The 57476-nt window shown below is 44.6% G+C and carries 59 protein-coding genes and 2 tRNA genes (2 of these 61 running past the window's edge); 34 read left to right on the top strand and 27 right to left on the bottom strand.

Annotated features, from left to right (window positions below; all coding sequences use genetic code 11):
- The 4 genes in view from R7R24_RS07990 to R7R24_RS07975 are tightly spaced (at most 37 nt apart) and all read right to left on the bottom strand, a layout consistent with a single transcriptional unit that may run on beyond the window.
- On the bottom strand, nucleotides 1–594 hold the beginning of the coding sequence (locus tag R7R24_RS07990; protein WP_005377810.1) for an NAD(P)/FAD-dependent oxidoreductase. 684 nt of this gene lie to the left of the window's left edge; only the first 594 of its 1278 coding nucleotides appear in the window; it begins with the start codon at nucleotides 592–594; its stop codon lies beyond the left edge, outside the window.
- A gap of 37 nt (nucleotides 595–631) precedes the next feature.
- Entirely contained in the window at nucleotides 632–2116 is a 1485-nt protein-coding gene (locus R7R24_RS07985; RefSeq protein WP_054577889.1) for an aldehyde dehydrogenase, read from the bottom strand.
- 35 nt (nucleotides 2117–2151) lie between these two features.
- Entirely contained in the window at nucleotides 2152–2709 is a 558-nt protein-coding gene (puuR, locus tag R7R24_RS07980) for an HTH-type transcriptional regulator PuuR (RefSeq protein WP_005377813.1), read from the bottom strand.
- Between the two features lie 18 nt (nucleotides 2710–2727).
- Nucleotides 2728–3474 (bottom strand): gamma-glutamyl-gamma-aminobutyrate hydrolase family protein, encoded by a 747-nt coding sequence (locus tag R7R24_RS07975; protein ID WP_191116076.1) that lies wholly within the window; start codon nucleotides 3472–3474, stop codon nucleotides 2728–2730.
- 340 nt (nucleotides 3475–3814) lie between these two features.
- Between R7R24_RS07975 and R7R24_RS07970 the strand changes: the two genes are divergently transcribed.
- The 15 genes from R7R24_RS07970 to R7R24_RS07900 all read left to right on the top strand — a co-directional run bounded on the left by R7R24_RS07970 (nucleotide 3815) and on the right by R7R24_RS07900 (nucleotide 14855).
- Nucleotides 3815–5158 carry a glutamine synthetase family protein gene (locus R7R24_RS07970; RefSeq protein WP_053306915.1) on the top strand — a complete coding sequence of 448 codons (1344 nt, stop codon included), beginning with the start codon at nucleotides 3815–3817 and terminating at the stop codon, nucleotides 5156–5158.
- Between the two features lie 18 nt (nucleotides 5159–5176).
- Nucleotides 5177–6652 carry a Na+/H+ antiporter NhaC family protein gene (locus R7R24_RS07965; protein WP_005377816.1) on the top strand — a complete coding sequence of 492 codons (1476 nt, stop codon included), beginning with the start codon at nucleotides 5177–5179 and terminating at the stop codon, nucleotides 6650–6652.
- A gap of 249 nt (nucleotides 6653–6901) precedes the next feature.
- Nucleotides 6902–7585: a DUF4336 domain-containing protein gene (locus tag R7R24_RS07960; protein ID WP_054577890.1), complete on the top strand. Its 684-nt coding sequence runs from the start codon at nucleotides 6902–6904 to the stop codon at nucleotides 7583–7585.
- A 418-nt stretch (nucleotides 7586–8003) separates the two neighbouring features.
- Nucleotides 8004–8471, top strand: coding sequence for an Sbal_3080 family lipoprotein (locus R7R24_RS07955; RefSeq protein ID WP_005385757.1), 468 nt, complete (start codon nucleotides 8004–8006; stop codon nucleotides 8469–8471).
- A 64-nt stretch (nucleotides 8472–8535) separates the two neighbouring features.
- Nucleotides 8536–8868: a YnfA family protein gene (locus tag R7R24_RS07950; RefSeq protein WP_005377819.1), complete on the top strand. Its 333-nt coding sequence runs from the start codon at nucleotides 8536–8538 to the stop codon at nucleotides 8866–8868.
- A 141-nt stretch (nucleotides 8869–9009) separates the two neighbouring features.
- Entirely contained in the window at nucleotides 9010–9414 is a 405-nt protein-coding gene (locus R7R24_RS07945) for a DUF1801 domain-containing protein (RefSeq protein ID WP_054577891.1), read from the top strand.
- Between the two features lie 153 nt (nucleotides 9415–9567).
- Nucleotides 9568–9948, top strand: a complete 381-nt coding sequence (locus R7R24_RS07940) for a hypothetical protein (protein WP_025766737.1) — start codon at nucleotides 9568–9570, stop codon at nucleotides 9946–9948.
- 150 nt (nucleotides 9949–10098) lie between these two features.
- The gene (locus R7R24_RS07935) at nucleotides 10099–10599 is read left to right on the top strand and encodes a GNAT family N-acetyltransferase (RefSeq protein WP_054577892.1); all 501 of its coding nucleotides are present in this window, start codon (nucleotides 10099–10101) and stop codon (nucleotides 10597–10599) included.
- Nucleotides 10600–10697: 98 nt separating this feature from the next.
- On the top strand, nucleotides 10698–10949 hold the full coding sequence (locus R7R24_RS07930; RefSeq protein WP_005377824.1) for a TIGR03643 family protein: 252 nt from the start codon (nucleotides 10698–10700) through the stop codon (nucleotides 10947–10949).
- Nucleotides 10950–11354: 405 nt separating this feature from the next.
- Nucleotides 11355–11744, top strand: coding sequence for a lysozyme inhibitor LprI family protein (locus R7R24_RS07925; protein WP_182016210.1), 390 nt, complete (start codon nucleotides 11355–11357; stop codon nucleotides 11742–11744).
- A gap of 128 nt (nucleotides 11745–11872) precedes the next feature.
- Complete coding sequence (locus R7R24_RS07920) at nucleotides 11873–12322, top strand: nuclear transport factor 2 family protein (RefSeq protein ID WP_182016189.1); 450 nt, start codon at nucleotides 11873–11875, stop codon at nucleotides 12320–12322.
- A 192-nt stretch (nucleotides 12323–12514) separates the two neighbouring features.
- A complete protein-coding gene (locus tag R7R24_RS07915) occupies nucleotides 12515–13087 on the top strand; it encodes a hypothetical protein (RefSeq protein ID WP_318119480.1) in 573 nt (190 codons plus the stop codon).
- 205 nt (nucleotides 13088–13292) lie between these two features.
- Nucleotides 13293–13691, top strand: a complete 399-nt coding sequence (locus R7R24_RS07910; RefSeq protein ID WP_031780991.1) for a VOC family protein — start codon at nucleotides 13293–13295, stop codon at nucleotides 13689–13691.
- A 165-nt stretch (nucleotides 13692–13856) separates the two neighbouring features.
- Complete coding sequence (locus R7R24_RS07905) at nucleotides 13857–14495, top strand: DJ-1/PfpI family protein (protein ID WP_054574092.1); 639 nt, start codon at nucleotides 13857–13859, stop codon at nucleotides 14493–14495.
- A 129-nt stretch (nucleotides 14496–14624) separates the two neighbouring features.
- Nucleotides 14625–14855 carry a hypothetical protein gene (locus tag R7R24_RS07900; protein ID WP_017820907.1) on the top strand — a complete coding sequence of 77 codons (231 nt, stop codon included), beginning with the start codon at nucleotides 14625–14627 and terminating at the stop codon, nucleotides 14853–14855.
- Nucleotides 14856–15114: 259 nt separating this feature from the next.
- Here R7R24_RS07900 and R7R24_RS07895 read toward each other — a convergent pair.
- From R7R24_RS07895 to hppD, 8 genes are all read right to left on the bottom strand, one after another.
- Nucleotides 15115–15191 (bottom strand) — tRNA-Val (locus R7R24_RS07895).
- A 32-nt stretch (nucleotides 15192–15223) separates the two neighbouring features.
- A tRNA-Val gene (locus R7R24_RS07890) sits at nucleotides 15224–15300 on the bottom strand.
- A gap of 179 nt (nucleotides 15301–15479) precedes the next feature.
- Nucleotides 15480–15818, bottom strand: coding sequence for a hypothetical protein (locus tag R7R24_RS07885; RefSeq protein ID WP_085569546.1), 339 nt, complete (start codon nucleotides 15816–15818; stop codon nucleotides 15480–15482).
- Between the two features lie 119 nt (nucleotides 15819–15937).
- Nucleotides 15938–16597, bottom strand: coding sequence for a DUF2726 domain-containing protein (locus R7R24_RS07880; protein ID WP_047100684.1), 660 nt, complete (start codon nucleotides 16595–16597; stop codon nucleotides 15938–15940).
- A 194-nt stretch (nucleotides 16598–16791) separates the two neighbouring features.
- Nucleotides 16792–17460, bottom strand: a complete 669-nt coding sequence (maiA, locus tag R7R24_RS07875; RefSeq protein ID WP_182016187.1) for a maleylacetoacetate isomerase — start codon at nucleotides 17458–17460, stop codon at nucleotides 16792–16794.
- Between the two features lie 21 nt (nucleotides 17461–17481).
- Nucleotides 17482–18519, bottom strand: a complete 1038-nt coding sequence (locus R7R24_RS07870; protein ID WP_318119479.1) for a fumarylacetoacetate hydrolase family protein — start codon at nucleotides 18517–18519, stop codon at nucleotides 17482–17484.
- A 9-nt stretch (nucleotides 18520–18528) separates the two neighbouring features.
- Nucleotides 18529–19659 carry a homogentisate 1,2-dioxygenase gene (locus R7R24_RS07865; protein ID WP_017633969.1) on the bottom strand — a complete coding sequence of 377 codons (1131 nt, stop codon included), beginning with the start codon at nucleotides 19657–19659 and terminating at the stop codon, nucleotides 18529–18531.
- On the bottom strand, nucleotides 19652–20725 hold the full coding sequence (hppD, locus tag R7R24_RS07860) for a 4-hydroxyphenylpyruvate dioxygenase (protein ID WP_005377835.1): 1074 nt from the start codon (nucleotides 20723–20725) through the stop codon (nucleotides 19652–19654). Before hppD ends, R7R24_RS07865 begins: the two co-directional genes overlap by 8 nt.
- A 60-nt stretch (nucleotides 20726–20785) precedes the next feature.
- On the opposite strand from hppD, the gene R7R24_RS07855 reads away from it, so the two are divergent.
- From R7R24_RS07855 to R7R24_RS07820, 8 genes are all read left to right on the top strand, one after another.
- Nucleotides 20786–21088 carry a hypothetical protein gene (locus R7R24_RS07855; RefSeq protein WP_318119478.1) on the top strand — a complete coding sequence of 101 codons (303 nt, stop codon included), beginning with the start codon at nucleotides 20786–20788 and terminating at the stop codon, nucleotides 21086–21088.
- A 175-nt stretch (nucleotides 21089–21263) separates the two neighbouring features.
- Nucleotides 21264–22370 (top strand): M20/M25/M40 family metallo-hydrolase, encoded by a 1107-nt coding sequence (locus R7R24_RS07850; RefSeq protein WP_191116077.1) that lies wholly within the window; start codon nucleotides 21264–21266, stop codon nucleotides 22368–22370.
- Between the two features lie 264 nt (nucleotides 22371–22634).
- Nucleotides 22635–24245 (top strand): peptide ABC transporter substrate-binding protein, encoded by a 1611-nt coding sequence (locus tag R7R24_RS07845; RefSeq protein WP_053350403.1) that lies wholly within the window; start codon nucleotides 22635–22637, stop codon nucleotides 24243–24245.
- A 144-nt stretch (nucleotides 24246–24389) separates the two neighbouring features.
- Complete coding sequence (gene oppB, locus R7R24_RS07840; RefSeq protein ID WP_005377838.1) at nucleotides 24390–25310, top strand: oligopeptide ABC transporter permease OppB; 921 nt, start codon at nucleotides 24390–24392, stop codon at nucleotides 25308–25310.
- 9 nt (nucleotides 25311–25319) lie between these two features.
- Complete coding sequence (locus tag R7R24_RS07835; protein WP_191116078.1) at nucleotides 25320–26252, top strand: ABC transporter permease subunit; 933 nt, start codon at nucleotides 25320–25322, stop codon at nucleotides 26250–26252.
- Nucleotides 26253–26262: 10 nt separating this feature from the next.
- Nucleotides 26263–27246, top strand: coding sequence for an ABC transporter ATP-binding protein (locus R7R24_RS07830; protein ID WP_005377840.1), 984 nt, complete (start codon nucleotides 26263–26265; stop codon nucleotides 27244–27246).
- A 9-nt stretch (nucleotides 27247–27255) separates the two neighbouring features.
- A complete protein-coding gene (locus R7R24_RS07825; protein WP_158173840.1) occupies nucleotides 27256–28248 on the top strand; it encodes an ABC transporter ATP-binding protein in 993 nt (330 codons plus the stop codon).
- A complete protein-coding gene (locus tag R7R24_RS07820; RefSeq protein WP_047100690.1) occupies nucleotides 28248–30044 on the top strand; it encodes an aminopeptidase P family protein in 1797 nt (598 codons plus the stop codon). The genes R7R24_RS07825 and R7R24_RS07820 overlap by 1 nt, the downstream gene beginning before the upstream one ends.
- A gap of 160 nt (nucleotides 30045–30204) precedes the next feature.
- Here R7R24_RS07820 and R7R24_RS07815 read toward each other — a convergent pair whose 3' ends face one another.
- Entirely contained in the window at nucleotides 30205–32649 is a 2445-nt protein-coding gene (locus R7R24_RS07815; RefSeq protein ID WP_191116079.1) for a collagenase, read from the bottom strand.
- 302 nt (nucleotides 32650–32951) lie between these two features.
- Here R7R24_RS07815 and R7R24_RS07810 point away from each other — a divergent pair, with 302 nt between their 5' ends.
- The gene (locus R7R24_RS07810; protein WP_191116080.1) at nucleotides 32952–33386 is read left to right on the top strand and encodes a hypothetical protein; all 435 of its coding nucleotides are present in this window, start codon (nucleotides 32952–32954) and stop codon (nucleotides 33384–33386) included.
- A 120-nt stretch (nucleotides 33387–33506) separates the two neighbouring features.
- Here R7R24_RS07810 and R7R24_RS07805 read toward each other — a convergent pair whose 3' ends face one another.
- The 7 genes from R7R24_RS07805 to R7R24_RS07775 form a co-directional block, all read right to left on the bottom strand.
- Nucleotides 33507–34355: an ABC transporter permease gene (locus tag R7R24_RS07805; RefSeq protein ID WP_145474126.1), complete on the bottom strand. Its 849-nt coding sequence runs from the start codon at nucleotides 34353–34355 to the stop codon at nucleotides 33507–33509.
- Between the two features lie 2 nt (nucleotides 34356–34357).
- A complete protein-coding gene (locus R7R24_RS07800) occupies nucleotides 34358–35638 on the bottom strand; it encodes an ABC transporter permease (RefSeq protein WP_191116081.1) in 1281 nt (426 codons plus the stop codon).
- The gene (locus tag R7R24_RS07795) at nucleotides 35635–36756 is read right to left on the bottom strand and encodes an ABC transporter ATP-binding protein (protein ID WP_005377849.1); all 1122 of its coding nucleotides are present in this window, start codon (nucleotides 36754–36756) and stop codon (nucleotides 35635–35637) included. The genes R7R24_RS07800 and R7R24_RS07795 overlap by 4 nt, the downstream gene beginning before the upstream one ends.
- A 73-nt stretch (nucleotides 36757–36829) precedes the next feature.
- Complete coding sequence (locus tag R7R24_RS07790) at nucleotides 36830–37744, bottom strand: dihydrodipicolinate synthase family protein (RefSeq protein ID WP_005377851.1); 915 nt, start codon at nucleotides 37742–37744, stop codon at nucleotides 36830–36832.
- Between the two features lie 56 nt (nucleotides 37745–37800).
- The gene (locus R7R24_RS07785) at nucleotides 37801–38775 is read right to left on the bottom strand and encodes an ornithine cyclodeaminase family protein (RefSeq protein ID WP_005377853.1); all 975 of its coding nucleotides are present in this window, start codon (nucleotides 38773–38775) and stop codon (nucleotides 37801–37803) included.
- Nucleotides 38776–38861: 86 nt separating this feature from the next.
- Nucleotides 38862–39935, bottom strand: coding sequence for a polyamine ABC transporter substrate-binding protein (locus tag R7R24_RS07780; protein WP_017820893.1), 1074 nt, complete (start codon nucleotides 39933–39935; stop codon nucleotides 38862–38864).
- A 123-nt stretch (nucleotides 39936–40058) separates the two neighbouring features.
- On the bottom strand, nucleotides 40059–41315 hold the full coding sequence (locus R7R24_RS07775) for an NAD(P)/FAD-dependent oxidoreductase (protein WP_104975267.1): 1257 nt from the start codon (nucleotides 41313–41315) through the stop codon (nucleotides 40059–40061).
- A gap of 109 nt (nucleotides 41316–41424) precedes the next feature.
- Here R7R24_RS07775 and R7R24_RS07770 point away from each other — a divergent pair, with 109 nt between their 5' ends.
- The 6 genes from R7R24_RS07770 to R7R24_RS07745 all read left to right on the top strand — a co-directional run bounded on the left by R7R24_RS07770 (nucleotide 41425) and on the right by R7R24_RS07745 (nucleotide 47954).
- The gene (locus R7R24_RS07770; protein WP_017820891.1) at nucleotides 41425–42426 is read left to right on the top strand and encodes a 4-hydroxyproline epimerase; all 1002 of its coding nucleotides are present in this window, start codon (nucleotides 41425–41427) and stop codon (nucleotides 42424–42426) included.
- 21 nt (nucleotides 42427–42447) lie between these two features.
- Nucleotides 42448–43980 (top strand): aldehyde dehydrogenase (NADP(+)), encoded by a 1533-nt coding sequence (locus R7R24_RS07765; RefSeq protein ID WP_191116082.1) that lies wholly within the window; start codon nucleotides 42448–42450, stop codon nucleotides 43978–43980.
- Nucleotides 43981–44132: 152 nt separating this feature from the next.
- The gene (locus R7R24_RS07760; protein ID WP_005377862.1) at nucleotides 44133–44807 is read left to right on the top strand and encodes a GntR family transcriptional regulator; all 675 of its coding nucleotides are present in this window, start codon (nucleotides 44133–44135) and stop codon (nucleotides 44805–44807) included.
- Between the two features lie 30 nt (nucleotides 44808–44837).
- Nucleotides 44838–45602 (top strand): hypothetical protein, encoded by a 765-nt coding sequence (locus tag R7R24_RS07755; RefSeq protein ID WP_005377865.1) that lies wholly within the window; start codon nucleotides 44838–44840, stop codon nucleotides 45600–45602.
- A 365-nt stretch (nucleotides 45603–45967) separates the two neighbouring features.
- Entirely contained in the window at nucleotides 45968–47563 is a 1596-nt protein-coding gene (locus tag R7R24_RS07750) for a S41 family peptidase (protein ID WP_206946599.1), read from the top strand.
- Nucleotides 47564–47633: 70 nt separating this feature from the next.
- Nucleotides 47634–47954: a hypothetical protein gene (locus R7R24_RS07745; RefSeq protein ID WP_052484232.1), complete on the top strand. Its 321-nt coding sequence runs from the start codon at nucleotides 47634–47636 to the stop codon at nucleotides 47952–47954.
- 71 nt (nucleotides 47955–48025) lie between these two features.
- Here the strand turns inward: R7R24_RS07745 and rlmF are convergent, their stop codons facing one another.
- The gene (rlmF, locus tag R7R24_RS07740; protein ID WP_170893855.1) at nucleotides 48026–49153 is read right to left on the bottom strand and encodes a 23S rRNA (adenine(1618)-N(6))-methyltransferase RlmF; all 1128 of its coding nucleotides are present in this window, start codon (nucleotides 49151–49153) and stop codon (nucleotides 48026–48028) included.
- The gene (locus tag R7R24_RS07735) at nucleotides 49140–49655 is read right to left on the bottom strand and encodes a M48 family metallopeptidase (protein WP_047100699.1); all 516 of its coding nucleotides are present in this window, start codon (nucleotides 49653–49655) and stop codon (nucleotides 49140–49142) included. Before R7R24_RS07735 ends, rlmF begins: the two co-directional genes overlap by 14 nt.
- 138 nt (nucleotides 49656–49793) lie before the next feature.
- Here R7R24_RS07735 and R7R24_RS07730 point away from each other — a divergent pair, with 138 nt between their 5' ends.
- Nucleotides 49794–50024, top strand: a complete 231-nt coding sequence (locus R7R24_RS07730) for a glutaredoxin family protein (protein WP_005377871.1) — start codon at nucleotides 49794–49796, stop codon at nucleotides 50022–50024.
- Between the two features lie 27 nt (nucleotides 50025–50051).
- Here the strand turns inward: R7R24_RS07730 and R7R24_RS07725 are convergent, their stop codons facing one another.
- Nucleotides 50052–50921, bottom strand: coding sequence for a LysR family transcriptional regulator (locus R7R24_RS07725; protein WP_017820887.1), 870 nt, complete (start codon nucleotides 50919–50921; stop codon nucleotides 50052–50054).
- A 106-nt stretch (nucleotides 50922–51027) separates the two neighbouring features.
- Here R7R24_RS07725 and R7R24_RS07720 point away from each other — a divergent pair, with 106 nt between their 5' ends.
- From R7R24_RS07720 to R7R24_RS07710, 3 genes are all read left to right on the top strand, one after another.
- The gene (locus R7R24_RS07720; protein WP_318119477.1) at nucleotides 51028–52251 is read left to right on the top strand and encodes an MFS transporter; all 1224 of its coding nucleotides are present in this window, start codon (nucleotides 51028–51030) and stop codon (nucleotides 52249–52251) included.
- Nucleotides 52252–52340: 89 nt separating this feature from the next.
- A complete protein-coding gene (locus R7R24_RS07715) occupies nucleotides 52341–52913 on the top strand; it encodes a DUF1415 domain-containing protein (protein WP_053306933.1) in 573 nt (190 codons plus the stop codon).
- Nucleotides 52914–53023: 110 nt separating this feature from the next.
- Complete coding sequence (locus tag R7R24_RS07710) at nucleotides 53024–53599, top strand: nucleoside triphosphate pyrophosphohydrolase family protein (RefSeq protein ID WP_182016178.1); 576 nt, start codon at nucleotides 53024–53026, stop codon at nucleotides 53597–53599.
- Nucleotides 53600–53669: 70 nt separating this feature from the next.
- Here the strand turns inward: R7R24_RS07710 and btuD are convergent, their stop codons facing one another.
- From btuD to R7R24_RS07690, 4 genes are all read right to left on the bottom strand, one after another.
- Nucleotides 53670–54437, bottom strand: a complete 768-nt coding sequence (gene btuD, locus R7R24_RS07705; RefSeq protein WP_080996857.1) for a vitamin B12 ABC transporter ATP-binding protein BtuD — start codon at nucleotides 54435–54437, stop codon at nucleotides 53670–53672.
- On the bottom strand, nucleotides 54424–55419 hold the full coding sequence (gene btuC, locus R7R24_RS07700; protein WP_053306934.1) for a vitamin B12 ABC transporter permease BtuC: 996 nt from the start codon (nucleotides 55417–55419) through the stop codon (nucleotides 54424–54426). The genes btuD and btuC overlap by 14 nt, the downstream gene beginning before the upstream one ends.
- Before the next feature lie 82 nt (nucleotides 55420–55501).
- On the bottom strand, nucleotides 55502–56530 hold the full coding sequence (locus R7R24_RS07695) for a succinylglutamate desuccinylase (RefSeq protein ID WP_005377878.1): 1029 nt from the start codon (nucleotides 56528–56530) through the stop codon (nucleotides 55502–55504).
- A 274-nt stretch (nucleotides 56531–56804) separates the two neighbouring features.
- On the bottom strand, nucleotides 56805–57476 hold the end of the coding sequence (locus tag R7R24_RS07690) for a M3 family oligoendopeptidase (protein ID WP_054729866.1). Its footprint extends 1125 nt past the window's final position; only the last 672 of its 1797 coding nucleotides appear in the window; the start codon falls outside the window, past its right edge — the gene reads right to left on this strand; it ends in the stop codon at nucleotides 56805–56807.

The raw sequence follows: 57476 nt of genomic DNA, 5'->3' as shown, positions 1-57476 counted from the left end.
ACCTAGAGACGTAAACGCAGCAGCTTCACCCAATGCCAGTTTAAGCGGGTGAATGTGACCACCGCGCATATCCAGTAAGCCGCCAGTGTATACTTTAGTGCCTACCGCTTGTTCTACCTCTCCTGCGTCAAGCAGAGTCAGTTGGTCGTTGCCGTAACGCTCCCAGTTCTTCTTATGTTCTTCTAGCCCTTTGAGTTGTTTACTGTTCAGTGCCGTGAACAAGCCGCCTTGCTTGTAATCACAGTTGATGTCGTATTTGTCGATCAGGCCACGGATGATATCGCCGCCTTCAAAAATCATATCGCACAGAGCTTTGGCTTGGTTTTGGTCGTAACGGCTTTCAATCACGTCAACATCTCGGCTGTAGCTGTTAACGATTTGGCCACCGTTACGACCAGTTGCTCCAAAGCCCACTTTTGCGCTTTCTAACACAACGACTTTAAAACCTTTTTCTGCAAGGTGTAGTGCAGAAGAAAGACCAGAAAATCCCGCACCGACTACACACACATCGCACTCGATGTCGTTTTGCAACTGTGGGTATTCCGGCATGTTTGGCACAGAGTGCGCGTAGAACGAATCCGTATGCTTGTTCATAGAACTATTCCTTTATTTATCGTAATCGTCAGCAGGCTTAAGGATGGAGGCGAATCCAAGTGGTTTTGGTTTCGGTGAATTTTTCAATCGCGTGGAGAGACTTGTCTCGACCGTTTCCGCTCATTTTGAATCCACCAAATGGAACCGTCATGTCACCTTCGTTGTAGTTGTTAACCCAAACCGAGCCGGCTTGCAGTCGTTTTGCTACGCGATGAACGCGGTTGATATTGCTACTCCAGAGTGCCGCGCCTAAGCCGTACTTCGAATCGTTAGCGATCTCGATTGCTTGCGCTTCGTCTTTGAATGGAATGACACACAGCACCGGACCAAAAATTTCCTCTTGAGCGACACGCATCTTGTTGTCGACGTTGTCTAAAATGGTTGGGGAAACAAATGCACCTTGCCCATCGACATCGCCGCCACAACGTACGTTTGCACCTTCTGATTCACCTAACGAGATGTATTCCAACACTTTTGATTTATGATCTTGATCGATAAGCGCTCCCATGGATGAACTTGGGTCCATTGGGTCTTTTGGCGTGAACGCTTTCGACGCTTGAATAACTTTTTCTAAGAACTGATCTTTGATGCTTTCGTGAACAAGCAGGCGGGTTGCCGCGACGCACACCTCACCTTGGTTGTAGAAACACCCTGCGGCGGTTTCTGCTGCTGCGCGATCTAAATCATCACAATCTTCAAACACGATGTTCGCGTTCTTGCCACCCGCTTCTGCAAACACACGCTTTAGGTTGCTCTCACCCGATCTGACCATCAGTTGACCTGCAATGCGCGTCGAGCCTGTGAAGGCGATGCAGTCTACGTCTTGGTGTTTCGCCAGCGCGTCGCCAGCTTCATGACCAAAACCCGTAACGACTTGGAAAACGCCTGTTGGTAAGCCCGCTCGAGAAGCAAGTTGACCTAGGAATATCGCGGTGAGAGAAGATTTCTCTGACGGTTTTAGAATCACGCTGTTACCAGCGGCTAAAGCAGGGCCAAGCTTCCAGCACGCAAGCCAAAGGGGGAAGTTCCACGGTACAACCGCAGCAACCACACCAATTGGTTGATGAGAAATAAAAGCGTGTACATCTTTTTCAGTTGGGGCAACTTCGCCGTATACTTTGTCGATTGCTTCTGCGTACCAGCGTAATGCACTCGCCGCACCAGGAATATCGGTAGAGAAGCTGTGAGAGATAGGCTTACCGGTATCAAGCGTTTCTAGCAGAGCCAATTCTTCTTGGTTTTGATCAATCAAGTCAGCAAACTGTTTAAGCACTGCTTTGCGATGAGCTGGGCTGCTCTCGCTCCACTGACCGGATTGAAATGCTTGGCGAGCGTATGAAACCGCGAGATCAACATCTTCATTTTGGCAACGGGCGATTTCGGTGAATATCTCATCTGTTGCTGGGTTAACTACCGGGATGGTTTGCCCTGTTAAAGCGGCACTGTATTCACCGTTAATGTACGCCCTGTTTTCGATGTTTAGATTGTTTTTTAGTTCAATCCATTGCTCTTGGGTTTTCATACGCTCTCCTTGTGATCACACAAGGCAAGCCCCCACTAAAATGTGGTTGGCGTATGCGCACTTATCATTCGACAAGCCTTGTCTGTGTGATTTGTAAATCGATGGGGCTTCGTCGTATCAATAATGTACGACTCGCCCGCTGTTATGACATGAGATTGCCCTTTATATTCCAGAGTGATTTCGCCCTCTAATACGGTGCCAATCTCTTCGCCTTCGTGTTTGATTTCTGCCGCACCAGTGGTTCCATAAGGTGCGTATTCCTCGATCAAGAATCCGATGACTTGATCTTTGTCGCCATTCGTTACCAGTTTCATGGACACCGTCTCGCTCCCGATTTCCACAAGATCTGACGGCTTGATGACTACTTTCACTTCATCGTTCGAAGGTTGTTCAAAAGTGAAAAACTCTGATAACGATAAAGAAAATACATTAACGATTTTTTGTAGTGAGCTGACCGACGGGCTCACTTTGCCATTTTCAATGGATGAGATTGCACTGTGGGTAATACCTGCGCGCTCGGCTAGTTCCCTTTGTGACAATCCATGTTTTTTTCGTAACTGAACAATATTTTTACCAATCTCTTGATTGTCCATTCATACAGCTCCAAACGTTTAACGAGAGGTAGCCATCATAAATTCATTGAACAAAATTTGAGAGAAATGATTGGTTTTTGCTTCCCATTCTGGGTGCCACTGCACGCCAACGAAAAATTTTTGATTAGGAAGACTAAATGCTTCTACCAAGCCATCCGGGGCTTTAGCTTCTACTTGTAATAGAGGAGCAAGCTGATCGACGCCTTGGTTGTGTAGTGTGTTCACTTCAAAGAAGGTGGTATTTTCCCAATGATTTTGCACCAGCCATTGTTCAAATAAGCTCTGCTTTTGAACTAGTACAGCGTGTGCTGGCGCGTATTTTTGTTCGAAATCTTCAACAGGCGCTTCACGATGGTCATTGAAGCCGGAGTCATGAACGGCTGGGTTTAACGAGCCACCAAGTGCGACATTCATCTCTTGAAAGCCGCGGCAAATACCAAGGCACGGAATGTTTTGGTCAACCGCATGACGAATTAACGTGAATGAGAGCTCATCACGAACTTCATCTTTGTAGCTCTCTTCGTGCGTTGCATTGTATCGATGTGGCGCAACGTTAGAGTGGCTGCCAGGAAAAAGAAAACCATCACATATGTCTAGGATGGTGGTTACGTCATCGCCCGACATGTCGGGAGCCAACATAATCGGTAGTCCTCCAAAATCCTTTATGGCGCGAAGGTAAAAGTCGTTGACCGCTTGTATCTGATAGCCACCCAACTCTTTAGCGCAGCTAACCACACCAATGATGGGTTTGTGTGTATCTGCCATGATATGTCCGTGTTCAATTTATTTAACACAAACCCTACAAACCATGTACAAAATTATCAACACAGATGACCATCATTATCGTCACAACGTGATCTGACGCACTTTTTAGGCTTCAAAACTGAATATTTATGCTCATTATATTGAACAAAACAAAACCAACTGTTACAAAATAGTTAACAGAAAGACATAAAAACCAGCCGTTAAACATCAAAAACACAGTGTAAGTGCATGTTTAAATTAAAAATAACCTAAAAAACAAACAACTCGCTCAGAGTACTGTAATTTATTTGTTAATTTGGTTATTTCTAATTTCTACTCGTCAGGCTATTTGGAGAAGAAAATGGAATCGTATCTACAGGAAGTAAAAAATTTTAAACAAAAATGGCCCGATATTGAATTTATCGATCTCATCTTTACCGATATAAATGCCACCCCAAGAGGAAAACGCATCCCGATAGATGCTCTAGAAAAACTGAATAAAGGTGTTGCCCTCCCCCTTTCGACCATCACCCTAGATACCAAAGGTAACGTCGTTGAAACAGCCGGGTTGGGAGAAGATCTCGGAGAACCAGATAATCTCTGCTATCCAATCAGCGGCACCTTAATGCCGACGGCAAAAGAACAAGTTGGTCAGCTACTGCTTAGTATGATGGATGAAACCGGGCAGCACCCTAACCCACTGTTCATCCGAAACATTCTCGCTTCTATATTGCAAACACTGCATGCTAAAGACCAATATCCTTGCGTCGCGCTCGAGCTGGAGTTCTATTTAATAGACAAAACCCGCGGCGAAAATGGCGAACCATTAACGGCAATTAACCCCACGAAAAAAACTCGAGAAAAAGATACCGAGGTTTACGACCTTGATGGACTAGATGACTACGCTGATTTCTTGGCCGACCTTAATCGAATTGCATTAGAACAAGGTTTAAACACTTCCGGAGCCCTATCTGAATCGGCACCAGGGCAGTTCGAAATCAACTTCAACCATTCTAAAGATGTGCTTCGAGCATGTGATGAAATCATCATCGCAAAACGCTTGATTCGCCAGGTCGCTCATCAGCACGGATTTGACGCCACATTTATGGCGAAACCTTTTAGTGAGCAAGCGGGTAATGGCATGCACATTCACCTCAGCTTGGTTGATACAGATGGTAACAACCACTTTAGCCAACCAGACGGTCAAGCGAGCGCCTTCTTCTATCAAACCATGGCAGCGATGCTGTCACAAACATCCGATGCCATGGCCCTAATCTGTCCTAACGTTAACTCTTACCGTCGCTTTGTTCCTGGCGCTTACGTCCCAACCAAAGCCGATTGGGGAGAAAACCACCGCGGTGTTGCGTTGCGTGTGCCTATCAGCGATAGCAAAAATCGCCGTATAGAGCATCGTATAGCAGGCGCTGACGTTAACCCATACATTCTCGCTGCAGTAGTACTTTCCGCAGTATTAGCGAGTGAAAGCTACACCAAAGATCAATGTCCACCGACTCTCAGTGATGATGCAATTGAGTTACCTCTGCGTATGTCAGAAGCTCTAGAGCGACTGGAGCACAGTGAGCTGGCTCAATACATCTCAAGAGATTTTATCGATTTGTATCTAGCTTGCAAACAGAGTGAACTCGCAGAATTTGAGCGAGCGATTACTCCATTGGAAATCGACTGGATGTTGCACTCGGCATAAACAAAGGAAATGAACTTTATGACTACGCAGACCAAGGCGCTGGATGCGCCTCTTAAAATCAACTCTCAACACATTATTGTTTCTTTAATCTCGGTTGCGACGTTTGTCTTTTTTACCACAATCGGTTTGAACCATGAGGAAGGCGAAGCCTACGGATGGATGAGTCTTTTACCAACGGCGTTGGTATTGGTCTTTGCGCTGACAACACACCGAACTGTGGAAGCCCTCTTTAGCGGCGCTATTGCCGGTGTTCTTCTGCTTAACCCAACTGAAGCGGTAGAACAGATTGTTGATATTTCCATGAGTGTAATGATGGATGAAACTATTGCTTGGATCATCCTCGTTTGTGGTTTGATGGGCGGCCTAATTGCTATTTTGGAGAAAGGCGGCAGTATCTTGAGCTTCTCCGACATGCTAGTCACGAAAGTAAAAAGCCGTAAGCAATCGATGCTGATGACCTTTGCTTTAGGTATTCTGATCTTTATCGACGATTATTTGAATGCGATTGCAATTTCTTCCTCAATGAAAAAAGTTACGGACGGCTACCAAATCTCGCGTGAAAAACTCTCATATCTTGTGGATTCAACCGCCGCACCTATCTGTATCCTCGTACCAATTTCCACTTGGGCAATTTTCTTCAGTTCTTTGCTAGAAGCAAACGGAGTAGCAGAAGCGGGAGATGGTATCAAAGCATACATTGAAGCTATTCCATACATGGCTTACGGCTGGGTAACGCTGGTGATTGTTTTGCTGGTTGCAATGGAAAAGATCCCAGATCTAGGCGCGATGAAAAAGGCAGAAAAGCGTGCGAAGAATGGTCAAGTTCGTCCAGACGGTGCAACAGATGTCGACTTTGGTCCCGATGTCTCTGCACATACCAACCCAACCATGGGCCTTGTCAACTTCTTGTTACCAATGATCGTACTTGTTGCCGCAAGTTGGTATTTTGGTATCGATCTACTTGCTGGTGTTTTCGTCGCGTTAATCTTTACTATTAGCTTTTACGGCGCACAAAAACTGATCTCGATGAACGACATGTTCGAAGCTGTTTATGATGGCATTAAGGTTATGCTACTGCCGCTTGCGACCGTTATTGGTGGTTTCATGTTGAAATCGGTCAACGACTCATTGGGCGTCACGCAGTATGTCATTGAGACCGTCAGCCCTTACCTGTCAGCGTCTTACTTCCCGGCGATTATCTTTATGATTACGGGCGCGTTGGTATTTGCAACGGCATCGTCTTGGGGAACGTTTGCAGTAGCGATGCCAATTGTTCTACCTTTGGGCGAACAGCTTGGTGTGCCTCTACACTTAACCGTTGCAGCGCTGCTTTCAGCATCAGCGGCAGGGAGCCACTCTTGTTTCTTTAGTGACTCAACCGTGTTATCTGCACAAGGTTCAGGCTGTACAGCAATGCAACACGCAACCACACAGTTTCCTTATGCGTTGATTGGTATTGTTGCAACCGCGATTTTCTTCTTCATCATCGGTTAGCCCCTTTATCTAATTGCAAAGCCCTGCTCAAAAATAGCGGGGTTTTGTTCTATCAAGTCAAATGATCCTCTTAAAACGACTTTACGTCCGTTCAGTATAAAAACACTCAAAGATATACATCTGCACTCAATAAGGGTTTGGTAAACCTAATATTTTTGGTTTACGCTTAGCGAAGCGTTTATTGTGCAGCAAGGCAGCTTTTGAGTAACTTAAATGCCGCCTTAATACAGTGTTAACGGTTGGAGAGACATGAAAAAGTTAGCCCAAGAGATATGGATATTTGACGGAGATCCCGTCCAATTCTTAGGACTCCCATACACCACTCGTATGACTATTGTTAGGCTTTCTGATGGTGGCCTTTGGGTTCATAGTCCAATTAAGTTATCAAATTCGATTAGAGAGCAAATCAACAATCTAGGCCAAGTGAAATACTTAATCGCTCCTAATCATTTACACCACTTGTTCTTATCTGAATGGATATCTGCCTATCCTAGCGCAGAAGTTTATGGCACAAATGAAGTCATTAAGAAGTGCCGTGATATACACTTTCACGCTTCACTTAACCAAGGCGGTAATGCTTGGAACTCTGAGATTGAACAAGAACTATTTTCTGGCTCTCCATTAATGGAAGAGTGTGTGTTTTATCATCGACTTTCAAAGACCTTAATTGTTACTGACCTCGTCGAGAATTTTTCTGGCCAGAACTTTAACTACTGGCAGAGGTTTGTGGCTAAAGGGGCCGGTATTCTTGCTCCGAATGGAAAAATGCCTTTGGATTGGCGCCTAAGTTTTATGTTTAGCAAACAAGAGGCTCGAAAACACTTAAATAAATTGCTGTCTTGGAAACCTAATATATTGGTTATGGCTCACGGTGAAATCGTCCTTGATAATGCAGACAAGTTCTTACAGCGCTCTTTTAAGTGGCTAGTATGAGACAGCATTGAAAACTCACACAACAGAATAGACAAGAAGCTATTTTAAAACATTAGGCCCTTTTAGCTTAGTCTTAGGGGGGAATTTACAGAACTACACGTTATGTTTAACGATAAGATCCCCTGTTCCTCTTAATTGAGCATTATGCAGCAATTTAAAATTCCGTTAGAATTGCACTTCAAAAACTTCAATGCGAAGAATTCTGGACATTGATACGGACATAAGTTCAAGAGTTAACATAACGCAATAGCAATCTCTTACTAATTATTTTGCATCGAGACATTGGCATACTCCCGAAACAAACCCTTCTACTCTAAAGGTTTTGTTAATAACAGTTGCCATGCTTGTTAGTTATTCTCGTTGAACTCAGTATCTTGAAGTTGTTTGAATATATAAATTTAAAAAAAAGAGACATAAGATGCACAAAAAACTCATCATTCTAAGCTTGCCTATTCTATTAGCTGCATGTGCGGCACCAAAGTATACGGTAGAAACAATCTCGAAAGAAAATCAGAGCAAGGAAATCACCATCGTAAAAGACAACGCCACGCGAGATGTTTTCTTAGATTCGATGCAAGACTGGTGTTTGGATACCGCCCACAAATGCACAGTCGTAAGCGACGGCACGCCTCCTGTTAGCTCTGAGCTAACACTTACTTACGTATCACGCTGGAGCTGGGATTTTAGAACATTTATCGCTGATGCTCAGATCAAAGCCTACAAAAATAACGAAAAAGTAGGACAAGTTGAATTTAAAGCACCAAACAGCGCGAATCCAGATAAATGGGGTAAAGACAACAAACGAATCATTTCGATGATGGATTTGTTATTCGGTAAACAAACCGTGAGTGAGGCTCAATCCAAGATTAAGCTGGGCGAAATGTAATGAGTCGAACAATTGCCCATTTAACAAGCATCATATATTTGTAGAGAAAGATAGGAATGTTTAAGTGACTGAAGTCAAAACCATTGGGCTTTTCTTTATAACCGCCATTGCAGAAATATTAGGCTGCTACTTACCTTATCTCTGGTTGAAGGAAGATAAGTCAGTTTGGCTTTTGGTACCAGCAGCGCTATGCCTTGCTATGTTTGCTTGGCTTCTATCTTTACATCCTACCGCAACTGGCAGAGTTTATGCCGCTTACGGTGGTGTCTATATTTTTGTCGCAATTCTATGGTTGTGGTGTATCGACGGCGTTCGACCAACGCTCTGGGACATAGTGGGGGTTTCTGTCGCTATGCTTGGCATGTCAATCATCATGTTTTCACCCAGAGCATCCTAAACGTAACCGAGGGAAACCCTTACGCTTAGTATTTTGGCTATGTGCTAGATTTATTGATTAATAACATTATGACGTAATTGCTACATAGCCAAAGTACGCTTGGGCTTCACCCCAAAACAGCGCTATTTATAGGAGATACCAATGAACCATGCAGTGAAGGCAAGATTTAATGAGTATCCAAAACATGTGCGTATTCGGATAGAAGAGCTACGAAATATCGTCTTAACTATCGCTTCTGAATTAAAACTGGGGGAAGTTGAAGAATCTCTAAAATGGGGAGAGCCAAGCTACAGTGTGAAAACAGGTAGCCCGGTAAGGATGGATTGGAAACAGAAAACGCCTAGTCGTTATTATCTGTTCTTTAATTGCCAAACTAAGCTCGTCGACACATTCCGCGAACTGTATAGTGACTCACTTGAGTTTCAGGGTAATCGAGCAATAATTCTATCTTTATCAGCACCTTTGCCAGAAGCTTCAATCAAGACCTGTTTAGAATTAGCATTAACCTATCAAAAGCGAAAGAACTTACCTCTTTTAGGTATGTAAGATCGCTTAATAAAACTATTTACGGCCGATTAACCATATTCAACTACTCTACCTTTGTATCCTTTTTAATGCTTCCGCAGTAAAGTTTTAGATTAAGTGGTCACCTTAATAGCGCCGTAACCAAACTAGTAATATCGAAATAAAGAAGAGTTTATGAAATCAAAAATCTTGTTCTTACTTATGCTTGGAGCTCATTTCAATGCTTTTTCAGCGACGAACTATCAAGTCAATGTGGTAGTAACAGAGCCTCAATCAACATTCATTTTTCCGACTTTTGAAATATCCTCTAAAGGAAAAAGCAAAACCAGTTTTGTCGACGGCTGCGCGTACTTAGGAACCCTTTCAGAACCGAGCAAAAATAGCATACAGCTTGAAGCTACCATGTCATGCAACCGAGATGGCGCTACGTCAAGGATGGAAATGCCGGTATTTGTTCTCAACTCCGAGGGTCAAAGCGCGAGTTATGATCTTGTAGAAAACGGGATCGTGATGTGGAAATATTCTGTAGAAGTTAAGCCGTCACTTAAAAAGTGATATATCAGAAATACTAAAGTAACAATCAGCACTATTAACCGCCGCTTAAGTGTAATAGGTATATTCTTTACGACTTAATGACGTTACTTGTTGCCGCAATTCTCCAACTCATGTACAAAACAGCCCTAATTTTAATAGGAGCTAAGTGGCATGAATTTAATTGTACGTCAGGTAACTTTAGGTGATGCTGAAGGCATTACAAACGTCCTCAATCCCATCATTATTGAAGGTTTATACACTGTATTAGATACGCCTTTCACACCTGAAGAAGAAAAAGAGTTCATTACTCATTTCCCAGAACGGGGCGTGTTTACAGTCGCTTTATCCGAAAGTAGCTCACAAGTCATTGGTTTCCAAAATATCGAGCCCTTTGCACAATATACAAAAGCTTTTGACCATGTTGGCATAATTGGTACGTTTGTTAGTGACGGTGTTCGTGGCCAAGGTGTGTCTAAACAGCTTTTCAAATCGACATTCGAAGTAGCCAAACAAAAGGGTTACGAAAAACTATTTGCGTACGTTCGCAGCGATAATGAGCGAGCGTTATCAGCCTATCTCAAACAAGGCTTCGAAATCGTAGGGACCGCGAAGAAGCATGCAAAAGTTCGTGGGAAATACGTAGACGAAGTCCTCATTGAGAAGTTTTTGTAGGTGTTAAGTCGCTAAACACTAAGCACGCATATAAGAACATTTGAACCAAGACTCAATTTCCGTCGTAGAAATCTCTTTTCTAAAATAGGTTATTTGAAATGAAACTGACCTCGGAAACTGAGTCAAGAATAATAGAAATGGCATGGGAAGACCGCACCCCATTTGAGGCTATCGAATTTCAATTTGGTTTGAATGAATCCGACGTGATTCAGTTTATGCGTAGCCGGCTCAAATCAAGTAGCTTTAAATTGTGGCGTAAAAGGGTTTCGGGGCGCAATACAAAACACAACAAGCTACGAAACTCAGACATCATTAGAGGTTATTGCCCAACTCAATATAAGCCGCGATAGCGAACTGCACTTGGCATAAATTTTTATTACGAATCGCAACATTTATCGCCCTACCTTTGAATCAACTCCATGATTGGAGGGGAATAGTCACCACTTAATTCAACCTAGGTGTTTCAGGGCGATAATAAATTCAATGGGAGTCATCTTAACATCCTCAGACGCCATCAAACTAATGATTCCACAGAAAAGATTGACACAAAACGCCCACTAAAAATAACTCAGATTACGGCGTCATTTAACCCGTGTATCAATCTTCTTTGACCTTCTGTTTAGGCACTAGAATCACTAACCTTCTATTTTATCTTTGAAGGCACAGACAAAAAGCTGCATGATTAAAAAGGAAAAATAGCGGATAACGGTTTAACAAGCACTCGGAGCTTGGAGGCAATTTTGAACAAATTACTAATGATATTTGCGTTGGTTTCTTTACCTTGCTTGGCCTCTGATGATGTTGAAGATCCCTGCAAAGTAAAAGGCGGTGGCGTTATGGCTGGTTATCAGTGTGTAGAAAAGAAAATGGAATCTGCAGATAAAGAGCTTAACGAAAGTTACAAGGAAGCAATCGCTAGAATAGGTGAGGAAGAAAAAGTACTAAGGGAAACATGGTCTCAGACCGAACTGGTAGAGCCATTTCGAAAGGCCCAAAGAGCTTGGCTAAAATACAGAGACGCCGAATGTGAATTTACGGGCCTGTCTTCCACACCCTCACCCTGGCAAGGTGTCCAGATTGAAGAATGTAAGTTAAGAATGACGTTAGAACGCGTCGAATACTTCAATGGTGTATACGTAGGCTAAACGGATTACATCTAACAAGGCACTTCAATAAGATTCGCAACTCTTGGCAATTTCAGTTTAAATGTACTCTGTGTTTAAGATGCAAGCGTTCAGGTTGTGCGTAAAGCTTATATGGGTGTGAAATAATTATGGAAAAAGACGACTTAGTTGGGCTAGTAGTTAAGTATTTCGAGAAAATAGATGCCGGTGATCCTAGCTATCTGGATCTATTCTCAGAGGATGTTGACTTTTTCTTTCCTAAATTTGGGCAAGCGAAAGGAAAGAGTGCCTTAGTGGAGTTTGGCAATAGGATTAGTAGCTCGTTGATTAGTATCTGGCACGACATAGACGGCTTTCAAATAACGACTGCTGGAAACAAGGTCATTGTTGAAGGACAGGAAGGCGGCGTAATGAGTGATGGTACCTCTTGGCCGGACAACAAAGTTTCCACAGGGCGTTTTTGTAGTGTATTTGAGTTTGAAGGAAAAATGATAAGTCGTATGTTTGTGTACGTAGACCCTGACTTCCCGAGTCGAGATTTTGAGAGAATTTCCGTGCTGTCAGGCGAGAGCAACGTGCGACAAACTGTTCAAGCCTGAGTACTACCGTTACCGCATAGCATCTTTGTTATGCGGTAGTATTCGTAGTTAAGGTGTGTTGAGGGCTTTGATATCGCTTTACTCACACCTTATCAGTGCGTTAGCCACATTCCCTTACTGATAGAAATGCTACTTTCTTCAATCGTCCTGTATTATGATAATGAAAAAGATTGCATTAATTTTAAGATTAAAATGAACCAAAAATTTTTTCTAAAACTACTCCCTGTCCCTTTTCTTCTAGCCGGTTGCCAGTCTACGCAAAGCCAGCTACAGCCTATACCTGAAAACGTATTATCAAACCTATCGACTCAATGGGCAGTGGTAGAGGCCTGTTTTCATTCCGATGCTTATAGCTTAGAGCAATCGGTAAACTATCGAGAGGCCATTAACTATTCTTTTTCTACTTGGCTAGTCGATCAGTCCGATATCGATCAGTCGGTAAATGAAGCTCGTGTAGCGTTATCAGAATATCAGTCTCAGAATGATGGTTTAGGAACAACATGTAAGGATTGGCACCTACCCCTAGAATCTGGATTGCGAGAAGTTAACAATCATAAGAATCAAGTGGCGATAAACCAACAGCGAGCACATGAAATACATAAAGCAAACGCTTCTAAACCTGTGACGTATTCAACACCAGCATCTACTTCGACTAGTAATGTTGTTCACTGTTACAAATTGGAAGACGTTAGCTTGAATGAGAACATTCAAACCTTTAATGGAATGATATGCCCTATAGGCTGGCTTAAATATTATGGCTATTAATGTATTTGATTAATACAGGACTTAAGAATGAACTCTAAGTTTAATTTTTAGTTCAAGATTGGGTTTCTTGTTTACAATGTTATGTTTCCAGTTGGATTACCGTATTCGAATAGATTGACGAAGTTAATCAATATATGTGTATTGATGCTTACTTTTTATCGAGTTATCTTTGTTTGATAGCCATTAAAACGAGTAAGGAAACAAAGTGACTGTGTTAACAAAAGGCATACACCACGTAGGTTTAACCGTATCTAACCTAGAAGCAAGCGCGAAGTTTTTCACTGAACAATTAGGTTGGAGTGAAGTAAAAAGAAATCCAGACTACCCGGCAATATTTGTGAGTGATGGGCATATCATGCTTACACTATGGGCGGCTAAGGCTGATGCCGCCACTCCATTTGACAGAAAAACGAATATTGGTTTGCATCACTTAGCTTTACTCGTAGAGACTGAGAAGCAACTCTATGAGTTGCGTGATCAATTTATGGCGTCGGGAATCGAAATTGAGTTTGGTCCCGAGCTTGTTAAAACAGGACCCGCAAAACATTTAATGTGTTACGACCCAAGTGGTATTAGGGTTGAGTTTTTCTGGGCGGGCTCATAAAACAAACATAACAAAGTTTTATAATAGGGATTTGGTACACATGGCATTGTTAGTTTGCACCGCCTTTGGTATTTAAGGTGCTTAGCAGAAGCTTGTGTATCGAATGCCCCTCCCCTCCTACTACACATTTTGCGACTTACGAGTAAGTCCAAAAGGATAAATGTTATGTATAAAATCGGCGTTGTTTTATTTGATGATTTCACGGATGTCGATTTCTTTCTTATGTATGACTTGCTGGGGCGCACAACCGACAGTTGGACAGTAAGTATACTTGGAACTAAATCTGAACATCATTCCCACCTCGGTATGAAAGTTAAAACAGACGGACACCTTTCTGAGGTGACGAATCAAGATGTCGTTCTTATTACAAGCGGCAAACGGGGTATTCCAGCCGCTCTAAAAGATGCTGAATTTATGTCGGCGTTGAATCTTGATCCAAATAGGCAGCTAATAGGTTCGATTTGTGCGGGATCATTCATCCTCCATGAACTCGGTTTACTAAAAGGCAAGCGATTAACAACAAACCCAGATGCAAAGGCTGTTCTACAAAGTATGGGAGGAGATGTTCAGGATCTGCCTCTCGTGATAGACGGTAATGTAGCGACGGCCGGTGGCTGTCTTTCACTGATGTATCTAATTGGTTGGTTAACAGAGCGGCTATTTGACTCAAACAAACGAAAAGCTATACAAAATCAATTGATACCTGCTGGGCAATTAGAGCTATTTGAAGAGCTTATTGCCACAACAATTCAATCAGCAGAGTTAGCAAGCTCGGATAACAAGGCGTTAAATAATCATTCATAACATGTGGTGTTTTACATTACGTTAGTTTTAGTGTTTAGGGTAAGTCACACATCAGTCTTGTGTGACTTACCCTTGAACATAACGCCACTTGGGGAAATTAACTTACAGGGAGTAAATCAATTGGTAAAAATGTACGGTTCTGAAGAGACAAGAGCGTTTTGCTGTAATTGTAAAGAAGTAACGCTACATCGGTACGAAAGCTTCTCTAAAGCGCAGGAAAAGACCGAGAAAAAAGCTAAAGGTTTCTTCTCAGGTCTATTTGCAGCAATAATTAGCTCATTAATGGAAGGCGAAGCGACTGGTGACTACAAATGTACAATATGCGGCACCAATCTTCACACGCCAGATAATTTAGATTAATAGTCAGTGTCTCTAATGCCACGGCTAGTGGCACGCAACATAATTTATAGACGGCTCTAGTGGGTTTGAAGCGTATACACCTTATGCATTGCATTTAGGGTTTTGAGGTAGTGTTGCGGATCAAGTAGTGCGCTTTTATCTCTAACAAGGGGCTAAAGCAGAGCAAAAACAAGGGACAAGAAAAGAAGTAGTTTTACTTGAGTATCAATGAATTACAGACACAAAAAAGCCCACCAAAAGGTGGGCTTTTTCTAAAATTTGGTGGGTCCGGGCGAACTCGAATCGCCGACCCCTACCATGTCAAGGTAGTACTCTAACCAACTGAGCTACGGACCCAAATTTTGTGTTCCTAACCATTCAATTCAGAATGGTGCGTCCGAGTGGACTCGAACCACCGACCCCCGCCATGTCAAGGCGATACTCTAACCAGCTGAGCTACGGACGCATTTCTCTGGAACGACGAGGATATTAGCTATAAGCGAACGGTGGTGCAAGCACAAATTTACCAACTTTGAACCGTTTGGCGAAAATGTAAACTCAACACGCGTTTTCAGATGATTTTATCAGCAAAGCTGAATCCTTCATGGATTAAAAGTGTGATCTATATAACTTTTATTATCTCACTTAATTGTCGTAAGGCACTTCACTGAGCATCCAAATCTGTAAGATTTGCGATACCTTAGGGCAAGTGCCGAACAAAATCTGATATTTAGGTTTAAATGGTTCGCCGATATAGGTTGTACGGATCAACTCTCCTGTTTTGACGTCTACTTGAGTGCTCACCCTGCCTTTGAAGTTTTGAAATATGACAAACTGCTCACTGTGGTAAACCATTTGCTCTCGGTAAAACAAGAAATGATCTTGGGGTGTCTCTGTCAATTCACACTCCAGTGGTTTCAAATTAGGTATCGCACTAACATTCGATGCGATGAACAACGCCGATAAAATCCATCCGTATCGCATATGGCTGCCCTATTCCGCCCTCTTTTTCAAAGTATAGGCCCTGCCTTGATGACTGATACAAAAAAGGCTTTGATCATCTCTAATCAAAGCCCCTTGTTTCTGCTGGTTAATTGTCGTGTTTAGTCGTCCGCCTCAAACACAACGTTATAATTTTCGGTGTATGTACAATTCGGCTGACGGCTACAAGTAAAGAAACGTCTCCCTTTGAACTCACCTTGGCTTGCGGTTTTAATGATCATCGGACTGCCGCATTTTTTACAAAAACGCACTTCTTTATCGGGCTCAATCAAATCAATGTGTGCCGCAAGCAAACGACGTAATCGCCCAACTTGATAACTGTGCTTTACCGAGGCGCCAATTAAAGGCAGGTTGGCCGTCTTACAAACATGAATCAATAACTTTTGTCTTTCTATCTTACCCTTGTTTAGCTCCTGCCCATTATCCAATTCAACGATAACGCGCGGCTCTAGTGTCCTTGGGTCACAAATAACGTAATCAAAATAGCTTCGAGATATACGATTGTTCGCGACAAAAAACTGCTTCTTATTTTTGATTTCTTTTGGCGTAACCAAACTGGACATGTTTACTTTCGCGAATACTACGGCATGCTCCCCTACCGCCGCTCTTAACGCATTATAGAACGCACCCTCTTGACCTCTGAGCAGAGGGCCTTTCGAGCGATAAGGATAATCACGCGTGTCATCGTGCTTAATCACGTACTTTTGAATAACAAAGAAGAATAAAACCAGAAGAACAACAATGATAAAAATGTTGGTCATAAATAAAGTGCATCCAAAACAACTCGTTGCTCAAAGCGTAAATGGAAATGTTATGCAGAGCAACAAAACCTCGCAATTTTGAGGCTCCACGACGATAGCGAGAAACAGAAAATTTTGCTCACCATAAAAACGAGCCAATCACACACTTGGATTGGCTCGTTTAAATTTTGTTAATACATTATGTATGCTAAGAATCAACTATTAGCGTCTGGCTGATTCTCTGGCATCGCATCAATAAAAGCTGGCAGTTGATTGCATGACTGCACAACCGCGTTAATGGTTGGATAAAAAGAGGTATCTACACCAAAGCGTTGTGCGTTATAAAATTGTGGTACCAGACAAATATCGACAATAGATGGCGAGCTTGTCAGGCTAAACTTGCAATCACCATTTAGTTTACGATGCTTCTGAAGTTTCTCTTCTAATGCTGTAAAACCTTTGTGGATCCAGTGATGAATCCAAGCGACTTTGCGCTCTGGCTCGCAAGCTAACTCCCCCTCTAAATACTGTAGAACTCTTAAGTTATTCAGGGGATGAATCTCCATTGCAATATCCTGAGCCAAAGCTAGCGCTTGGTATCGAAGCGGCGTTTGCTCGGGGATCACAGTGACATCCGGGTAGTGTTCTTCTAAGTATTGAATGATCGCCAGTGACTGGGTTAACTGAACCTCCCCATCCACCAGCAAAGGAACCAGTTCAGAAGCGTTTAACTCATGGTACTCGTCACTGTGTTGTTCGCCACCATTGCGCACCAAGTGTACCGATTTTGAATCATACGATAACTCTTTAAGATTCAAGCAAATACGCACACGATACGCCGCCGATGATCGCCAGTATCCGTATAAAATCATGCTATCGCTCATATCGTCTCCCAACCAGCATTGTTAGTGCTTGAGATATTGGCTAACTTGTTGGTCAATCGAGCCGAATATGTTGTTGCCATCCGCATCGAACATTTCCAATCTGATTGAATCTCCAAACGACATGAAGTTAGTCGACGGCTTACCATCACGAATGGTTTCAATCATGCGAACTTCCGCGATACATGAATAGCCAACGCCACCCTCCTCAATCGAAGTGCCATATTCGGCGCCTTGCTTATTAGATACCGTGCCAGAACCTATAATTGCCCCAGTAGATAGCGGGCGCGTTTTAGTCGCGTGAACAATTAAGTCTGCGAAATCAAACGTCATATCGATACCTGCATTCGGGCGACCAAACGGCTTGTGGTTGTAGGTCGAGACCAATGGTAAATGCACTTTGTTTTCGTACCACGCATCGCCTAGTTCGTCTGGTGTTACTGCCACAGGAGAAAACGCAGAAGAAGGTTTAGATTGGAAAAAACCAAACCCTTTAGCTAATTCTGCGGGAATTAGCCCACGCAGTGAGACATCATTCACCAGCATGATCAAACGAATCGACTCCTGAGCCTCTGCAACACTCGCGCCCATTGGTACGTCACCAGTTACCACAGCCACTTCACCTTCGAAATCAATACCCCATTCATCACTCGCAAACTCGATGTTGTCACAAGGACCAATAAAGGCATCAGAGCCTCCTTGGTACATCAACGGATCCGTCCAAAAACTCTCTGGCATTTCAGCGCCGCGAGCTTTTCGAACCAACTCAACGTGGTTTACGTAAGCACTGCCATCAGCCCACTGATAAGCGCGAGGAAGCGGCGACTCGCAGTAGTGCGTTTCAAACTCTTCATACCCTGCAACCGTGCCATTGTTCAGTGCAACGTATAGCTCTTCCAGTTGCGGTGCTAGCGTATCCCAGTTATCAAGTGCCACCTGCATCGTCGGTGCTAAGTTCATGGGGTGGAAAATTTCTGTCGCTGGTACGCAGCGCGTTAAGTCTTTGCTCACGACCATCAACAAACCGTCACGAGTGCCATTTTTCTTGGTTGCTAATTTCATCCTTGCCTCTTACTTCTCTTGCCAGCTATAGACGTATTCTTTGTTTTCTACTTTTTCCAGCTCATCCGAAAACTGAAGTGCGTGACGCGTATCAATCATGACCGCGACTTCGTCGGCAAAAGTCTTCTTATGCTCTCGCCCTGCCTTGAAAGCTTTCGGGTGAGGGCCATGTGTAAAACCTGCTGGATGGAATGTCACCATACCCGCTTCAATGTTGTCACGACTAAAGAAGTCACCTGCATGGTAGAACAAGACTTCGTCATAATCGTCATTGTTGTGGTAGAACGGTACTTTGAGCGCTCCAGGATCACTTTCAATTGGACGAGGAACGAAGGTGCACACCACAAATCCTGATCCTACAAATGTAGTATGTGCAGAAGGCGGTAAATGGTAACGATGTGACATAAGTGGACGAATATCACGCCAGTTCACTTTTACTACCGCCAAATCACCATGCCACCCAATCGCATCCAGCGGGTTGAATGGGTAAGTGATAACACTGACTTTATCGTGGCGTTTCACCTGAACCTGTGTTTGATTCTCAGAATATTGAGCACGGAACTGATCGTTGATCGACGGCGTTTCTAAAACCGCCGGATCAAACACCGCGTGGTTTCCAACCATGCCTTTTTCGGGCAATGTATAAGCCGCATCGGTGTTTTCAATCATCAGAATGAACATCGGCTCGCTTGGTTCTAAACGCCAGCTCGTTGAGCGCGGGATCATGACATAATCCCCTTCGCTCACTTTCAAATGACCATAATCACAGTAGAGATCTGCCGTACCTTGGTGGATGAATAGCAGTTCGTCGCCATCTGCATTTCTCACCAAGAAGTCCATTTTTTCATCCATACGCCAAACACGAACTTTACAATTCGCGTTGTGTAATAGATGCGGGACTGCCCAAGGGGTAATATGGCTGGCTTTTTCGACTAGATTAAAATCAAACGCTCGTGGACGTAGCTCGCCCTCCCACTCAGACCACCCCGTTGGGGCATGTTGATGATGAAAATGTGTTGCGGGGCCGAAGAAGCCACTTCGACCTGCCTCACGTTCATAAATTGCCTCTTCCGGGAAGTCAGCATGTGCTTGTTTAGAGCACACTCCCTCCCGGTGAGGGAATGTGATCCATTTATGCATCGCTCAATACTCCTCGGCGAATTTGGTCTTCTTCTATCGATTCAAACAACGCTTTGAAGTTACCCTCGCCAAAGCCTTCATTGCCTTTACGTTGGATGATTTCGAAGAACACAGGGCCGATAACGGTTTGAGTAAAGATCTGTAGCAAGATGCCATCTTTCGTTGGTGCACCATCAATAAGAATCTGCAAATCACGAAGCTTGCTTACATCTTCACCGTGGCCTTCAACACGCTGATCGACTTTCTCGTAATAAGTATCTGGCGTTGGCATAAAGTCCATGCCTCGCTCACGCAAGGTTTTGACCGTTTCGTAGATGTCGTCAGTGGTCAATGCGATGTGTTGAATACCTTCGCCATTGTATTCACGGATAAACTCTTCAATCTGTGATTTATCATCTGACGACTCATTGATAGGAATTCGGATTTTGCCGCAAGGTGCGGTCATCGCACGGCTGACAAGACCAGTCAGCTTACCTTCGATATCGAAATAACGAATTTCGCGGAAGTTACCAATGCGCTCATAGAAACCTGACCAGACATCCATGTTGCCTTGCTTAACGTTGTGCGTTAAGTGGTCGATTTCGTAAAGACCAACATTCGCTTTTGATAAACGCTCATCAGCATCATCATAAAAACGAAAATCGACATCATAAATGCTCTGCTTTCCATAACGATCGACAAAATAAAGCAAGCTTTCACCGATGCCATAAATAGCAGGAATGCTTAGCTCCATCGGCCCAATTTCCGTTTTATATTCTTTACCGCCATTCTCTAACGCATGCGCCAGAGCAACGGTGGCGTCTTTCACACGAAATGCCATGCCACAAACCGACGGACCGTGAACTTTGGCGAATCCCTCAGCTTGGCTATGCGGCTGCGCATTCACAATAAAGCTAATGTCACCTTGTCGATATAACCATGCTTCTTTTGAGCGATGCTTTGCGATTTCCGCAAAACCTAACGATATAAACAGATCTTTAAGCTGTTGAATGCCTTTGTTGTCAGCAGCGGTATATTCAACAAACTCAAATCCGTCTGTTCCTAGTGGGTTATATGCATCAACCATGACTTTCTCCTTGTCTCAGTAGCTTTTGTTTGGAATTATTTTTCTAACTTGGCGCAGGTCTTGAGAAATTGGAATACGTGGGGAGAAATCTTTACCTTGGCGATTTTTACGCATAATTGTAAAATATATGTTACAGACAGGAGACGCATCGAACCCACTTTCGTAAACATCAAACAAACTGCTTATTTTCAATATATTAGATTGATATTTTCGGCTTTACGCCAACACACAAAATGTAAAAAAGTTGTTACTTTGGCATTTTATCTTGGCAACGTAGCTCAAAAAGTAAAAGGGGATGGAAAGTCTATTGCACCCTATCTCTATCCGATTTATTCATTTGATCCTGCAAAACATCAAAAGTAATGTTTCGTGACGCTTCATACAGTTCGAAAGGCTCATCGGTCAGAATCGTGTCATGGATACTCCTTTATTGATTCACCTCAGTTTTATTCAAAAGTAACTGTGCCATAAGTGGTGCTCTGTTCCCTATCGAGCCGAGCCACAAGGCTTCACGCTCGATCAGAAAAAGAGACATCTAATGACACACATCAATCAAGAACGCTTAGTTGAACACTTTTGCCAACTAGTACGTATCGACAGCGAATCAAAAAACGAAAAACAAATTGCAGAAACACTGGCAGAACAGCTAGGCGAGCTAGGCTTTACCGTACGCAAACTTCCAGTACCTGAGCACATTTCTAACGGTTTTAACGTGTACGCCCGTTTAGACGGCAAAAAAGACGGCTCTATTCTAATGAGCTGTCATATGGATACGGTCACTCCAGGTATTGGCATTGAGCCACTCATCGAAGACGGCGTTATCCGTTCAAAAGGCAATACGATTCTTGGTGGCGATGATAAATCTGGTATTGCTGCCATCATGGAAGCCGTTCGTTGTATTCAAGCGGAAAACCGTGAGCACAAAACGTTAGAACTTGCTTTCACCGTGTATGAAGAAGGCGGTTTATTCGGTTCACAATACTTCGATATGTCACACGTCACTTCAACGGAAGCAATCGTGTTAGACACAGGTGGCCCTATTGGCACCATTGTGACCGCAGCCCCAGGCCAGCAAAAGATCATGGCAAAAATCAAAGGCCGACCAGCACACGCAGGGCTTGCGCCAGAAGAAGGCATCAGTGCGATCATGGTGGCGGCAGATGCCATCAACCAAATGAAGCTGCTTCGCATCGACGAAGAAACGACAGCCAACATCGGTATGGTTAACGGCGGTCAGGCCACAAACATTGTTATGCCTGAATTAAAAATCGTGGCAGAAGCACGCTCCCTGAATGGCGATAAACTAGATGCTCAGGTCAATCATATGATCTCAACATTAGAGTCTGTCTGTAAAAAACACGGTGCAGAAGTCGAAATTGAATCTAGCCGAGCCTACGACGCTTTTGTTATTGAAGAAAACCACCCACACGTAAACGCTATAAAAGCAGCGTTTTCAGAGTTGGGCATTGACGCTTTAACAAAAGGCACTGGCGGCGGTAGCGATGCCAACAACTTTAACAAGAAAGGTCTCACAACGGTCAACCTTTCAACTGGCATGGCAAAAGTACACACGACAGAAGAGTTTATCGCGGTAAGTGATATGGTCAAAATCACTGAGTTCGTGAAACATTTCCTAGTCAGTTAACGTCGTGCCTTTTGAAGAGCAGACTGACTATCTTCCCCTTCTAGCCTGTGCTTGAAGGGGATTTTAATTTGTATCGAAGCAAAATTACTTCCCGTCATGCCAACTTGATATCAGATCTTCAAAGAAATTCCCCTAGCTCACTTTTTGAGACCAGACAGCTCAACACCTGACACCCTGTTACAGTAATGTTAAAACTCGATTGTGTAGACAATTTATACAATATACATTTTTGGCATCTTTCAGGATGAAAAGAGTGAGACAAGGATGAAATTACCTAAGTTGCTTTTATTAGCGTCGATGATGAGTCCAATACTGGCAACATCAAGCTATGCCGCACCGTATCCCGCAGGTGTGACCCTCGCTGAGATACAAGAAATTACGCTAAACAATGGAGCTGAAGTTACTTCTATTGACCCAGCCAAGCAAGCCGCAGAGCCCGCTTTTAATCTCGGTCGAGACCTGTTTGAAGGTCTGGTCATTCAAGATAAGCAAGGTAAAACCATTCCTGGCGTTGCTGAGTCTTGGTCAGTCAATGACAACAATACGGTTTATACCTTCCACTTACGTGATGCAAAATGGTCAAATGGCGAAACGGTCACTGCACAAGATTTTGTCTACAGCTGGCAACGCTTACTGAATCCAAGCACTGCTTCACCATACGCTTGGTTTGCGGCCATTCCAAATATCGAAAACTCGCAAGCGATTATGAAGGGCGACGCCGCACCCGAGTCTTTGGGCGTGAAGGCGCTGGATGAAAAAACGTTCCAGGTAACACTAGAAGAGCCTATTCCCTTCTTTACGAAACTATTAAGTCATCCAGTGCTTGCCCCCGTTCATAAAGCGACCATTGAAAAACATGGCAATCGTTGGACCCAGCCAGAACATATAGTTACAAATGGTGCGTTTACTGTCTCTGAATGGAAAGTTAACGAAAAACTGGTGATGGTTAAAAATCCACATTATTGGGACGCAAGCAATGTAGTGCTGGAAAAAGTCACCTGGCTACCAATTGGTGATGCAAACGTAGTGCTAAACCGCTACCTAGCTGGTGAGATAGACCAAGCGGTTTCCATTCCTGCCGCTCAGAAGAAAAAGTTAATTCAACAACGCCCACAAGAAGTGGCAAGCACCAGTGCGTCTCTTGGCTCCACATTCTATTACCTCAACACTCAACAAGGGCCAACAAAAGACGTGCGAGTTCGTAAAGCCCTCTCATATGCCATTGACCGTCAACTGTTAACGAGTGCTATTTTGAGAAACGGTGGGGTTCCAATGTATACCCTTGTGCCACCTCAAACAGATGGTTTTAAATCTCACACTCCTGAGTTCGCAACTTGGAACCGCCATAAACGTATCGAAAAAGCGCAGCAATTACTGTCAGAAGCTGGATACGATAAAAGCAATCCGCTTAAGTTAACGTTTACCGTACCAACTTTCTCGATGGACGTAAAAATGGCAACCACCATGGCAGGCATGTGGAAAAGCCGATTGGGTGCGCAAGTCACGATAAAACAGCTAGAACCGAAAGTGTTCTACGCACTTAAAGAGCCGACCGACATTACTCGCGGCGGCTGGACGGCCGACTACAATGAAGCCTCTACATGGTTGGATATCTTCGTTTCTAGTGGCGAGTACAACGATTCTCGATATAACAACCCGCAATACGACGAGTTAATGGCTCGCTCAAAGACCATGAGCAACCCATCAGAACTGTATCTACAAGCAGAAAGCATGCTGATTGAAGACATGGCCATTATTCCTATTTATCGTCCGGGTAACGATCAATACCTCATCAAGCCTTACGTGGGCGGCTACGAACTGACAAACCCTGAGTCGTCGTACTACCGCAAGAATGTCTATGTAAAAGCCCACTAAAAGCATGTTTTCGGTCTGAGTCGGCAAGTTCAATGTTTACTTGCCGTTCCTCATATCTCTCGGTGGAGAAGGCAACCTGAGCTCAGACCATTTTTTATTCATAACCGTTCGAAGTGATTTCGGATGACCAAAGGATGATGGATCATGATTTGGTACATTGTTAAGCGATTAGCTATCGCTATCCCCACGCTTCTATTCATCGCACTCGTATCATTTTGGCTGATGCACATTGCACCAGGGGGGCCATTTGATATGGAACGGCCTATGCCAGAGGTGGTACGTGCGAATATCGAAGCAAAATTCCATTTGGACCAGCCCTTCCTTACTCAGTTTTGGATTTACATTGGTAATTTCATACAAGGAGATCTCGGTCCGAGCTTCGTTTATCAAGACTTCAGTGTTACACAGCTCGTCGCACAATCATGGCCAGTTTCAGCAGTATTAGGCGTACTCTCTTTTTGTATCTCCGTTCCACTTGGCATGCTACTTGGCACCATTGCGGCATTGAACCGAAATAGCCGCCTAGATTACGGCCTGATGACACTTTCGATGACTGGAGTTGTGGTTCCGGCTTTCGTGCTTGCTCCAGTTTTAGTCATGATCTTCGCTATTCAGCTCGGCTGGTTCCCTGCTGGTGGTTGGGAAGGAGGAAAGCTGGCTTTTCTTGTTCTTCCCGTGCTCAGCCTGGCGATTGGCTCCATTGCGAGTATTGCACGCGTCATGCGTGGCGCAATGATTGAAACGCTCAACCAACCATACATTCGAACGGCAAAAGCCAAAGGTTTGTCCACAACCTACATTTTATTCCATCACGCTTTGCGACCATCCCTGATTCCCGTCGTTGCGATGCTCGGCCCTGCGTTTGTGTCTGTCGTGACAGGCTCGGTAATTATCGACATTTTCTTTGGTACAGGTGGCATGGGACAACACTTTGTGTCTGGGGCTCTCAACCGCGACTACGGCCTAGTAATGGGCATTACTCTGATTGTCGCTTCACTCACTATCTTCTTTAACCTTGTGGTCGACTTGCTATATACGATTATCGACCCTCGTATACGCGTTTAGGAGTCCGGCATGTTAACGATCAAAAAACTGGATACACAAGCTCTTCAAGATCAAGTCGTCGACAATATTGAAGCCGTCGAAGGTCGCAGTCTTTGGCAGGATGCATGGACTCGATTTCGTAAAAACAGAGCCGCGATGACATCAGTGTATGTTTTGGCGTTCATTACCTTATGCATCACTTTCGGCCCCTCTCTTGCCGCTTTTGGCCATGATGAAATTGACTGGGAAGTGCTCATCGATCCATACGAGCTAGGGAAACCTTCACTGAGCAGTGGCCATTACTTTGGTACCGATGATCTCGGGCAAGATGTTTTCGCTCGCACGATGCAAGGTGGCAGGCTCTCTATTTTGGTAGGTTTTGTTGGCGCCTTAGTCGCCGTTGTTATTGGTACGATTTGGGGAAGTATTTCCGGCTATCTTGGCGGCGTTGTCGATAGCGTAATGATGCGCATTATTGAGGTGCTCGATTCGGTGCCATTTATGTTTATGGTTATCCTGTTTGTTACCCTTTTTGGCAACAACATCTACCTGATTTTTATCGTGATCGGAATGGTATCTTGGCTGGGCATTGCCCGTGTTGTACGTGGTGTCACCTTCGGTCTAAAAAAGAGAGAGTTCATCGAAGCCGCACACTCTATTGGGGTTTCTAAATTGACAATTGTCCGACGCCATGTTCTGCCTAATGTTCTTGGGATCGTGATGGTTTATTCCTCCTTAATGGTACCAGGATTAATTATGTTCGAATCGTTTTTGAGCTTCTTAGGGCTTGGTGTTCAACCACCAGACACGAGCTGGGGAATCCTAATTTCCGAAGGCGCAAAAACGATTGACGTTGCATTGTGGATGCTGCTTTTTCCCTCTCTGTTTTTAGTTGCCACCCTCTTTTGTTTTAACTTCATCGGCGATGGCTTGCGTGATGCTCTTGACCCGAAAGACCGATAAGGACAAACCCATGCTATCTATTGAAAACATGAACGTGCGCTTCGATACGCCAGATGGGCAAGTGCAAGCGGTCAGTAATCTCTCCTACTCGATTAAAGCGGGCGAAACTCTTGGGATTGTTGGGGAATCAGGTTCGGGAAAAAGCCAGTCTGTTTTCGCATTAATGGGGTTAACCGCGGATAACGGCGCCGTGTCTGGAAGCGCAATGTTCCACGGTGATGATTTACTCGCGATGTCGAAAAAGCAGCTCAACCGCATCCGTGCAGAGAAAATCGGAATGATCTTTCAAGATCCGATGACGTCACTTAATCCATTCATGAAAATTGGCAAGCAGCTTTGTGAAGTTCTCATGATTCATAAAGGAATGAGCCGAAAACAAGCAAAAATTGAATCGATTCACATGTTGGATGCGGTGCGTATTCCCTCTCCCGAAACTCGGATGAATCAATACCCTCACGAATTATCTGGCGGAATGCGTCAGCGAATCATGATAGCGATGGCGTTGTTGTGTAAGCCCGAGCTGCTAATTGCAGACGAACCAACCACCGCGTTAGATGTAACCGTTCAGGCTCAAATTTTGACGCTATTACGAGACTTACAACAAGAGTTCAACACGGCTATTTTACTGATAACTCACGACATGGGCGTCGTCGCCGAGATGTGTGATCGCGTATTGGTCATGTATGGTGGTCAAAAAATGGAGCAATCAGATACCGAGACATTGTTCGCTCAACCTGCGCACCCCTATACTCAAGGCCTGCTAAAGGCTATTCCTTCTATCACTGAAGATATGCCGCGTTTACCAACCATCCCAGGTAACCCACCAAGTGCGTTGATTAACCATAAAGGGTGTCCGTTTAGAGAGCGGTGCGAGCATCGAGAGACGCGTTGCCAATACGAAACCCCACGGTTTTCTCCATTAAACACGAGCCAGTCCATTGCCTGTCACGTTAACGCACCCAGTGTTATCACTCCTATTCAAATAAAAGCTTAAGGAGGCGTTATGAATAAAAAAGAAGTCCTCATGTCTGCTCGTGATTTAAACGTCCACTTTCCTGTGTCACGTCACCTTATTCCAAGTCGACGTAAAATCGTGAAAGCGGTCAATGGTATCGACTTAGATGTTTACCGAGGTGAGACACTTGGCATTGTGGGGGAATCAGGCTGCGGAAAATCAACACTTGCACGCGCCTTACTTCGCTTAATTGAACCTACACATGGCGAGTTGACTTGGAAAGGTCAAGACATGCTCGGGTTTAGTAAAAAAGAGCTTTCCTCTCGACGCAGAGAATTTCAGATGGTGTTTCAAGACCCATCCGCTTGTTTGAATCCGAGGTTAACCATCTCAGAATGCATCGCCGAACCACTGCTCACCCATGAGCCGCAACTTAAACGGGCTGAGGTAGAAAAGCGTGTCATCGCTATGATGGATAAAGTGGGTCTCTTGGCGAGCCAGCGAAACCGCTATCCACATGAATTTTCCGGAGGTCAATGCCAGCGTGTGGGCATTGCTAGAGCGTTAATTCTCAATCCAGATTTGGTCGTGTGTGATGAACCCGTTAGTGCACTAGATGTCTCCATACAAGCTCAGGTCATCAATCTTCTAGATGATCTTAAACAAGAAATGGGGTTAACACTGGTGATGATTGCGCATGACTTAAGCGTGGTGCGCCATATCAGCGACCGCGTTATGGTGATGTATCTTGGTAAACCTATGGAAGTAGGACGTTACGATCAAGTATTTGATGATGCACAACACCCCTACACCAAAGCACTGTTATCTGCTGTCCCGATAGCTAATCCGCAATTAGCACGTGACCGTGAAATACAACTATTGCCCGGCGACCTTCCTTCTCCACTTAACCCACCTAGCGGTTGCGTTTTTCGTACTCGATGCCCAGAAGCAACAGAAGTATGCGGGCAACAGAACCCAATAAAAACAGGCTCGGAGCAGCATCATATCTATTGCTCAAATATGACTTTAGGAACCATTTAATGAACAATACTAACTCAGTAAACCAACGCCTTACGTTATTGCGTGAGGCAATGTCCTTTCACAACGTGTCTGCATATATCGTGACCAACAATGACCCACATAACAGTGAATACTCAGCGGATCATTGGTTAGCGCGAAGCTGGATTTCAGGTTTTACCGGCTCAGCAGGCGATGTCGTCATTACCCAACAAGGTGGTGGCCTGTGGACTGATGGTCGTTACTATATTCAAGCTGAAGAACAGTTACACGGCACAGGACTTGAACTGTTTAAAGCCAAACAACCAGAAACGCCGACAGTTGCCAAATGGCTGGCTACCACGCTACCAGAAAACAGTATTATCGCGGTTGACGGGCGCGCCATCAGTTACGCTTTTTATCAAGGCCTCAAACAAGCCTTTGAAGCGAAAAACATTAAGATCATTCTCGACCTGGATTTACTCACACCGATTTGGCTTGAAAGACCACCTCGCCCAAGTGCACCCGTATTCGAGCACCCCACCGCTTTTGCTGGCGTTGACACAGAAAATAAGTTAGCGAGAATCCGTTCTTGGTTAACCGAGAACCAAGTAGATAGCTTATTAGTGTCAACGCTAGATGATGTCATGTGGACAATGAATATTCGAGGTGGTGATACGAATTACTGCCCAGTTTCTGAAGCCTATCTAGTCGTAGAGCAATCACTTGCGACACTGTTTATTGATAAAGCCAAACTGCCTCAAGACGTTGAAAGAGCGCTGACCGAGCAGAGTGTACACATTCGCCATTACAACTACGTAAGTCAGTATTTGAATCAGCAATGTGAGGGATTATCGCTCGCTTTTAACCCGACCCACACAGACAGCTTATTGGTGAGTTCGATTGAAGGGAATGTGAATCTAAAGCCAATGGCTTGCCCTGTAACGGCAATGAAGGCCATAAAAAATGCGACCGAGCTAACTAGCCTAGAACAGGCATTAACAGATGATGGTGTGGCAATCGTAAGGTTTATGAACTGGCTCGAAGAGCAAGTTCCAAGCGGACTCGTTACAGAATTGTCTGCTGAGGCACAACTGAATCACTATCGCCGTCAAACCCGACATTATGTGAGTGACAGTTTCCGCACTATCGCAGGCTTCGCAGCTCACGGGGCAAAAATGCATTATGCCGCCGATGAAGAAAGCAATGCGGCAGTCAATGAAAGCAACTTCTTTCTCGTCGATTCTGGTGGCCAATACCTTGGCGGGACAACAGACATCACCCGTACTTTCCACTTCGGGTCACCGACCATTAAGCAGCGCAAAGATTATACCTTGGTGCTCAAAGCGGTCATCCGACTGACTCAGACTCGATTCATGAAAGGCTCTACGGGTGCCAATCTTGATATCATGGCGCGTGGCGTCTTATGGCAACATGGTATTGATTACAAGTGCGGCACTGGACACGGCGTGGGCATTTGCTTGAATGTTCACGAAGGCCCACAAAATTTCTCGCAAAGCCACCACGAGGTTGAACTAAAACCGGGTATGGTCATTACTAATGAGCCAGGCGTTTATCGCGAAGGTGAGTACGGGGTAAGAATAGAGAACATTCTTAAAGTTGTAGAGGTAGAACAAAATGAGTTCGGCACGTTTTACGGTTTTGAGACCATCACTCTTGCTCCAATTGCGACCAACGCCCTTGACTTATCAATGCTAGATCAAGCAGAGCTAGACTGGCTCAATCATTACCATTCACGAGTCTATCAAGCGCTTAGCCCTTTTCTTGATGCGCAAGATAAAAACTGGCTTCAACGCACAACCCAACTTATTGAGAAATAGGATATCAGCAAGTTTTATAACGTTTTCATTTTCATCTCAAACTCCTTGTTTGCCAGCCTTCGGGCTGGTTTTTTTATAGAGATAACGGCGTAAAAAACAAAAACGCCCCGCAATGTTAGCGAGGCGCTCAATTAAATTAAAATGATGCAGTTAAAATGCCCTACTGACGACACTTCTGAGCATCAAAATCAACGACGATGGCGGCATTCTCAAAGTCACCAGAGACTTTAACGTAGCCCCAGTAGTTACTCTGATTTGACAACGTAATACACTCTCCATTACCAATATTATCTGACCACCCGTGACGATTAGTATCATCCGGCCAACCGGAGTTACTGTATTCAAGCTTTAGGTTGCCCGTACCGTTCCCCGTCGTTATCGCCAGATTTGAGCTCTCATTCACCGCTGGCACACTCAGCCAAATGGTTTGTTGATTTGCCAAGCAAACAGGCTCTCCTGCTGTTAGGCGTCCACCGCTTACTTTACTTTGCACCGCACAGTCTTGTGGCAATGTGTCATTACCGCTCAACGTTGAGATAACAACACTATGAGTGGCGGTTGCCGTCAAGCCTTCACTGTCTGTCACACTTAGACTGACCGAATACTCCCCTTCACTCCCATATTGGTGCGTCGGCTTGGTTTGTGTACTTGTCGAGCCATCACCGAAGTCCCATAAGACGCTGACGATCTTCCCGTTTGGGTCTGTACTGTTTTCACTGCTAAATGTAATGCTTTCACCGACTTTCCCCTTGTTGTTTGCGGTTATGACTGCATTAGGTGCACCATTTGAGACAAGGGCTTGCTGCCACTGCTCAAACTCACTTTGATATAAATTCGCCCATTGGGTGATCGTTGCCTTGTAATTGCTCCAATTCCCTTGGCGTGTTTCCACCAGCATTTGGCTTACGTCATCTTTATGATTTTCAAACATAAAACGTACAGCTAAGTACCCCCAACGATAAATTCGATCGACATCAAACCCATCATAAGTAGTCTCGAAAATCTCACTTAAGGTATATGTCGAGCCGTCTAAAATCGTCTCAAGTGCTGCTTGGTTGTCATTTTCTTGAGCGACATACTCTGCAATGCCTTCACTCCACCACACTATTTTTTCAGTTGGATGACTAAACCCTCCATAGAGATCAAATCGACCATCTAAGTAATGCACGTATTCGTGCTCTAGGTTCCAGACAAAGTGATCCGCGTTCGCATAAGAGGCTTCATAAGCAATAAAGTTGGGAATATTCCCCGGCTGGGAAGGGTCGCCCTCCAAGTACATACCGCCATTGTCAGTACTAATATCGAAAATTGGCCCTGCGTACTTACCATAATCAGTGCTTGAATCGAAGATATTGACTTGGAGCTGAGTGTTGTGGTCATCTTTTACTGGCTGTTCACCCGTTTCTAAAGACTGATGAAAGTAACCCTCTTCGTAACCCATTTTAGAACATGCGGCCGCGTGTTGCTCTTGCGTCATATTCTGGGACAATATTCGAATTGTCGGACTACAGGTATAAGTTTGCGATAGCACCAAGCCTTTTAGCTCAGTTTCGAAATTACAAATTCCGAACTCACTACAATCTGCGTAATATGAGGCGGTGTCCGCCGCCGCAAGCCAAACCGCGTCACCCCGACCATACATTTCATACTGTTCAAAGATTCGACTCAGCTGACTCTTCACAACAGAACTCGCGTTACCCGTATACTTGGTCAGACGCCCGAGCTCTCGCCCCGCATTCGCGGCCATAAACTCATCTTCAGCACCGATTGATGACGCCCTCAGAGCAAAATCGCCTAAAGCTTTGGCAAGGTCTGTTTGGTTACCAATTACTTGCACAAATTGCTCGTTCCACTGCCCACCAAACAAAATAGTGAAAACACCATTAACCGCATTGCGCATATACCAGTGCTGGGCGTATTGATCATTCCAACGTGTAAGCCACTGGGTCACTTGCGGTAAGTACGCGTGCTGCAAGCCCGCACTATCCATAGTGATGATGACTTCACTAAGCACTTTGCCGTGACGGTCGCTGTTCTCGTAGAAATTTGCGTTGTTAACAAACGCATCCACGGATTCTTTCACCGCTGGAGTGACCCATTCAATAAATGAGATGTTGTCATTGTAAAACTCGGCGTAATAACCTGCGCGTAAGTATAAGAACAACGTTTCTAGTTCATCGCTCCCGCCACCTGTATACCCCTTCGCCAATGTCGTAGTACGCTTCGCAATGTTGTACATATGATCGGAGCTAAATACCGACTCTTGAATCCGACTTTCAGCAGAGAATAGCTGGTTCACACACGTCGTGCCCTGACTTAAAATTTCGCCGATCAATTGGTTACTGCTTTCGGTAACCAATGCTTCCAAATCACAAGCAGTGCTCGACTCATCAAGGCTTTCAAGTGACTGTACTCGAGTTGCCTTGGAGGGCTGAATAGGGAGAGTTGCGGTTGGTTGGTATTCAACTCGATTGGATTCAACACCGTGTGTATGAGCCGAATGTGCATGTTGCTCTGTAACTTGAGAAACTGGCTCGCTTAACGCAAATACGCCAGTGCTGGTTAATGTTGTCGCAATCGCGACACTCAAAGTCTTCAGTTCCATCTAATTTCTTCTATATTGAGTTTTCCTTAGATGCATTACGTCTTTTGCATCGCCACTGCCCTTATTACTGCAAGAGCAACTCCATATAATCTACTCGCAAGACAAGAAGAAACATTTTGTTAACAACTAGATGTGGCGGTATCAGTTTTTGGTACTCGAGTTGCCGTTGCACGGGCTTGCCAGAAATCGATTTGCTTTAATAATATTGATCAACTAGTTGTTTATCTTTCCATTCAAATATCTTTTATTGCTCCTCACAAAAGCTATAAAATGGTTTCTTTTCTTTTTGCTAAACAACTCCTATGACCGACGCTGATATTGAGCTACAACACCTTTGGTTAGAAGTGCAAGCCGAACGCTGGCAAAACCTGCCACGCTTTTTATTCAGTTACTACTGCTACAAGCACAACCTTGTCAGTAAAACCAACAAAGTTTGCTGGGAGACGGCACGTGCAACACTGCCCGCTTCAACATCAATAAAAGAGCGAAAAAAGGCGGTGGTTGAACCGTTAGTCTCTGAGGAAACCGTCGTTGGATTATTGAAAGCCATCAGCAAAGATGGGGAAATGACATTTGACGTGATGGTAACCACACTTAATACGTTTTTGCACTATGTTGTGATTAGCAAGGAAGAAAAAGCCCGACTTAAACCAAACATGCCAGCTAGTTGGTATCAGCGATCAAACAAGTCGCCTTTGGCACGTTTCGAGCAGGCTGGCATTAAGCTACCAGAGTGATATGTCAGTCATCGCTGAAGATACACAAAAAAGACAAGCGCCTACAATGAGGCGCATTTGGTCAAAAATTGAGGTGCCCCTAAACAAAAGTGCAAAGTGAGCAACAAAGAAAAAGTTTGGTTACTCTTGAATGCCTCGAATGCGTACATTACGTCTACGCAAAACTTCTAATGTCACGAGCAAACACACCGACATAAAAATCAACAACGTAGCGACCGCCAATATGGTCGGACTAATTTGCTCTCGAATTCCTGACCACATCTGCCTCGGAACGGTTTTTTGTTCTGCCCCAGTCAGGAATAACGCCACCACAACCTCGTCGAACGAGGTGCCAAAAGCAAACAAGCCGCCAGATATCATCCCCGGACGAATCAGCGGAAAGGTAATGTGTCTGAAAGTATAAACAGGGTTTGCGCCTAAGCTAGCCGCCGCTTTTACCAAGCTATGGTCAAAGCCGCTTAACGTCGCAGTAACGGTAATGACGACAAAAGGCGTACCTAACGCAGCGTGTGCCAAAATGATGCCTAAATAAGTTTGTGATAAGCCAAGGCGCGTGTAGAAAAAGTACATCGCAGCAGCAGAGATAATGACTGGTACGATCATGGGTGAGATCAACAGCGCCATAATCGTATTGCGAAAAGGCAAGTTACTACTTGCTAAACCCAACGCCGCCAGAGTTCCTAGCCCTGTTGCAACGAGTGTCGCCATAAAAGCAATAAACGTGCTGTTTTTCAGCGCCAACAGCCACTGATCACTAGTAAACATTTCTTGATACCAGCGAGTAGAATACGCTGCCGAGTCAAGGTTTAACATCCCCTCGGTAAAAGTAAAGTAAGGCGTTGCATTAAACGATAACGGGATGATGGTCAGAATTGGAGCGATTAAAAAGAACAGCACCACCCCACAAAAAGCTAAGTAACCTGCGTAAGCAACTCGCTCTACTTTTGATGCATAGTTTGGTAATGCCATGGTTATCCCCCTACCTTAAGGTTGTTAATGCCAACCACACGGTTGAACATATAAAACAGAACCAGTACAACGAACAAAAGCAGTCCACCCAATGCGCCAGCCATCCCCCAGTTCAGTGATGTCTGCATATGATAGGCAATCATATTGGAGATCATCTGTCCGCTTCTTCCACCAACCAAAGCGGGCGTAATGTAGAAACCAATAGAAAGAATGAAAGTGAGCAAGGCCCCCGCACCTATCCCAGGTAACGTAAGCGGCATATAAATTTTCATGAACGCAATGAAAGGCGTCGCGCCTAGAGAACGAGCGGCACGGAAATAAGTTGGGCTAATTCCTTTCATTACACTATACAGAGGCAGGATCATAAACGGCAACAGAATGTGAACCATAGACACCACCGTTCCGAAGGTATTGTGAATCATCTGAATTCGCTCAGAAGTAAAACCCGACCAAATAAGGAGATCATTAATGACCCCTTGGTTTTGCAGCAGAACAATCCAAGACGTGGTTCTGACTAATAATGATGTCCAAAATGGCAGCAGCACAATAATTAAAAGTAAGTTCGCGCGCTTATCAGGTAAATTGGCAAGCAGGTAAGCAACGGGGTACGCCATCACCAAACAAATTAAGGTGATTGAGATAGACATCCAAAAAGTTTTAAAGAAAAGGTCGACGTATATTTGGCGTTTTTCTGGTTGGGGCTCAATGTCTCCAAACTCATTCACTTGCAAGTCTAGCGCTGCAAGATAATGACTGAATGTTAATGCGCCACTAAGATTCTTAAACGCCGCCCAATATTTAGGATTAGCCCAACGCTTATCCAGCTTAGCTAGCTGTGTCACCGAGATCGGCAGCGACGTCAACCGAGACAACTTTCTGCCGGTTTTCATGAGTAAACTGCGCATACCAGACTCTTCAATATTCATCCGGTTGGCTATTTTCGGTAGCTCTTTGCTTTGATAAAGCGCAAGTACCTCAACAGAGAATGCCTCAATGACTTCTTGATGAGGCTGACCTTGATAATCCCAACTTTCTAAAGCTTGAATAGTTTGTGGGAGTGACTGGGATATTTCTCGGTTATCCACGCTTCGAAAAAGCATGTCGAGGATAGGAAAAGCAAACGTAAGCAGAATAAAACACACCAATGGCGTTGTGAGCATAATGGAGCGAAGCTTTTTTCGGCGCTCTGCCTTTTGCAGCTGCGCTTTCAGATTGGTTTCTTGCTCATGAACTTGGCGTTCGATTTCCAATACAGAATCTAATGCGGTTAGCTCTCGACTCATGCTGCTACCTCGCTACTTTGAGTTTGTGTCCCATCAAGAGCATGGCAATCGTCACTTTGCCAACCAATACGACAAATTGAGCCAGGCGTTAACTGCAAGTGTTTACGATTATCGTTAGGTACTTTAACGATGAAGTGACCAACGCTCTCTACTTCGACGACCAGACGATAATGATCACCGTGATAAATCAATTCTCGTAGGACGCCCGAGACTTGGTTCTCACAAGACGCTTTCTCTGGTTGAATAACAATCTTTTCTGGTCGAATGGAAAGTGTTGTTCTCTGCCCTTGCTCAGAGACTCTGACAGGTTTCGCAGTAAATAACTCTTTCCCAACGAGCACTTGGCAATACTTTCCGTTCCACTCTTTGACTAAACCTGAGAGTTGGTTGTTTTCTCCGATAAACTGCGCAACAAACGTATTACTCGGAGATTCATAAAGCTCGGTTGGTGTCGCGAGTTGTTGCACTTCGCCGTGATTAAAAACCGCAATACGGTCGGACATAGTGAGAGCTTCGTCTTGATCGTGCGTCACATACAAAATGGTAATGCCAAGCTTTTCATGCAAATGTTTAATTTCCATCTGCATTTGCTCACGCAGCTGCTTATCTAACGCGCCTAGTGGTTCATCCATCAACACGAGTTTAGGCTCAAACACTAATGCTCGCGCTAACGCAACACGCTGTTGTTGACCACCTGATAACTGCTTCGGGTATCGAGTCGCAACATGCTCAAGCTCGACCATTTCTAATACACTCTGAACTTTGCTTTGAATCGTGTCACTGTCGAGTTTTCGCACCTTTAAAGGAAACGCAAGATTCTCAGCAATGGTCATATGTGGAAACAACGCATAGTTTTGAAACACCATACCAATATCGCGCTTGTGCGGCGCGAGATGATTGACAGGAACGCCATCGATATAAATGTCTCCACCGGTCGCAGTTTCAAAGCCTGCTAGCATCATCAAGCAAGTGGTCTTGCCCGATCCTGACGGCCCCAACATAGTAACGAACTCTCCAGGAGTAATATCTAAGTTGAAGTCTTTCACCACCAAATTCGTGCCATCGTAGGTTTTCTTAACGTGTTGAAAGCTGACATAGTCCTTGTTTTCCGTGCTCATGACTTCCCTCTTCTCATTTTTTGAATATTACGAATGAGTAGAGCGTCAGTTAACGCTCTACTAAACAGCACAATTACAGATTGTATTTGGATAGGTCTAAGCGGGTTTCTAACGCATGTTCAACCATTTGAATGACTTGTTGACGCTCTTCACCTTGTAAGAGTTGGCGTGGCGCACGAACTTGTTCAGAGCCACGTCCGCAGACTTGCTCGGCCAATTTTATGCACTGAACCAGCGTAGGAATGGTGTCTAAACGCAGTAGGGGTAAGAACCAACGGTAGATCTCTAACGCTTCAGCATAACGACCTTGGCTTGCCAGTTTATAAATCGCAACGGACTCTTCTGGGAATGCGTTGGTTAAACCAGAAATCCAGCCGGTCGCACCTAGCATCAATGATTCAAGAGCGATGTCATCAACACCACTGAACACGGTAAAGCGGTCATCAAATTTATTGTAAAGCTCGGTGATACGACGAGTATCAGTGGTCGACTCTTTGATAGCTACAATACTTTCAAACTCAGCCAGTTTCGCCATGATATCGAGGTTTACATCGACACCATAAGCAACCGGGTTGTTGTAAATCATGATTGGCATTTCTGGCGTTGCTTCTGCTAGCGTGCGGTAATATTCGAACGTTTCGCTCTCAGACGTGCGGTAAACCATGGCAGGCATCACCATACAACCATCGATACCAATTTTGTACGCATCCTGCATGTAATCAACAGCTGCTGTGGTAATAGACTCTGCTGTACCAGCAATCAAAGGCACACGGCCATTTACGACTTCTTTTGCCGCTTGCAAAACCTGGCGTTTCTCCTCCGGGTACAACGCGCAGTTCTCACCGACAGTACCCAAGCAGATAATGCCATTCACACCATCTTTAATCTGGTTGTCTATAACGGTTTGCGTTGCGTCTAAGTCAATTGACTGATCTTGACGAAATTGCGTACTGACCGCCGGATAAACACCTTTCCAATCAATTTTCATGAACTACTTTCCTTATATGTATATTGTATGCAATTTAAATGAACGAGCGAAAATGCTCAGACATGGCTATCTATGCCATTTTCTAACAACACCGCCTTTACAGCGGCCAAATCAGCCAAAGCACTGCCAACTGATTTGTATAAAGTAATGACCTCATCGTTTTGACGTCCTGAGATTTGTTGGGCGCAAAGCTGCGGTAATTCCCCTTTGATATCGTCTGACGTGAATACGCCCTCTTGAATTGGAATGAGAAGATCGCCCGCTTCGGCTAATACATTAATACGGCTATCAACATACACCTGTGCTCGTTGCACTGCTTCGGAGTCACATTCACGCTTGTCCAAGTCATGATTACCGACCAAATCAATATGGGTGCCCGGCTGCACGTCTGCGCCATTAAACAAAGGCTCTGCTGATGCAGTAATACAGCTGATGATGTCAACGTGTTTGATAACGTGGTCCACTTTTTCTACGACTGAAACGCGAAACCGACGCTCATCAGGAAGCGACTGATACTCTGAAGATGACACAATGGCATCTACCGTCGCCTCGGCTTTATCTGAGTTACGCCCCCAAATATAAACCTGCTTAAGTGGGCGAACCGCAGCGTATGCCCACGCAAAATAAGGCGCAAGATTGCCCGTTCCGCAGATCAACAGACGATCAGCATCGGGACGCGCCAAATAGTCCGCTGCCAACGCAGAAGCTGCGGCGGTGCGCCAAAACGTTAAAACTTTACCGTCCACGAGTGCGAGCGGCTCACCATCGTTTCGTCTAAAAACAAGCAGCTTAGATGCAAGCGTATCTTTGCCTTGCTCAGGGTTATGCGGGAAATACGTAAAGGCTTTCACCGCAATCAACTCCTGGTTCCAAGCTGGAAGTAGCGCAAACGCCTCGTATTCTCCCTCTTCTAAGGGCATGACTCGGCGTTGAGGTATTGTTGCTGGCCGCGAGTACATTTCACGCATCGTTTCAATAAGAGACTTCATTGTTAAACATTGCGCGACTTGCTGTGCTTCGATGACTTTCATCATTTCTCCGAAAACATAAATACAGTTGAGGAAAGTACGGAACCTCGCTTATGGATGAAAACTCGACCCCATACACAAATTAACGCCTAGTTAAGCAGCCAGGTATTGAACTCTTCATTGAGTTCATCCGCGTAGTCTGACCACCATTCATCGTTAATCAGGAAGGCGGTTTGGAAGTTTTGAGGTGCGGTAGGAAGGTTCGCTAAAATGTCTGGGTTCACCTCCGCCGAAGACGACTTACGCGTAGGCCCATAGGCAACGTACTTAGCTTGATCAGCTAATGGTTTTGTTCCTGAAGAAAAAGCAATGAAGTCCAATGCAAGCTTTGTGTTCTCACTCCCTTTAGGTATCGCCCATCCATTCATGTAACCCATTTGACGGTCCCATATAATCCGAAATGGTTGACCTTCATCCTTACGGGCATTGTGGATTCGGCCGTTAAACGCCGAGGCGATCACCACTTCTTTGTCTGCAAGCATTTGAGGTGGCTGGGCACCTGTTGTCCACCACAGTACTTCTGATTTGATCGTATCCAACTTAGCAAAAGCACGCTCACGCCCCGCTTCGGTTTCGAGCAGGCTGTAGACCTCTTCTGGCTTTACACCATCAGCCAATAGTGCCCACTCAAGATTGCCCTGAGGTTGTTTTTGCAATGCACGTCGACCTGGAAAAGTTTTTAGGTCAAAAAGATCGGTCAACTTGCTTGGCAAAGCCTTACCTTTAAACGCGTCTTCGTTCACCGCTAATACAGTGGACACTACGATGGTATTGATTGCGCACTCGTGAATCGCACCATCAATAAAATCCTCTTGTGCTGGTGTTCCATCTGCGCCCGGAGGCAAAATACTTGGGTTCACTGGTTCTAGTAACCCTTCGGCGCAACCACGAACAATGTCTGGCTTGTCGAGAGAAACCAAATCCCAGCGCACGTTGTTCGCTTCCACCTGTGCTTTAATTTCAGCTAATCCGCCGCTGAAATCCTCGGATACGATCTCAACACCTGTTTTTTTAATGAAAGGCTTATGATATGCCTCCACTTGGCTCTTGGTGAATGCACCACCCCAAGATACGACCGTCAATTTGTCTTCAGCATAAGCAGAGGCCCCCAACAGCATTCCTGAAATCAACAGCGCCAATGGTGCTTTGGTCATTCGTGACATGTTTTACTCCTTTTGGTTGTTTTTCTGGAGGCATCCGAGTACGGCTGTTGGACACCATTTTTGTTAAAATTAAGTTAACATTAGCATTTAATATATTTTATACAATATTTAATATTAAATTTTTCAGGCGAATCGTTGTAATGAAAAAGGTGATAGATCAATCGATGTCGGCTTTCCTTCGATAAGCTCTAAAAGGAGATCTGCCGTAATCGCCGCTTGAGTTAATCCAAGGTGTTGGTGGCCAAATGCCAGTAATACATTTCCATCCCAAATGCTATCAATAACCGGTAACGAGTCGACTGTTGAAGGCCGATTACCCATCCACTTTTCTCCTTGCTTGAGTGGATTTAACTCCGATTCAAACATCTCATCACCTAACTGAAAAAGCATTTCTGAACGTTTCATATTGGGTGGTGATTCTACATCGGCATACTCAACAGTGCCTGCCAAGCGTAGCCCGCCAGACATCGGAGTCATGATGAATTTTCTATCGGCAGAGCTAATAGGAAATGGCAGTACATCACGCTTGTCATCCACCATTAGGTGATAACCACGCTCGGCTTGCATAGGCACTTTGACTCCGGTTAGCTGCCATATCAAAGGCTTAGAATGTACACCAGCGGCAACAATGATTCGGTCAAATGAATGTGTTTGAGACTCAACCAACACATCACCATTTTTCTCCAACGCAGATACACCTTTTTGTAAAATCTTACCGCCAAGAGCTTCAAAAGCTTCACTTAGCTCAACACAGATCTGATAAGGGTCTAGCGTATGTCCTGTATCGGGAAAAAAGACGCCGACACGAACCTTATGGCTGAGATCAGGTATCCGCTTTCGAATCGCCTCTTGCGTCCAAACTTGATACGCCACACCGTTTTTGGCCAGTGAGTTAAGCGTACTTTGGTAGTCTTTAAACAGTTTCTCGTTTTCAAAAGTGAGCAATGAACCATTCATTTTTATTAGATGCGCTTTTCCGATTGAATCAAGCACGCCACGCCAACTTGCCACTGACCGCTCGTTAAGAGTTTTAATCGCGTTTTTTGCCTGCTCCGCGGCTGATGGCTTTGTTTGTAATAGAAAACGAATCATCCACCCGATAGTGCTTGGAATATCTTGCCAACGGATCGAAACCGGACTTTTGGGATCTAGCAGCATTTTAGGTAATTGTGGAAGCAGCGCTGGCGTTGCAAGAGGGAAGATTTGCTCAGTCGCGATATGACCTGCATTTCCCTTAGAGCATCCATTCCCCACGCCATTGGGATCAAAAATTGTGACTTGATAACCTTGCTGCTGCAACTTCAATCCAATTGATAAGCCAATAATCCCCGCACCTATCACGGCGATCCTTTCCTTTTTTGTTTCATCCTTGACCAACATAAATATGCTCCGAGTCACACTTGAAAACGTAGATTGTATACAATATATTTTACATTACGTTAACATCACTATTGTTTAATTCAACCATTTTTTCAGCAAGGAGCGAAAAATGAGACAAGGAACTTTTTTCTGTATTGATGCCCACACCTGCGGCAACCCAGTTAGGCTGGTCGCAGGCGGTGTGCCTCCACTCGAAGGCAATACCATGAGCGAAAAGCGCCAATACTTTCTTGAGCATTATGATTGGATTCGTCAGGCACTCATGTTTGAGCCTCGCGGACACTCAATGATGTCGGGGTCAGTTGTCTTGCCTCCTTGCAGCGATAACGCAGACGCTTCAATTCTGTTTATTGAAACCAGTGGCTGCTTACCAATGTGTGGCCACGGCACCATTGGAACCGTCACTACCGCTATCGAGAATCGCCTTATCACTCCCAAAAAAGAAGGCCGTTTGATACTTGATGTCCCAGCAGGACAAATCGAAGTGCACTACCAAACAAAAGGTGACAAGGTCACGTCAGTGAGGATATTTAACGTACCAGCTTACCTTGCCCACCAAGACGTAACCGTGGACATAGAGGGCTTAGGTGAGCTCACTGTCGATGTTGCTTATGGCGGAAACTATTACGTAATCGTCGATCCTCAAGAAAACTATGCCGGACTTGAACACTACTCTCCAGATGAAATTTTGATGCTTTCACCAAAAGTTCGCGAAGCGGTATCTCGAGCGGTTGAGTGCGTACATCCAGAAGATCCAACAGTATGCGGTGTTTCTCACGTGCTATGGACCGGAGAGCCCACTCAAGAAAACGCCACCGCTCGAAATGCTGTGTTTTACGGCGACAAAGCGTTGGATCGCTCGCCATGTGGTACGGGTACTAGTGCACGCATGGCGCAATGGCATGCAAGAGGCAAACTCAATCAAGGAGAAGACTTTATTCACGAAAGTATCATCGGCAGCCTATTTCAAGGACGTATAGAAGGCATTACCGAAGTGAATGGCAAAGCCGCTATTTTGCCAAGTATTGAAGGATGGGCACAAGTATACGGTCACAACACAATATGGGTAGACGATGAAGACCCATATGCTTACGGATTTGAAGTGAAGTAATAAGGATAGTAAGGAAGAATGATGAACCCACAAGAACCAACCACTTTTTACGCAGTCAACGCCTTTACTGGTGAGCCTCTACCCACAGAGTTTCCGGTGCATGGGGAGCAAGAAGTTAATCAAGCCGCCTCAGCCGCCCAAAACGTTGCGCGTGAGTTTCGCCAACTAAGCAATGCAAAGCGAGCGAGCTTACTTTGCTCTATCGCCTCTGAATTGGAAGTGAAGAGTGAAGAAATCGTTGCTCGTGCTCATTTAGAAACTGCCCTTCCCGAAGCACGTTTAAGCGGTGAAATAGGACGTACAGCGAGCCAATTAAGACTATTTGCCGAGGTTGTGAGCTCGGGTAATCACCATCAAGCAATTTTCGATACGCCAAACCCAGACCGTCAACCACTGCCGAAACCAGATATTCGTCGTCAGCAAATCGCAATTGGCCCTGTCGCCGTGTTTGGTGCGTCTAATTTTCCGCTCGCATTTTCTACGGCAGGTGGTGATACGGCTTCGGCACTGGCAGCTGGCTGTCCTGTGATTGTAAAAGGCCATACCGCCCACCCTGGCACCAGTCAACTTGTTGCAGAGTGTATTGAGGCTGCACTTGAGAAAGAGTGCTTACCGCAAGCCATCTTCACGCTATTGCAAGGCAACAAACGCGCACTTGGCCAAGCACTCGTTACCCATCCAAAAATTAAAGGGGTTGGGTTTACAGGTTCCGTCGGTGGTGGCCGTGCGCTGTTCAATCTAGCTCAGCAAAGACCAGAGCCAATCCCCTTCTATGGTGAACTAGGGGCGATTAATCCAACATTTATTCTCCCTTCAGCCATACGAGCAAACGCCTCATTGGCTGAAGAGTTTGTGGCTTCTATGACTTTGGGCTGTGGACAATTTTGTACAAAACCAGGCGTTGTATTTGTCTTGAATAGCCCAGAAACGCAAGCCTTTATCGAAATCGCTCAAGGGTTAATTCGACAACAATCAACGGCCACTTTGCTAACGCAAGGAATCCGAGAAACGTATGAATCCGAAGTGGATAAGCGAGCTTCCGAAACAGGCATTAACGTAACTCGTTCTGAACAAGCAGAAGTGACCAATGTCGCACCAGCACTGTTCGTGACGGACAGTAAAAACTGGCGTAAAAACCCGCAATGGGAAGAAGAAATATTCGGTCCTCAATCGTTGATCGTAATCTGTGAAGATTTCGATGACATGTTGAAACTGAGTGATTCACTGACTGGCTCGCTCACCGCAACCCTTCACGCTACCGCTGAAGACGAAGAACAAGCCAAGCAACTGCTTCCAAGTTTGGAAGAAATCGCCGGACGCCTTGTATTCAACGGTTGGCCAACTGGCGTCGAGGTTGGTTACGCTATGGTTCATGGTGGACCCTATCCGGCTTCAACCAATTCTGCCTCAACATCTGTCGGGGCAGAGGCTATTCATCGTTGGTTGCGTCCCGTCGCTTATCAAGCTTTACCAGAATCTTTATTGCCGGATTCATTAAAAGCGTCGAACCCACTGGGTATTCAACGCGCCATAGATGGCAGTGTGTCCCAATAAAATCACCAAATGGCTCAAAAAGGCATCAACTGATGCCTTTTATTTCACTCTACTTCTCAAAACCTTCTTTCCTAGTTGGTTTGTGCCAGAAAAACAATAAACTACTAAAGTAAAATGGATTGGATACAATATTAATTTCACGGGAGACTTCAATGTCACAGAAACCTGTTTTTAAAACGCGTACTCAGCTCGTTGAGGAAGCAATTCGAACTCAGATCTTGAAGGGCGAGTTAAAAACTGGTCAACCTTTACGTCAAGATGCGTTAGCAAAAGAGTTTAATGTTAGCCGAATTCCTGTGCGTGAAGCGTTAGTTCAATTGGAAGCACAAGGACTCGTTAGCTTTGAACCTCACAAAGGTGCGACGGTCACTGAGCTATCTCCAGAGAAAATCAATGAGCTATTTGAACTGCGCGCTGTCGTGGAATGCCACATTTTAGAGCGCGCGATTCAAAATATGACAGACGCTGACCTTGAACGCGCGCGCGAAGTTCGCGAACGTTTCGAGTCAGTAGTGAACAGTGGCGACGAAGTAGAAGAATGGAGCAACTACAACTACGAGTTCCACAAAGCCCTATATGCGCCAGCCAACATGCCTGAAACTATGGACGTCATTTACAACCTGAACACAAAGTGTGACCGATACATACGCATGCAGCTATTGTTTACTACAGGCATTAAAAAGGCAGAAGAAGAGCACTTAAGCTTGTTTGAAATGTGCCAAAATCGCGATATCGAAGGCGCCAAGTACCTACTGAAAAAGCACATTCTAGAAGCAGGCACAGCGATTCGAAACTTGCTGCTTGAAAGGCAAAATATCAGCCAGTAAACGGAATAACGAATAAGGTGATATTCAAGGATGAATGTTGGACCAAAGTTTTTACTTGCAGCGCTACGACAAAAGATTAAAGAAGAAGGGCTTTGCTACAATTCCTTGTCAGAGAAAAGTGGCATCCCTTTATCTAGTATTAAACGCCACCTACATAATCCAGCTTTAGGTTTGGATAAAGTACTTATTTATCTGAACTACCTGAATACCGATCTCATCGAACTCGCAACCTTAGCCAACGAGCTTCAGCACCAAAACGAGCAAATGCTAACAGATGAAGAGAGCGCCCTTTTCGTTGAGCATCCTTATTTACTTGATTTTATTTATATGCTGACTTCTCGTGATATTAAACCGCAAGAGATAGCCCAAACTTACGGACTTTCTGATACAAGCTTACGATTCTATTTGCGTATCGCGGAAATTCTAGGATATGTCGAAAACTTCGGAGACGGCTTGTTTTACCGTTCTGGTCGTCGATTTATTATGGAAGAAGGTACGGCATTAGACACCTTATTCAAAGAGCGATTTCAACAAGATTCGCTTTCTCATGATATCAACCCAGGCGTATGTATAGGTCGCATTAGGCTCACCGAAGAGCAGAAAGTGCAAATAGAGGACGAGCTTTGTAATAAATTAGCGAAACTTAACGCAGTTAACACTTCCAACAATGAAGGTGAACTAACAAATATATTAATGCGCTGCACTCCCGGTGCTCAGATATTTTTCGCTGATGATTTACCTAACATTGACGGAAGCTTATTAAAGCACGTCGCTCAACTCACTAAATTAAGTTAAAGCATCAGATAAATAAATCAAACACCCCCGAGATAACATCATATATCCCTACCAAACTATTGATTCAAAGCGTTTCCTGAATCTAATTCTGATTTTTTATTTAGCAAGCGTCGCTTAGTCAACTGAGAACTTGTCTTAATTTCACACTTATTAATTGTCTTGTTAGCTCTTTTGAAATAGACAGAAAACTTAAGTAATGACTAATTTAGCTTAAGTATAAAAGACAACTTTTTTACGTTATTTACCTCACACTATTTAACTATAAATTTGCAGACGAACAAATTAAATTAATACATTCACCTAGCTAATAAAAACAAAAGCAAAACACATAATTATAATTCTATTATTTATAAGGACATAGAAAAGTGAAATTTAAGTATTCTTTAGCAACGGCAGTCACTCTCGCATTATTACAAGGCTGTGGCGGTGGTGGCGGTGATAGCTCATCACCTACTCCGTCCACTAGCAGTGCAAACGGTCCAACGTGGAAAGTTTATGATTTTAGCCAACCGTCGAAAACGTTTATCAACCAATGTGAAACGCCCCGCGTCGGACTGGACCCATATGACAACTATGCCGCCTATCCAGATAAATTGGGCTCTGCATTACACGAAAAACTCTTTTTAAGAGCTTTTACTAACGAAACGTATCTATGGTATGACGAGGTTCCTGATAATAATCCAGCAAACTACAAAACTGTTACTGATTACTTCAATACGCTGGTCACCTCTGCTACTACCGCGACGGGTAAACCAAAAGATCGCTTCCATTTTACCGTCCCTTATGAGGATGATATGAAATCATCGCAATCCGGTTTAGTTGCTGGATTTGGTTTTAACTGGGCATTCCTACGTGGCGTACAACCTCGAGACGTTCGTATTTCCTACACTGAAGAAGCCTCGCCAGCTGATAGAAGCGGCATTGCTCGTGGTGATAAGCTTCTGAAAATCAATAATATTGATGTGGTTAACACCGGTAGTCAGTCCGACATTGATTTTATTAATAAAACGCTCTTTAACCCTGACATCAATCAAGATTACACCTTCACATTTGAGAGTGTTGGCGGTCTAGAGAAAACCGTGACGCTTACCGCCTCTGATGTCATGACCTCTCCAGTTAAAAATGCCAAAGTGATTACACAAAATGGTATGCGGATCGGCTATCTGCAATACAACTCCTTTGAACCAAGCGCTCAAGCCCCGCTTATTGAGGCGTTCAGTACGCTCTCAGCAGAGAATGTTGACGAGATCGTCGTTGATTTACGTTACAACGGCGGTGGCTTAGTCCTTCAGTCCTCGCAAGTAGGCTACATGCTAAGCGGTGCTGGTCAGAACCGAGTCTTCAGTGAGTTGATTCATAATGACAAAGTGATGCGTACCATTAAAGATGGGGATAACATCTATCGCTTTACGAATCTAGCAATAGACTGGGCAGCACAGAAATATTCGGATCAAGTGCTTCCGACACTGAACAAAAAGCGCGTATATGTGCTGACTTCAGGAGGCACGGCTTCCTCAAGTGAACTGCTAATCAACGCTTTGCGCGGCATTGATGTGGAGGTTATCCAAATAGGTTCAACAACCACAGGTAAACCGTACGGGTTCTCACCAGAACAAAACTGCGGCACTATGTACTACACTATTCAGTTCAAGTCGGCGAACGAGAAAAAATTTGGCGACTTCGCTGATGGTTTTATTCCTACTCCAAAGAGCCAAATCAATACCGAGCTAGGCTTAGACAATAGAGTGGAAGGTTGCTGGGTCAATGACGACCTAACAAAACCATTAGGCGATCCATCTGAAGGTATGCTTTCTGCGGCACTAAACTACATGGAAACTGGAACCTGTCCGCCAGTATCCCCTTCAAGTTTCAACGCCATGCCGCGTAACATTTCATCTCCGGAGTTAAGCGATCTTCGCTCTCCGCTACGAACAGAGGCAATTCATGTTGAGATCAACTAACTTTTTACGAATGCTGATTCGGGTTGCGCTTTTCTTAGGCACTTCGATTTCTTTGATAGGATGCCAAGCTATGTCACAAGAACCCGTTGAAGCATTGAGTAAAAAGAACTCTCCGGAAACAGTCATAGAGATTCAAAACGCGATCGCAGAAATCCAAGGGACACCAGCACCTAGAATCGCAAATAACGTATTTGAATCCTCACCGCATTTGTTGATTGAAAAAGGACGAGTAAAAGGGAACAACAATCAACTGTTGGATGGCAGCTATGCGGATCTTCCAGACCAATATACGTTGCAGATAAGAGGTGAAACCTGTGGCTTGTACTATGCCAAAACAGATACTTTTGTCTCTCTCAGTTCACTAGATTGTGAGCCCATCATTAAGTTTTAGATCTCCCAAAATAGAAGCCCGCTGATATCAGCGGGCTTCCTACTTTATTGTTCAGTGTGAAACGGTCAACGTTACTTGAGTTCAATCCATGCTCTGCGCTGTTGCTTATCCATGTATGACCAAGCTACAAAGCGGCTCACTTTCTGCCCTTGACTCATTTCAACCACACGAACGGCTTTCACACCCAATTTTTCAAGCTGCTTACGCATCGGGCGAACGTTGTCTTTTTTGGATATAAGTGTTGTAAACCACAAGACCTGCGCGGCAAAAGCTTGGCTTTCATTCGCCATTTTTCGGATAAACGCCGCTTCTCCGCCTTCACACCACAATTCAGCGTTTTGACCGCCAAAATTCAACGCAGGTTTACTTGTCTTTACTTGTGCGGTTTGAGGTTTTAGCCCTTTCTTGCGCTGGTTTGCTTTTAGATTATCGATTTTACGCTGGCTGCCCATAGCGGCATCTTCCGCCGAACGGTGGAATGGCGGATTACATGTCGTCACATCATAACGATCATTCGGTTGAATGATACCTCGATAAATATTGGCATCATTGTATTGCTGTACCAGTGCAATTTTTCCCGTCAAAACACGATTGTGCTCTACGATCGTTTGAGCCGATTGGATGGATTTTGGATCGACATCGCTGCCCGTATAGTGCCAACCGTATTTTGTTACACCAACAATCGGATAAATACAGTTTGCTCCCACGCCAATGTCCAACGCTTTCACTTTTTGGTGCGCGTACTGACCTTTTACTTCACCATCAAGTAGTTCTGCCACTCGGTGAATGTAATCAGCGCGGCCCGGAATCGGTGGGCAAAGGTAGGTGTCGGGAATGTCCCAGAACTCGATACCATAATACGCAGCAAGCAATGCTTTATTGAGCATTTTAACAGCATTAGGATCAGAGAAGTTTATGGAGTCTTCCCCTTTCGGATTTTTGATAACGAATGGCTTTAACTGTGGTTCACTTTCCACGAGTTTTTTAAAATCGTAACGACCTCGATGAACATTACGCTCATGCAAACCATTCTTCGCTATTTTTATGAACTCGACTTCGCTCTTTCCTGCAGGCTGCGAGGATTTGCGCGCAACTTTGTCTTTAACACGCTTCGGCTTGGCTTTATTCGCGTCTGTATTCTGAGCCGCCTTTGAAGCCTTTGGCTTTGCTTGCTTCGCGTTGTGATTATTGTTCTTCATTCAAATTCGCTTTTAAATCGAGGTAAATCATAAACAAACGAGCATCAAATTCGAGTTGGTGATACTCAGGCTCCATGCAGCAACATAACTGATAGAACGCCTTGTCGTGGTTTTTCTCACGAGTATGTGCCAACTCATGTACCACCAGCATTCTTAATAGTGGCTCGGGCGCATCTTTAAATACATTGGCAATGCGAATCTCGTTTTTCGACTTAAGCTTACCACCATGGTTTCTACTGATTACACTGTGCAAACCAAGCGCATTGTTTACCGCGTGAATTTTCTTATCGTAGACAACTTTACTGATTGGCGCGGCTTTCTTCATGTAGCGATTTTTGATTGCCATGGCGTACTCATAGAGCGCCCTTTCGCTTTTGATTTGGTGCCTATCGGGATAACGCTTTTCGAACCAAGGAACAAACTTGCCACTCGCTATCAATGAGCTCACCTGCTCTACGATGTTTTGTGGGTAGCCTTGAATGTATCGAAGTGACGGATGCATAGAGTTAACGTCTGTTATGACAAAATAAAGGCGCTCAATATACCTGAGATAAAGGACAGTTTCACCTTAGCTTTCGCCTTTCATTTATGGTGAAAGGCCGTTAAACTTCGCCTCCCAATGATAATGGAGAGAAATTCAATGAAACGTGTCGTTCTTTACGTCAAAGATAAATGCCCTCACTGCAAAGATGCTCAACGTTATCTGGATTCGAAAAATATTAACTATCGTTTGTGCAATGCTAAGATGCAACGCGGTCGCAAAGAACTTGATGCGCTTGGTGCTCGTTCAGTGCCAGTTTTAAAAATTGGTGATCGGGTAATGATTGGCTGGAACCCGAAGAACTTCGAGAAGATGTACAAAGGCGACTAGTGCTCGGACGATGAATCTGCGCTGCGTTTAAACGTAGCGCTTGATAAAGTCGATAAACGTTCGATCTGCTATTGATAAGTACCCCTGCTTGCGCCAAGCAAGTGCCAGATCCAGCGTCACTGGTGGTTCAAACGGTAAGCCAACAACGCCCGACTCATGTTGAGTCACCAATTCCAGTAACGCGGTAATCGCAAACTCTTGTTTTACAATACTCAAAATCAAAGGCAGTAAGTTGGTCTCGAATGATGACTTCATGGTAAACCCATGCTCCTCACTCACCTGATCCAAAAATTCGCGGTGAAAATAGCCATGCTGAAACATAACCAAATCGTGTTCAAAGAACTCATCAAAAGTAAGAGCGTGTCGCTGGGCTAACTCATGCTCAGGTGAAACAACTGCGACCATTTGGCTAGTAAACAAATGGTCAGTTTCTAGGTCATCAGGCACGTTATCACAACTGATCACACCGATATCGAGTTGACCATTGAGCAGCATACGACGAATCGATTGAGTCCCAGCTTCGACCAAGGTCAATTTTAACTCCGGGAACTGGCTTTTAAACGCCATCACAATTCGTGGAAAGAAATAACTGCCCATCATTGATGGCGTCCCGAGCCTTACTTCGCCTTTCGCTAAGCCTTTCAACTCATCAATCGCGAGCTGCGCGTCGTGCAACTGTTGAATCACCCGCTTGGCATGTATAAGTAGCGTTTCGCCCTCTTTCGTTAAGCTGATTTTTTTATCATCACGGCGAAATAGGGTAACGCCCAAAGACTGCTCAAACTTTTTGATAGAAATGCTTAATGCGGGCTGGGCAATATGCAGGGCTTTCGCCGCATGGGTAATATTTCCATGTTCAGCGACCGCCAGAAAATGTTTAAGTTGTTTCGATTCCATTAGATCATAAATATATGGTGTCCATATTTTTAATATATTTTTTTAATTTATAACGAACTGATAGATTGATCACAGTCTCTCCATTTGCTCACATTAGGCAGGATTCATGGTCAGTTTTGGCACACCGGAATACAAACGCATTACGCTCTCGCTAGCGCTTGGTTCCTTCTTGGTTTTTTCAAATTTATACCTACTACAGCCAATGCTGCCCACTTTTGCTCAAATTTTCACGATCTCAGAAACGCAAGTGAACTGGTTATTTGCGGCCTCAACACTCGCTCTCTCTTTTAGCCTCGTTCCAATGGCTGTGTTGTCAGAATCAGTGGGAAGAAAGCCAGTCATGATGGCTGGTCTGTTTTCGATTCCTACCCTTTCCGCTTTGATGCTATTTGGTGACTCATTTCTGTTTTTGGTGGTATGTCGAGCACTGATCGGTGTCGCGCTCGCAGCTTTTGCTGCGGTCGCCGTGGCTTACATGGCAGAAGAGCTCGACAAGCACGCCTTCTCGATGGCAATTGGAACGTACATTGCGGCTAACTCATTAGGCGGTATTGCAGGGCGTATTAGCGGCGGCTTATTGGCGGACAATTTCAGTGTTGATGTCGCCATTGAAGTTATGATGGTGTTCACTCTTCTTGGTGTCATTGGCGTTCACTATTTATTGCCAACACAGCGCAACTTCACCCCGTCATCAAGCAGCTTGCGCCATCAAAATCGTGCGCTTATTGGTCATTTTAAAAACCAACGCGTGTGGTTCGCGATGCTGATAGGAGGACTCAACTTTGCTTTGTTCGTCAACCTTTACTCCGTCATGGGTTTCCGTCTGGTGAGTGAACCTCACAATGTGCCCGTCGGGTTGGCCTCACTGATCTTTATTTGTTACTTGGGAGGGACTTTCTCCTCTCGTTGCGCAGGCCACTGGAGTAAACGTTATTCATCAATCCTCGGTATGTTCTTAGGCGCGATAGTGAGCATGGCGGGGATGTGGATTGCGGCGGCTGAAAGCTTGACTGCAATGCTATTTGGGTTGTTGCTGATAAGTTTTGGTGCCTTCTTTACTCATACCCTCGCCTACGGTTGGGTCGGTCAGAACGCCACTCGCGCCAAAGCCACCGCAACAGCGCTCTACTTAGTACACTACTACATAGGCGGTAGTTTGGGAGGATTCTTACTTCTTTATTGTTGGCAGCATGGAGGTTGGTCGAGTGTTCTTATGGGGGGAAGCGCAGTCTACCTAGCGATGTTTGCTGCAATTGCGTATTTGAAACACATTGCCGAAAGAAAGCATACTGACCAAACACCTGACGCTGCGAGTTTAAAGAGTAGCTAAGGTACGCTCATTTGCGTAATACCTCTCTGGTTACTTGGATAACCAACTCTGCTATGCTTGGGCTACTTTAATAAAAACCAGAAAGTCGTATGTCAACGCGTTCAACACAAAACACAGATATCGAAGCGATCACTCAACAGGTCGATCAATGGCTCAACGATGTGGTAATCGGACTCAACCTTTGTCCGTTTGCTGCCAAGCCGCAACGTAATAAACAAATCAAAATCTTTGTTAGTGAAGCGACTCAAGAAGAAGCGCTTCTAGAAGATATTTTATTGCAGCTGATTGAGCTGAGTAACACAGAGCCCGAACAGCTTGAGACCACGTTGGTTGTGGTTCCCAACATGCTACAAGATTTCTGGGACTACAACTTTTGCATAGATTGGGTTGAAGGATTAATTAAGCAGCAAAACTGGGAAGGTATTTTCCAAGTAGCGACTTTCCATCCTGATTACTGTTTTGGTGGCGCAAGGCCTGAAGACGACGAAAACCTGACCAATCGTTCTCCTTACCCGATCTTCCATTTGATTCGCGAAGAGAGTATGGAAAAGGTACTAAAACACTATCCTGATCCTGAATCCATTCCCGATACGAACATCGCTCGTGTTTCCTCCCTTTCAGAGGAAGAACGTAAAAAGCTGTTCCCTTACCTATTTCGTTAAGCACCACTATTCCCCAAAGGCAGATTTATCACCAGTTAGATGCAATGCCCTTGGGGTTCAAAGTGCGGTTTGGTATCATTGCCGCTTCAATCGATTCAATGGAAATTAGAATGCAACTGTCAAAGCTAACCCAAGAGATTTTTGATCACTTATACCGTGATATCACCGAGTTCCGTAGTACCTTCGACTTACCAGTCGCAGACGCTGCAAGCCTTGATACGCAAGCAGACACACTACACACCTCTTTGGCGATCGAAGAGCTAACAGAGCTAGCAGAAGCAGATTGTAAAACTGAGCAAGCAGATGCCATCGTAGACAGCGTGTATGTATTAATGGGCCGTCTCGTTCATCTTGGCCACAGCAAAGTAGAAGACAACCTGGCGATCAACTACTTAATTGATCTTCTATTAAACGTTGCGGTAAACCGTGGTATCGAGTTTATTCCTTGCTGGGATGAAGTACATTCAAGCAACATGAGCAAAGTATGCCGTAACGAGCAAGAGTACTCAGAAACAGAAGCATTCTACGCAGAACAAGGCATCAAGTTGATGGCGGTGCAGAAAGGTGAATACATCATCGCGAAATGCGCCGAAGATTTCGTATCGGAAGGTAAAACCATTCGTAAAGGCAAAGTACTCAAATCTGTTTACTACCGCCCTGCAGATCTAAAACCGTTAACTCAATAAGCGTTGAGTTTGGCTATCTCGATTAAAAAAAAACGACCTCAAGTAGGTCGTTTTTTATTGTCCCTAAACATTAATCAAAGATTAAATAAGGTTGCTCATCTACGATGACCTTTTTGACTTGAGTATTGAACACTTCCCCGAGAGCTTCTTCCGTTAGCACAGTATCGGCACTTCCTGATGAGTGCAGCACACCGTTGTTAAGCAGCAATACTTTATCTGCGTGCTTTAATGTGCGATTGAGATCGTGATTAGCAACTAATACTCCAATTCCCTGCGCCGCCATAGCGTTAATCAATTGATAGAGCAGACCCTCTTGCGCAATATCTAACGGTGCTGCTGGCTCATCCAAAATTAAAAACTGCGAAAAAGGATTAATGGTACGCCACACCTGCAAACATACACCTGCTAATCGGACACGCTGCCACTCACCACCGGATAATGTTTGAATACTGCGATGAAGCTTATCTTGCAGTTGTACCAGCTCCACCACCATATTGACGGCATCACGCACTTTGATATCCGCAATCTCAGCACCACTTGGCAGAGATAAAGCGAGATACTGAAACACATCAACATTAAACGCTGGGCGCGATTGCTGACACAAATAACCTCGAACATGAGCTTGCTCTGACAACGGTAAAGTAAGCAAGTTTTTGTTGCCAACGTACACTTCACCACTCATACCGTCTCGGTGACTTAACGTACCAGAAATCGCAGCCAATAAAGTACTCTTACCGGAACCATTAGGCCCAACGATATGTACGATTTCGCTAGCTTTGCATTCAAAAGAAAGAGGCAATAATCGACTACCAACCGACATATGTTTAACGTGCATCATGACTCTTCACCAGCATCCAGATGAAAATAGGTGCGCCAATCGATGTTGTCATGACACCTAAAGGCAACTCTGCGGAGTCCAATAACAGTCTTGCGCCGATGTCAGCAAATACAAGCAACGCAGCACCAGATATTGCAGAAAGTGGCAATAAATAACGGTTTTCCGTACCAAAAGCCAAACGCAACAAGTGCGGCACCACCAAACCAACAAAACTGATGATGCCACCCAAAGCGACTGAACTACCCACCAAAACAGAAATGGCGAGGATCAATTTCCAACGCATTTGATGCACATCGACACCCAATTGGGTCGCATGAATCTCACCCAGCATCAATTTATCAAGCGACTTGCCTTTACAACATAACCAGGTAAGCACCGGTAACATCACCAAAGTAACGGTATGTTGATACCAACTTGCACCGCCAATACTGCCCATTAACCAATACATCAGTTGGCGTAAACTGAGATCATCACTAAAGTAAAATGCCCAGGTCACAATCGCGCTCGATAAAATACCCAATGCGACCCCAACCAAAAGCAATCGAGCCGTCGTCAGGTGCATTGCCCTTGCTATCGCCACCAAAACAAACGTGAATACCATCGAGCCTGCAATCGCTGCCAACATAAAAACAATCGGGGTAGGAAGAACAGGTGACGCGAACATGATTAAGACCATTGCTAAGCTTGCGCCACCAGAGATACCAAGCACGCCAGGTTCAGCCAACACGTTCCCAAGCAACACTTGTAACGTCGCGCCAGATACCGCTAACGCAGCACCAATAATTGCCGCAGACACTAACCTCGGTAAACGCAAGTCCACCAATAACTTCTGTTCAAATGCAGATAAGGATTGAAAAGGAGAAAGGAAAATTTCTCCGACCATCAAGTGAATGGCAGAGAGTACAGCGAGCACGATCGACATAACCATCAGGTTACGTTGCCAGCGTCGTTCCTTGTTCAGGATAAGTTGTTGAAAATCCATAGCGGCCGATAAAAACAAACGAGGCTTAACCTTACAGTTAAGCCTCGGTAAATTGCAATTAACTTCTCAAAGCAATGTTGGATTAATCGTAAACCAACTCACCCTCTTCAAAACGGGTTTTCACTTCACAAACCATCAGAGCTGCACGTTGACCTATTGCGACGTGGCGGTTCGGGAAGACAATCGCTTCGTTTTCATTCTTCGCCATTAATGGTTTGTCGCCATCATGACCAAACACTTCGCCGTGAACAAATGAGGTGAAGTTTTCAACATTGTCGTCGAACATAAAGTCAAAGTCTTCGTTCAAACGAACGATTGTGCGACTTACGCGATACTTAATGCATGGTTTTGGTAAGTGTTCTGGCTTCGTTTCCGCAATCAAATTACGTAAAGACAAATCAAACGCGGTCAGTTTATCGAGGTCATTTTCACCGATACGAGCCACACGGCCAAGTTCCATTGTGAGAGCCTGCGCACCAAAATTCTCGGCACTGTACCAGCTAAACGTGCTCGATGGTGAGTTTGACAGGAGCACTGCTTCAATGTGTGCACTGTCCAAGAAATCGATCAATGCCTTGCTGCGCACAGGATGACGAGTCTTAGGACTTACTGCAAACGTATAGTGCTTCGAGCCTCTAATCGCGCAGTGTAAATCAAGGTGCCAGCGTGTTGTCGGGTCGGTATCCTGATAAAAATCTCGAACAAGCAGCTTAAGCGTATCGGCGATAACAAGCTCTTTTGTCTGTTTGTGTTCTTTTTCGTCAAACAGACGGTTGAGATTTTCTTCGAGGAATCGCGTGTGCGCCAGAGTGGATTCTGGGTGAGCGATAATGAACAGACAACGGGTATCGACCGTCTGGAACCCAGATTCTATGTCTTGAATAATGGAATCCACCAGCTCCATCGGTGCGGTTTCATCTCCGTGAACCCCACAAGAGATGATGATGTTCTTCGTATCCTGAGTATAATTCGCAGGGATTACTTCTAATACACCACGCTGATAGAGTTTAAGTTTTACACCGTTAGAAAGCACCTGCTCCGCTGGTGCAACATCAATATGAACATCTAACGTGTCAGTTAAAAACGATTGGCGAAAGAGAGACTTCGTCATGCGTTACTCCTTAATAGCACGGCGGATATGTTAATAAATTGTACAAAGGATTTTTGTTGCTGCGATCTCACTTATGAGTAGAAATCACTATTTCCCTCGAAAATCCGATGCCTTTTCGCGCCAGGCACTCAAATCAAGCATTGAGGCGTTTAATTTTCAAACAATTACAAAGTGTTAGGGCTGTGAACTTTACCACAGCCCTGATTAAGATCTTTATGATTTGATCAAATTTTTGTAGCTATAAAGCAGATTATGCATCAACACTGCGAAAAACTTAGCCGCGCTGTGCGAGCAAACGCTCAAACTCATCGACTTTTTCACGCACTAGCTCAACACTCTGCTGCCAAAACGTTGGCTGGGTTAAATCCATCGACAGGTGCTTTTCGACGACATCTTCCGCCATCATGCAGCCTGTATCGCGCAGCAAATTGATGTAATCGGTGTAAAACGCTTCGCCTTTGTTTTCTCGCTGTGCATAGATACCCTTGCTAAACAAGAAACCAAATAGGTATGGGTAGTTATAAAAGCTCACGCTATCAATAGAAAAGTGCAGCTTGCTTGCCCAGAAGTACGGATCCGGTTCGCTCATTACGTCGCCATACCATTCTTTCCAAGTTTCTGACATCAACTCACAGAATTCATCTGCGGTTAACTCTCCATCCTGGCGGCGTTCATAGAACGATTTTTCAAACTCGTAGCGAACCGGAATGTTGATCATTAAAGCTAGCGCAGATGACAACTCTTCCCACAACATCTCGAGCTTTTCATCAACGCTCTCCGCTTTCGAAATCAAATGATCACGAACGATGTTTTCTGCAAAGATAGAGGCGGTTTCTGCTAACGTCATTGGGTAGTAAGTTTGGCAAAGTGGCAAATCACGAATAACCCAGTTATGGAACGCATGGCCAAGTTCATGTGCCAGAGTCATAAGGTCTGACCGACTGCC

The organism is Vibrio sp. 704, from assembly GCF_033339295.1.
Note: the sequence above shows the minus strand (reverse complement) of the source record. Positions and strands in the feature narration are given on the sequence as shown.

Excerpts from the sequence above, each read along its gene's own strand:
- R7R24_RS07730 (WP_005377871.1), top strand. The coding sequence starts at position 49,794 with ATGAAACGTGTCGTTCTTTACGTCAAAGATAAATGCCCTCACTGCAAA.
- R7R24_RS07760 (WP_005377862.1), top strand. The coding sequence starts at position 44,133 with ATGTCACAGAAACCTGTTTTTAAAACGCGTACTCAGCTCGTTGAGGAA.
- R7R24_RS07945 (WP_054577891.1), top strand. The coding sequence starts at position 9,010 with ATGAACCATGCAGTGAAGGCAAGATTTAATGAGTATCCAAAACATGTG.
- R7R24_RS07905 (WP_054574092.1), top strand. The coding sequence starts at position 13,857 with ATGTATAAAATCGGCGTTGTTTTATTTGATGATTTCACGGATGTCGAT.
- puuR (WP_005377813.1), bottom strand. The coding sequence starts at position 2,709 with ATGGACAATCAAGAGATTGGTAAAAATATTGTTCAGTTACGAAAAAAA.
- R7R24_RS07975 (WP_191116076.1), bottom strand. The coding sequence starts at position 3,474 with ATGGCAGATACACACAAACCCATCATTGGTGTGGTTAGCTGCGCTAAA.
- R7R24_RS07755 (WP_005377865.1), top strand. The coding sequence starts at position 44,838 with ATGAATGTTGGACCAAAGTTTTTACTTGCAGCGCTACGACAAAAGATT.
- R7R24_RS07880 (WP_047100684.1), bottom strand. The coding sequence starts at position 16,597 with ATGACCAACATTTTTATCATTGTTGTTCTTCTGGTTTTATTCTTCTTT.
- R7R24_RS07940 (WP_025766737.1), top strand. The coding sequence starts at position 9,568 with ATGAAATCAAAAATCTTGTTCTTACTTATGCTTGGAGCTCATTTCAAT.
- R7R24_RS07695 (WP_005377878.1), bottom strand. The coding sequence starts at position 56,530 with ATGACGAAGTCTCTCTTTCGCCAATCGTTTTTAACTGACACGTTAGAT.
- R7R24_RS07870 (WP_318119479.1), bottom strand. The coding sequence starts at position 18,519 with ATGAAATTAGCAACCAAGAAAAATGGCACTCGTGACGGTTTGTTGATG.
- R7R24_RS07775 (WP_104975267.1), bottom strand. The coding sequence starts at position 41,315 with ATGTTGGTCAAGGATGAAACAAAAAAGGAAAGGATCGCCGTGATAGGT.
- R7R24_RS07830 (WP_005377840.1), top strand. The coding sequence starts at position 26,263 with ATGCTATCTATTGAAAACATGAACGTGCGCTTCGATACGCCAGATGGG.
- R7R24_RS07835 (WP_191116078.1), top strand. The coding sequence starts at position 25,320 with ATGTTAACGATCAAAAAACTGGATACACAAGCTCTTCAAGATCAAGTC.
- R7R24_RS07820 (WP_047100690.1), top strand. The coding sequence starts at position 28,248 with ATGAACAATACTAACTCAGTAAACCAACGCCTTACGTTATTGCGTGAG.
- R7R24_RS07850 (WP_191116077.1), top strand. The coding sequence starts at position 21,264 with ATGACACACATCAATCAAGAACGCTTAGTTGAACACTTTTGCCAACTA.
- hppD (WP_005377835.1), bottom strand. The coding sequence starts at position 20,725 with ATGGTTGATGCATATAACCCACTAGGAACAGACGGATTTGAGTTTGTT.
- R7R24_RS07865 (WP_017633969.1), bottom strand. The coding sequence starts at position 19,659 with ATGCATAAATGGATCACATTCCCTCACCGGGAGGGAGTGTGCTCTAAA.
- maiA (WP_182016187.1), bottom strand. The coding sequence starts at position 17,460 with ATGAGCGATAGCATGATTTTATACGGATACTGGCGATCATCGGCGGCG.
- R7R24_RS07795 (WP_005377849.1), bottom strand. The coding sequence starts at position 36,756 with ATGAGCACGGAAAACAAGGACTATGTCAGCTTTCAACACGTTAAGAAA.
- R7R24_RS07825 (WP_158173840.1), top strand. The coding sequence starts at position 27,256 with ATGAATAAAAAAGAAGTCCTCATGTCTGCTCGTGATTTAAACGTCCAC.
- R7R24_RS07810 (WP_191116080.1), top strand. The coding sequence starts at position 32,952 with ATGACCGACGCTGATATTGAGCTACAACACCTTTGGTTAGAAGTGCAA.
- R7R24_RS07960 (WP_054577890.1), top strand. The coding sequence starts at position 6,902 with ATGAAAAAGTTAGCCCAAGAGATATGGATATTTGACGGAGATCCCGTC.
- R7R24_RS07715 (WP_053306933.1), top strand. The coding sequence starts at position 52,341 with ATGTCAACGCGTTCAACACAAAACACAGATATCGAAGCGATCACTCAA.
- R7R24_RS07785 (WP_005377853.1), bottom strand. The coding sequence starts at position 38,775 with ATGAAAGTCATCGAAGCACAGCAAGTCGCGCAATGTTTAACAATGAAG.
- R7R24_RS07920 (WP_182016189.1), top strand. The coding sequence starts at position 11,873 with ATGGAAAAAGACGACTTAGTTGGGCTAGTAGTTAAGTATTTCGAGAAA.
- R7R24_RS07735 (WP_047100699.1), bottom strand. The coding sequence starts at position 49,655 with ATGCATCCGTCACTTCGATACATTCAAGGCTACCCACAAAACATCGTA.
- R7R24_RS07745 (WP_052484232.1), top strand. The coding sequence starts at position 47,634 with ATGTCACAAGAACCCGTTGAAGCATTGAGTAAAAAGAACTCTCCGGAA.
- R7R24_RS07930 (WP_005377824.1), top strand. The coding sequence starts at position 10,698 with ATGAAACTGACCTCGGAAACTGAGTCAAGAATAATAGAAATGGCATGG.
- R7R24_RS07770 (WP_017820891.1), top strand. The coding sequence starts at position 41,425 with ATGAGACAAGGAACTTTTTTCTGTATTGATGCCCACACCTGCGGCAAC.
- btuD (WP_080996857.1), bottom strand. The coding sequence starts at position 54,437 with ATGATGCACGTTAAACATATGTCGGTTGGTAGTCGATTATTGCCTCTT.
- R7R24_RS07925 (WP_182016210.1), top strand. The coding sequence starts at position 11,355 with ATGATATTTGCGTTGGTTTCTTTACCTTGCTTGGCCTCTGATGATGTT.
- R7R24_RS07780 (WP_017820893.1), bottom strand. The coding sequence starts at position 39,935 with ATGTCACGAATGACCAAAGCACCATTGGCGCTGTTGATTTCAGGAATG.
- btuC (WP_053306934.1), bottom strand. The coding sequence starts at position 55,419 with ATGGATTTTCAACAACTTATCCTGAACAAGGAACGACGCTGGCAACGT.
- R7R24_RS07845 (WP_053350403.1), top strand. The coding sequence starts at position 22,635 with ATGAAATTACCTAAGTTGCTTTTATTAGCGTCGATGATGAGTCCAATA.
- R7R24_RS07790 (WP_005377851.1), bottom strand. The coding sequence starts at position 37,744 with ATGAAAATTGATTGGAAAGGTGTTTATCCGGCGGTCAGTACGCAATTT.
- R7R24_RS07710 (WP_182016178.1), top strand. The coding sequence starts at position 53,024 with ATGCAACTGTCAAAGCTAACCCAAGAGATTTTTGATCACTTATACCGT.
- R7R24_RS07970 (WP_053306915.1), top strand. The coding sequence starts at position 3,815 with ATGGAATCGTATCTACAGGAAGTAAAAAATTTTAAACAAAAATGGCCC.
- R7R24_RS07725 (WP_017820887.1), bottom strand. The coding sequence starts at position 50,921 with ATGGAATCGAAACAACTTAAACATTTTCTGGCGGTCGCTGAACATGGA.
- rlmF (WP_170893855.1), bottom strand. The coding sequence starts at position 49,153 with ATGAAGAACAATAATCACAACGCGAAGCAAGCAAAGCCAAAGGCTTCA.
- R7R24_RS07985 (WP_054577889.1), bottom strand. The coding sequence starts at position 2,116 with ATGAAAACCCAAGAGCAATGGATTGAACTAAAAAACAATCTAAACATC.
- R7R24_RS07965 (WP_005377816.1), top strand. The coding sequence starts at position 5,177 with ATGACTACGCAGACCAAGGCGCTGGATGCGCCTCTTAAAATCAACTCT.
- R7R24_RS07805 (WP_145474126.1), bottom strand. The coding sequence starts at position 34,355 with ATGGCATTACCAAACTATGCATCAAAAGTAGAGCGAGTTGCTTACGCA.
- R7R24_RS07915 (WP_318119480.1), top strand. The coding sequence starts at position 12,515 with ATGAACCAAAAATTTTTTCTAAAACTACTCCCTGTCCCTTTTCTTCTA.
- R7R24_RS07800 (WP_191116081.1), bottom strand. The coding sequence starts at position 35,638 with ATGAGTCGAGAGCTAACCGCATTAGATTCTGTATTGGAAATCGAACGC.
- oppB (WP_005377838.1), top strand. The coding sequence starts at position 24,390 with ATGATTTGGTACATTGTTAAGCGATTAGCTATCGCTATCCCCACGCTT.
- R7R24_RS07720 (WP_318119477.1), top strand. The coding sequence starts at position 51,028 with ATGGTCAGTTTTGGCACACCGGAATACAAACGCATTACGCTCTCGCTA.
- R7R24_RS07935 (WP_054577892.1), top strand. The coding sequence starts at position 10,099 with ATGAATTTAATTGTACGTCAGGTAACTTTAGGTGATGCTGAAGGCATT.
- R7R24_RS07765 (WP_191116082.1), top strand. The coding sequence starts at position 42,448 with ATGAACCCACAAGAACCAACCACTTTTTACGCAGTCAACGCCTTTACT.
- R7R24_RS07900 (WP_017820907.1), top strand. The coding sequence starts at position 14,625 with ATGTACGGTTCTGAAGAGACAAGAGCGTTTTGCTGTAATTGTAAAGAA.
- R7R24_RS07815 (WP_191116079.1), bottom strand. The coding sequence starts at position 32,649 with ATGGAACTGAAGACTTTGAGTGTCGCGATTGCGACAACATTAACCAGC.
- R7R24_RS07885 (WP_085569546.1), bottom strand. The coding sequence starts at position 15,818 with ATGCGATACGGATGGATTTTATCGGCGTTGTTCATCGCATCGAATGTT.
- R7R24_RS07955 (WP_005385757.1), top strand. The coding sequence starts at position 8,004 with ATGCACAAAAAACTCATCATTCTAAGCTTGCCTATTCTATTAGCTGCA.